The following is a 57,671-nucleotide window of genomic DNA, read 5'->3' as shown; positions in this document are numbered from 1 at the left end:
CAAACTTTGAGGTAATTATTCTGGATGTTCCACTCCCAATTGTAACCGGAACAGATACAGTTTGCGCTTTTTCTGAAGACGTAGCATATATTACACAAGGAGGAATGTCAGGTTATGACTGGGGAGTTTCCGGCGGTGTTATCAGTAGTGTTGCAGACAACATTGTATATATAAATTGGGATGATGCAGGATTGGGAACTGTTACAGTTACCTATACTGCTGCCAGCGGCTGTACTGGTACTTCTGCGCCCTTTGAAGTAGTTATTAATCCGTTGCCTACTCCAACTGTTATGGGAAATGATTATGTGTGCCCTAATGCTTCAGGAGTAGTATACAATACTGAACCGGGACAGAGTTTGTACACCTGGAATGTAGCTGGAGGAAGTATTGCATCAGGTGGTACATTGGCTGATGACTTTATAGTTATCAATTGGGGACCTGCCGGTTTTGGAACAGTCTCTGTAAACTACTCTAATGAATTTAACTGCACTGCATTAGCATCAACCAACTATGATGTAACGATTGAAGACACCGTTAAACCTTTGATTATTTGTCCTGGTAATACAGGTATTGCATGTGATGAATCGAGTGATTCTTCGAATACGGGAATGGCTACAGCAACGGATAATTGCGATTCAGATCCGTCCATCAGCTATACAGATGTAATCGTACCCGGAAGTTGTATTGGTAACTATACAATTAATCGTACCTGGAAAGCACAGGATGCGAATGGAAATTTCGCTACTTGTTTGCAGGTAATTGTTGTCAGTGATGTTACCGATCCTTTAATTGGAATACCTGCCGCTTCACTCACCGTTGAATGTGATGGAAGTGGTAACACTGGTGATCTCAATTCATGGCTTGCTACCAATGGTGGCGCTTCGGCTTCTGATGCCTGCAGCGGTGTGGTGTGGAGTAATAATTATTCTGCTTTGAGTAATGATTGCGGAGCTACTGGTTTTGCTACCGTAACTTTTACAGCAACTGATGATTGTGGTAACTTCTCAACTACAACAGCAACATTTACCATTGAAGACACTATCGATCCTACTATCGGAACACCTGCTTCTTCTCTCACCGTTGAGTGTGATGGAAGCGGTAACACTGGTGATCTCAATTCATGGCTTGCTACCAATGGTGGTGCTTCGGCTTCTGACGGCTGCAGTGGTGTGGTGTGGAGTAATAATTATTCTGCTTTGAGTAATGATTGCGGAGCTACTGGTTTTGCTACCGTAACTTTTACTGCTACCGATGATTGCGGTAACTTCTCAACTACAAGTGCAACATTTACTGTTGAAGACACTACTGATCCCATTATCGGAACACCTGCTGCTTCACTCACCATTGAATGTGATGGAAGCGGTAACACTAGCGATCTCAATTCATGGCTTGCTGCTAATGGTGGTGCTTCGGCTTCTGACGGCTGCAGTGGTGTGGTGTGGAGTAATAATTATTCTGCTTTAAGTAATGATTGCGGAGCTACTGGTTTTGCTACCGTAACTTTTACTGCTACCGATGATTGCGGTAACTTCTCAACTACAACAGCAACATTTACAATTGAAGACACTACTGATCCCATTATCGGAACACCTGCTGCTTCACTCACCGTTGAGTGCGATGGAAGTGGTAACACTAGTGATCTCAATTCATGGCTTGCTGCTAATGGTGGTGCTTCGGCTTCTGATGCATGCAGTGGTGTGGTGTGGAGTAATAATTATTCTGCTTTGAGTAATGATTGCGGAGCTACTGGTTTTGCTACCGTAACATTTACAGCTACCGATGCTTGCGGTAACTTTTCAACTACAAGTGCAACATTTACTGTTGAAGACACTACTGATCCTGTGATCGTTTGTCCAAATGATACCACCGTTAGCAATGATGCCACCCTGTGCAGTGCGATTATCACACTTCATAATCCAATCACTTCGGATAATTGCAGCGCCATCTCTATTACCAATAATCATCCGGGTACCGGCTTTGCTGTAGGTAATACTACTGTAATGTGGATCGCTACCGATGCATGCGGCAATGCAGATACCTGCTATCAACAAGTAACAGTTACAGACGATGAGTCACCAACTTTAATGGGTTGCCCGTCAGATATTGTAACGTGCGACAGCATCGCGAGCTGGATTCCTCCTACACCATCAGACAATTGCGGGATAGCAACATTTACTAGCAACTATGAGCCCGGAGACACATTGCCGAATGGCACTACGCTAGTCAAGTATATTGTTACTGACATTCATGGGAACACCGATAGTTGCAGCTTCAACGTAACGGTAAACACCTGCTTTGCTACGCTGGACCTGAAATTTTACATCCAGGGATATTATGATGCCGGCGGTATGATGAAACCGGTATTGTATAATTCAGGTGTGGACGCAAATCCATTGTCTACGAATGTTGATACAGTTGTAATCGCTTTGCACGACAGCGGCACACCATCCATAGTATTCGCCACCTTCAAAGGAATATTACAAACTGACGGAACACTTTCATGTACCTTCCCCGCTTCTGTAATCGGCAATTCCTACTACATAGCGATCACTCATAGAAATACACTTGAAACCTGGAGTGCATCGGCAGTGACCTTTAGCAGTTCGATGATCGACTATGATTTTTCAACGGACGTTACACAAGCATACCCTGATCCATTCAATCCTAATCCTCAGATGACCTTCATTGACGGAATCTGGGCAATCTACAGCGGAGATGTAGATCAGAATGGTTCCATTGACGGCGGTGATTTCAATGCGATGGAACCCGATGTTACCTTCCCTGTCTTCGGATATAATACTTCTGATATTACAGGTGATGGAGTACCTGATGGTCAGGATTACAATTTACTGGAACCCAATGTTAGTCTTGGATTATTTGTAGCGCATCCGTAACAGCTTGCTGAAGTGATTCAGTACCGGAGTTAGAAAATTGCTTCATTGTTGAATGGTTTAATTGTTGGGGCTTAAAGATGCCCCAACAATTTTTACAGTTTAGCAATGAAGCAATTTGGTTTTTATTAATCACCTTATAACACATTCTTATGAATAAGGTCCCGGTTATATCACCGGTTGTTGTGATGAGGAAGATAATTTTTCCGGGTGATGAAAATGTAATGTTGGACAGGGATATTGCATTGCTGTAAGAGATAAAATCAATTCGGCTAAGAGAGCAGGTAAAAGAAACATTGATCGATCCCCTAAAAGTTTCATGTTTCAATTTACAAATGAAGAAGTAGGGTTTATGGCATCGCAAAATGCGATACCAGTGAAACGTCACCTTGGTGGCTACCTTCCACATGCATTAGTTCTAAAGTTGCATAGGAAGAATTTGGCTGGATGGAAATAATTGCATGATAAAATGAATGCTTTTCAAGACAGCACTTGAAAGACCATAGGTTTAATTTAAACTATTTACCTTAGGGCTTCTCCTCAATAATTTATATTAATGTCGAAGAATACTTTCATCCTATTTTTATTTCTGCTCTTTCCTGATTACGGTTTTACGCAGGCAAAGTATTTAAATGCATTTCATGCTGAGACAATGGCTGATTATGATGCCGAGATATGTTTAACACCTGATTCAGGATGTGCGGTATTCCTTTCATTTTATGATGCAACCATTTCCAAAGATCGATTTGCATTGTTTCGGTTTAATAAGAATGATTCATTGATATGGGCAAAGAAGTTTGACATCGAAGAGAAATTTGATCAGGTAAATATAGCATCAACAAAAGACAGCGGTTTTATTTTACTTGGAGGATTGGGCGCCGCGGATGTTATTAAAACTGATCAGCTCGGAAATGTGCTTTGGTCAAGAGATTTCTTTAAAGGGACTTTACTATCGACAGGAATTGATGCGATTGAAGTTGATGGAGATTCATTGCTGATTCTTTTTAATGGTCCCAGCAACAGCCAGTATGATACTTATTGCGGTATAGCTAAAACCGATTCTGCAGGACATGTTATCTGGATGAATCAATACAAAAATCCACTTGGACCTCTGGGCGGAATAAGAATGCTACAAATCTCCCAAAACCATTTCGTTATTCTTGGACATTCCTACAATTCAAACTTAGCTGACCTGGGAATATCCCTCTTTTGTATTGACCAAAATGGTGAAATTCTATGGAGCAGGGAATACGGAGATTTTGGCTTCTTTGAGCCAGCAGATATGGCTTATTCAAATGGTAATCTTACAGTGACAGGTGATTCGTATTTCTCCCAAGACCAAAAATTTCGATTTTGGCAAGCGCAGTTTGACACCAGTGGGAATAATTTAAAAATAGACTACTACTATAGCCCTACCATTAATTGTGGAACCCAGCTTTCTGTATGCAAACTGCCTGACGAATCAAATGTTTTTCTCGATTGTAACGTCCTGTTTAAAACTGATAAGAAGGGAAATTTGATTTCCATTCATGAATTCCCTGAAAGTGATTACGGACTATTTGATGTGGAGGTTGGGATGGAGAATAACCTCTGGATCGCCGGTTACGCTGAAGTAAATAATGATGGACAATTTTCCTTGCTGAAGACCAATATGGACATGGACCTTTTGTGCCTTGATACTGTAAATTTTGAGTTTGGTACAGAGTCAGCAATTCTACCCACATTTAACCAGGTAATTTATAAGGAAGCATACGCCCAGGTTGACAGCTTCAATTATGTTGCGGTGCCTTATCCCGATGAAGTGATTTATTCTTGCGAAGATACCTGCGTTACCAACGCAGGCATTAGCCTGAGCACATCAAGAATTTGTAGCGGAAGCGTGTTGGAAGCAATTAACGCATCCACAAACGCAACGAATTTCAAGTGGTACGTTGATGATTTACTAATTACCACGACACCAAACTTAAGTTACTTAACAAGTAACCCTGGTGCTCATAATATAAGTCTGATTGCAAAAGGAGAATGCAAGGATACTGCTGAAATTAATTTTTTTGTTGATTCCCTGCCGGACGCAACCTTCAGTGTAACAAGGAAAATGTTTCAATGTGAGTTTACTGCAAATGCCATTAATAATGAATCCTGGAAATGGGATTTTGGCGATGGCAAAAATGCTTACTGGCCTCAATCAGTACATTTTTTTGATTCTGTGGGATCATATTCCGTTTGTCTGACTACTTCAAATACTTGTGGTGCAGCAACGGAATGTCAATCAATATCTATAGATGACACGGTTCAAAGCCGGTTTGTTATGTTTTGCGGAATAAGTGGCAATAATCTTCTGCCGGTTCAGGTCGTACGAATGGGAGATGGCGGGTACTTGCTTCTTTCAAACAACGCAGGTTTAACACCATGGATAATACGAACTGATTTTAAAGGGAATGAACTTTGGACGATTGGTTCACCTGGCGGAATGGCCTTGTCAGTTACGCCGACGAGAGATGGAGGTTTCGCTATTGTAAGCGGTGAAAGCGGTTTAGCAGTAACCCGATATGACAGTATTGGTAAGTTATTATGGAAACGAAAGTTCTCGGGTTCAGTAAATAACTATGCGGATATCATCGAAACAAGCGATGAAAGTCTTTTGATAGCTGGTCAGGATAATTCAAAAGCAGTTGTACTGAAACTGACGAAAGCAGGCCTTACATTATGGAAACGTTCTTACACGGAAACAACTTTTGCTTCGAAATTATATGAAGCAAAAAACGGTGATCTTTTAATAACCGGCGGCTATAGTAATGATCTCCTGGTGTTTCGGTCAGACGCTGCAGGAGTACCCATCTGGGGAAAAAAGTATTATGGTCCTTCCGCCGATGCCGGTTATGGGATTGTTGAATCCGCAAACGGAAACATTCTTGTAACTGGAAATACTTCCAGTTTTGGAGGATCGTATGTTCCCAAGCCTATCATCCTTAGGTTAGAAGAAGATGGGGATATGTTATGGGCTAAGCTTGCTGATATCGGAGTGGGTAATGCCGGATTTGGTATCAATGAATTACAAAGTGGCAACCTGCAAGTGCTTTCAGGCGGAGAATATGATGCTCAATTCATAAAATTGAATTCAGCGGGTGGGTTTCTGCATGCTAAAAAATATTCATTTCCCTTTAAGTCCCGTATTCAGAAACCTGCTTTTACAGCCGACAATGGTTTTGCTACACTGTACACTGAAACAGGTTCAGTAGATTGGTTTCCGTACCTATTGAAAGCAGATTCAAATGGTTATGCCGGCTGTTACAGTGATTCTGTCGTCTGCAACATCGTCAACCTCACTCCCTCCATCACTAATTTAAATATTACATCAACTTACGATACCATTCCACTTATATACATTCCCATGTATTCCACATATTATTCTACGGCTGAAGAAATTTTATGTGATAATTTTAATTGCTCAATACCGAATACAAATTTTACATATACTTCAAACGGAAATACAGTTTCTTTTGAAGACAATACAACTTCTGAAGACTTGCTTCATTGGGATTTCGGAGATGGATTTACTTCAACGGAACAAAATCCCGCTCATACTTATATTTCTCCTGGCGAAAAGACGGTGTGTTTAATTGCAAACAATGAATGCGGTGATTCAATTGTATGTAAATCAGTATTTGTCAATTGCATTGCAGCAGCCAATTTTTCCAGTTCAGCAAATGATTTAGAGGTTGAGTTTACAAATACATCAGCATCAGCTACCGGTTATTTATGGGATTTTGGTGATGGTACGAACAGCAGCATAACAAGTCCTGTTCATTCTTATAGTTCATTGGGAACTTTTCATGTTTGTCTTATTGCCTATGGTCTTTGTGTAAATGATACAACCTGTATGGATGTTACTCTACAGTGTTCTACTGAATCTGATTTTACATATACAACGAATGTAAACCAGGTTTTTTTTACAAACCAGGCAATTAATACATTGTTTTATTTTTGGGAGTTTGGTGACGGTCAGCAGAGTTTCGCTCCTAATCCGAATCATACCTATACTGCAAATGGAATTTATACAGCTTGTCTTACGGCATACGGTGATTGTGATACCCCAATAACGTGCAAGGAAATTACCATCATTGCGACCGGCATATCGGATCCGGTAAACTTATTCTCCATTTACCCGAATCCTGCAAGCGAGTATATTCATGTTGATTATTGCTGTGAAGAACATGTTACCGTTGAAATTATTAATTCACTTAACCAGGTACGCCTCAAAGAATCGTTATCTCGCGGAGAGAAGTTGATTAATGTAAAGGAATATCCACCAGGGATATATCAATGCAAAATTTATGATTCGATCGGGCGGATTATAGTAGCTCAAAAGTTGGCGATAGTAAATTGATACTATTTTATACGGTGGCATTAAGGTATTATTAAGCGGACGCTTTTTCATGATAAGCCCTGAATGGAGCGGTGACCCATCCCAGACTAAGAAGCTTCTATCCGGAATTCATTTGACTTTGACGAGAAGCCATCTCAAAAAGCTAAAAGACCGAATCTTTCCGAACATGTTTACGGACTTGATATCGTAATAGTTTTTGCACAAATCCGCACGATACTGTGATCACAGCTTCGATGATGTCAAAGCAGACATCTAATGCTCAACAATAAATTTCAAAGCAACAATCTTGCTTCCGGCTTGCAACCTGCAGAAGTACATTCCATTTTTCCAGTTCTCAACGTTGAGAATTTCGGATTGTGAATGGACAAGTGTGGATTGATAAACAGATGTTCCTGTTGCATCAAAAATTTTCAACCAAATATTTTCTTTGTTTTCAGATTGCCAGTTGCAAACTGCGAACTGATCGGCGGGATTCGGAGTAATGGAAAACGAAGCAGTCTTCGGAGTTTCTTCTATGTCGGTTACTATACACAATTCCTGTTTGGTTCCACCGCTTACTTCTGAATAAGGGGAATCGAAAATACTGTCGTTCGCCGTGTAATTCAGTAATACTTTTGGAGCAACATCACCTGCTTCCATCCATGAACCGAAATCTTCCAGCAAACATTCGTCGCAAGCGTTTCCGTTCGCGTCGAGCTTTATGACAGAACCATTTCCAAGAAGAGCGTAACCGCCATCGGCTGTTTGAATGACATCCTGAAGCAATGCCGCAGAATAAATATTTTTACTCCATTCAATTTCGCCGTTGCTGTTACACTTTGCTACAAATCCGTGCGCTCCTGCCGGAATAAATTCACCGGTGTCTGCGATTCCCACTCCGATAAATCCACCGTCGCTGGTGGGAGCTAAACCATAGAATGTTTCTGATCCATCACCGCCGTAAGTTTTACTCCATACTTTATTGCCATTGCTGTCAATTCTGGTAACGAATGCATTTGAGTGAGGTTGTCCCGTACCTGATTCATAACCGCCGATCAGGTATCCACCATTGGAGAGGGGGATGGCATCATAGCCAACACCGGCATTGTAAGAAACGGACCATTGAATCACTCCGGCTTCGTTTACATGTGTAAAAAAGGCACCCGGAGTAATTCCCCATCCTGAAATCAAATATCCACCTGCAGTGGAAGGCACGACACGCTGTGCTACAGCAGCGTATGGACCACCGTCATTTATTTCCGTGCTCCATATTTTGTTACCTTCAGCGTCTATCTTATAAAGTAATATATTATAAAGACTAACACCTGTTAAAATGTATGAACCATCTGACGCTTCCGTAACAGAGTTGAAGACTGCACTTCCAACCCCGTGATCCACGTTTTTTTTCCAGAGGATGTTTCCGTTTTCGTCATATTTTAGGATGAAAAAATCCTGGTTACCGGAACTTCCGGCAAATCCTCCTGCTACAATATGATGGTCTGCTGTTTCAATTATTCCGAAACATCCATCATTTCCCGTGGTGCCGATGGAACTCGACCACAAAATATTGGCCGCAGCATCTACTTTAAAAACCCAAAAATTCTGATCAACCCCGCCGGCAAAGCCTGTCTCCAATCCCCCAATCACATAACCCCCGTCGTACGTTTGAACAATGCTGAAGTAGCGATAGTAGCCCGAAGCCTGAATGTAAAAGCATCCCTTATTGATTTCCTGGGATTGTGCTGAAAAGCCTGCGAGCAACATCAGGCTTCCGGAGAGTAGCGTAAAAATCTTTTTTCTCATAACGTGCGCTTTGAAGTCACCGTGTTTTGTATCGTTTCATGAGTTGAAGATCCGGCTTCAAAAAAATTAACCATACAAAAATATTTTTGCGACAAGCTAAAATCAAATCTGTTTGGTGAACGGCGATAATGGTTTAGTAAAAGGCAAATAACTTTACTAAATCTCGGTATTGGGAGACTGGAGTAGATGCAGTGGAGCTTGGACGATATTAATTTTCGTCCGGTTGAAACTTTATGGAAGTGAAGGCCTCATCAAAATCACTACCTCCATAAGAATGTTGCCATTTAATAATTGGTTGTGCAAAAGAACACGTGATGAACAGCAATAGAATGAGTGTGAAAGGGATTATTTTCATTTTTGATAGCATCAAAACTGTCATTTGAACGTGTTGTTCTTAAAACCGGTTGCTCCTGACCTTCATGAAACATATAAAAGTAATCATGATTGACACTTTTAATACTCATATGAAGAAGCCGGAATCAGGATTCAGGCCAGGATATTTACAATTAATAAATGATATATTTGCAATGCTCTTGTAATCCTTAAATCCACGCTGTCATGAGAAACAAAAAAATTATTTCAGGAACATTGGTGCTGTTATTTTTCTCTTCTTTAGGAACGTTGCTGCTGCTTTCCTTCTTACCCCGTCCTGCAAGTCAGATGACGATCCTGTCCGGCTCAAAAAATGCGACGCAGTACCGTTTTGTCCAGGATATTATAAACATCGTGGCTCCTACACTGGATTTTAAGATTCAGAACAAGGAAACAGAAGGGGTTGCATATAATTTCAGTGAGCTGACTGACCCTAAGACTCCGTACAAGCTGGCCATTATGCAGGCGGATTACCTGTATTACATGCAAGCGCAGGACATGCAACTTAAAATGGAAAAAACGAAGCATCTGAAAGTAGTGCTTCCGTTGGGCGATCAGCAAATTCACCTGGTGACCAGTGCCAGCAGGGGTTATACAGGATTGAAGGACCTGGACGGAAAAACAGTCGCGATCGGAAACGAAGGGCAGGGAACTTTCAGGACTGCACTGATGATCAGGGAACGTTCGAAGGTCAGCTATACTTCCAGGAACATTCCTTTGGACGAATCTTTAACAGAACTTAAGCTTGGTAAGATCGATGCGTTTTTCATTGCCAGTTCAGCCCCGATCCCGCAACTGGATATAAACCCGCAATCGATGGTAGATATGATGACCCTTGTTCCGCTGGAGGATTTTAACGACTGGGCGAAGTACTACAAGCGGGATACAATTTATAAAACGGACTACAAATGGCTCGACCATGATATACCTACTTACGGAGTACCTACCTTGCTAGTGGTAAATGAAAGCAAGCTCACGGAAGAAGACCGGGCCAGCGTTACAAAGCTGAAAGCCGCCATTCAAACCAATTATGAACAGCTCAAGGAAAAGGGGCATCCTGAATGGAAACGTGTGAACTTTTCTGACTGGAGCGAATCCGATTGGCCGAATTTCAAATAGGAGATTACTTAGCGAGTTGTTCGCTTAATGCCCAAAGTTTTTCCTGCAGATCCTTATCATAAGAATACTTGCTGGATTTTATTTCCTTGCCATCACCTTTTAGGAAGGTGACATTCGAGCTTTTATACTTCTCGTCAATGGCCAGGCTGCAAAGCATCTTTGCGGCTTAGATGGGATATTGAACCGTTTTTCAAGTTTCTAAAACAACATCTTAACCTTACTCATTTGGTATCCAGAAATATCAATGGAATCAGCGTGATGATCTATATGACTCTCATTTTGGCCATCCTGCTTATCGTTTATAAAAAACTCAACAAAATCTCCAGCTATAAAATAGCAAAGCTTCGCTTTACACTTGAACTCGATGAAGAAATAATGAAACAAGTGGCCATCTTATGCGGTGGTGATCCTAAGAAAGTTAAGAACCTGTTTAATGACTCTTAAGGTTTCGAACACCTGTGATTACAAATCCGGACTAACGGGAGGAATAAGTTAAAAAAATATTTGCCCGAAGTATCGGGCAGTGTCTAATCGATGTAAGCCTTTTGGACAAAGTAAGTCTTTAGAACTCCTTCTTTGCGAAATTTATACTTTTCGTGAGACAATTTTTTATAGCCTTTTCACTTTAAAAAGAAGGAAAGCAGTAATAACCGGCACAACAATTTTATATGTTCCTGCCGATTCTTACTGCAATTTTCTCCGAATGAACTATCTCAAATGAAACAAGAAGATCCATTCATAATCACAAGATGATGATCCAGGCGAAGATGATACCCGGAACCCAGAAGCATATTGTCAGCAGGATATCTATCCAGAAGTTAATGGTAATTCCATCTTCCCACAATGCAACCGCCAATGGTGGCAACAAAATGGCCAGCAGGCAGTACAATAATTTAGAATCGCCGGAGGAATGTGCTTTGATGGCTTTTGAAGTTTGTTGGTTTGTTTGAGTATAGCCTGTCCGTGCTTTCCATTCAACAGGTTTTTTAGCAGCTTGTTTTTCAATCTTTTCAAAGATCCTGTTTACTTTCTTTTCCTGTTGCGAAGTGAGTGTAGATGGAACTAAAGGAGCAACTTGACTGAATGATTTGATTAAGGGTTTCAATTGCTCGTCATTTGATGCAACATATTCCAGTTCCTTTTGAGCAACCTGCAATTCATTGACCTGTTTTTTATCGGTTGATTTGGTAATATTTGCTGCTGTTGCCTGGTTTATTTTTGTATTGGGATGATACCGCCCGGTGTATTCCACATGGGAATTCCTGGAGCAGGATGTCAACCCAAAGATGATCACAGCAATAATGGAGACAGAAGTAAATAGTTTGTTCCTCATGATTTTAATCATTTAGTGGTTAATTGAATGTCGAAATATAAAAAGTAAAACTTGATTTCTTCATATTTATGGTGCATATATACTTATATCTTCATCCAATGGAACAGTTGAAATTCAGATTATTTTTCTCTTACGGTTTTTTCCTTCTGTGCTGTCTTCCATTTTTCATTTTTTCCTGTAAAAAGAATGAGCAACCTAAAATAAGCGTTCTCTTTTCCAGCGTTTAATTCTGAAACAGAGAAGTCTTATTGAGTATTAAGCTATCCAAGATATTAATATTTTTGCCTGGTATTATTCCTATATTCTATGAGGCGGAAATATAAATTTCGCGACAACAGCAAGTTGTAACTACAATCCGGTAGAAGCAGGATTTGTAAGCAAGCCCGAGGATTGGATTTATACCAGTGCGAGAGATTATGCTGGAGAAAAAAGACCATTAAAAGTTATCTTGCTTGACTACTTTAATAGTAATCGGACGCTTACAGATTATAGGCACAAGCGGACTATTGGGCCAAACGGGGTTTGACTCGCATCAGTCAAAAATCAGTACACTGATTCCTTATTCAAAATATTTATAATCACACTTTTTTATGATTGTATCCAAGGTTTCGAACACCTATGATTACAAATCCGGACTAACGAGGAGACTCCATCTGTGATTTTGTTTACACCTATTTACATTCATTGTTCCACTGTTGGAAGTCCTTGCGGTCCTTACCATGAAATCCTGCTCCTGGAGATTTTGAACAATCATGCGCATTATTACAGATATTAGTTGCATGTACTAAAAGAAACAGTTAGGTTTGTTTTGATTAATGAACTTTCATTTCCGGGTCTCAACCAAACGAATTATCATGAAAAGATTCACTACTTCCCTCATTCTTTTAGTTCTTGGTGTTAGAGTTTTTGCTCAAAGCGCCACTGGTGTTCCTTATATCGGGTTAAAAGTTGCTGCTAATTATTCCATGAATTCATTCAGCAATCCTTCCCTTGCTGATTATTCTTCAAACGGAAAATGGGGATTTGCCGGCGGGCTCTTCTATAACATACCGATCAGCGGCAAATTTTCAATCCAGCCGGAATTGCTTTACTCGCAAATGGGTTCAAAGCTCGAATCAACTGTGGATGCAGGTAACAATGCCACACTGGAGCTTGATTATGCTTCGATACCATTCCTGGTTAAATTCAGCCCGATTGATCCATTAGCAATTTTTGCAGGACCGCAATTTGATTTAATGGTGACTGGAAATTTAAATTATGATTCGAAGCCTCATACTGACACCCGAAGCTCGCTGAATGCAGCCATCCCGGCTGTTACCTTGGGCGCTGAATACTGGTTTTCGAAAAACTTCGGTGTATATGCAAGGTACATGCTCGGATTAGGAAATCTTAATGAGCAGGATCCTGGAATGGAGTTCAATGGGCAAATTATCACCAGCGACCTTAAAAATTCTGCCCTGCAGTTTGGGGTGACCATTCGTTTTCCGGAAGAAGAAAGTTCAAGTTCACCAGAAGAACCTGCTGCAGTGCATGTTCAGGATACAGATGGAGACGGGGTTATCGATAAACATGATAAGTGTCCCAATACTCCTGGTTCTGCAGATAATCTCGGTTGTCCGGAAATGATTGTGCTCTATGCGCATAACGATGCAGCACCCGACGCAGCGGATAAGGCCAACCTCGATAAAGTTGCATCATTTCTGAAGGCCAATCCAGAACTTAAAATCATCATTGAAGGACATAGCAGCGCACCCGGTGATGAGAAGTACAACCAGAAACTATCGGAGGATCGTGCCATCGCATCTATGGATTACCTGGTCTCACAGGGAATTGATAAGAAGCGAATGAAAGCGGTGGGTTTGGGCGAAAAGAATCCAGTGGGTGACAACAATACCGAAGAAGGGAAAGCAGCCAACAGAAGAGTTGTGATCCGGATAGACAAATAGCCAAAACCACGAGGGCAATTGCAGCCGATCGTGTTAATTCTACTCTACAGTGCAACAGGCAACAAATTAATTCCTGGAAAGAAATTATTCCCAACTTAGAGATGAATGCCGAGATACAATCCTATGTACGATGAATGGGAATCATAATCTTTCAGCACATTCGTCAACCCATAAGAATAGGTTACTCTTGCCGTAATGATAAGCACATCAGCCCCGATGCCGATTGTCGGTTCAAATTGCCAATGATCAAAGTCAGAGGTGCTGAGATTAAGTAAGTCAAACTTTCCATCCACCAGGTATCCGACATTGGCACCTCCAAAAACCTGGAGGTTTAGTGCCTTTTGTGCACCGAGCAGGCGAAGCCCTACCAGCAGCGGTATAGCGATATTAGAATAGATCAAATCGCTTTTTCCGGAACTATCTGTAATGCTTTCACTTGATTTCAGGTGAAAAAAGTAGAGTCCGGATTCGAACCACACAAATGCTCCTCGCCGGGTGTAAAGACCAAGCTCATAACCAAGGTTGGGTGAAGAATTGAATTTTGAGTCGGAAAAAACTGGGTTATTCCAGTTTAGTCCAAGTTTGAGACCATACTCCCGCACCTTGTCATTGCTGCTGCTTGAGGTGGAGGCGGGTGGCGCCGCAGCGGTGGTATCTGAAACCTGGGCACTGGCGTTGACAAAATTTAAAAATAGCAGAGCCAGCATAACAAAAGCGAAGACGATTTTTTTCATTTGACAGAATTTTGGGTGAGAAAAAAATAGCTTGAAAAGTCAATGAATTCATTCATTAAAACATGACCATTAAAATGTTCTTCTGTGCATGATCTGCTTGCGTATTTCTATTTTCAAAATCCATCAGTTCCATTCTCATGCAAAGCCTCGCTTGCAAAAGCGAACGAAATAGGTTAATCTCAATATCCCAGGTCCGGACATGTCAGATGGAGTAGGCTGAGCATTAAGGAATCTCATAAGCTCCTTCATAAATCCACAGCAAGTACGGGCGCACTCTTCATTTCTCCATTGCGTATACGATTGGCAACGTATAGTAAACTTTTGCTTTTTCTCCATTCACTTTCCCTGGAGTCCAATCAGGCATGGTACTTACCACCCGCAGGGCTTCTTCCTCTAAACCAAAACCAAGAGGTTCACTTTGCACCTGGGCATCCATTACTTTTCCATGTTCGTCGATGGCAAAGTGAACGATCACGGTTCCTTCCTTTTCATCATCCAATGCCCGGCGGGGATAGTTAATATGGGTTAGAATATAATTTTCCAATGCGGCCTCTCCGCCTGGAAACTCGGGCATCACGTCGCTATAATTGTATATGTGATTTTTATCCTCAGAGATTTTTTGAGTTTTATCAGGTACTTCTGCTTTTGTTGTGGCTTTTCCCTTAAGTGGTTTTGGACTTTCCACTACCATTTTAGTCATCGCAGAATCATTTGTTCCGGCTGGCATCGATGAAACTGCAGCGTCAGTACTATCACTTGAATTGGTGGTTCCGGAATTCTTGCAGGAAAAGTAGACCGGAGAGGTACTAAGCATTGAAACACTTAGCATCAATGGCAGGATTTGTTTCAGCTGTTTCATGGGTAGTGAGGGTTGGTGGGTTAGGGAACTAAAGATATAGAATATATACTGGAATAGCATAATATTTTTAGCAAATCATCAATCTTTCTTTTGCAAAGGAGTTTGCTAAATTATCCTTTGACTACATGACAGAAAAAGTATAATGGTAAAATAAATTGTTCCTCGTGATTCTTGAGTCACTTTTTAATAATATCATCTAACAACACCATGGTTAAAAATCTTGCTGGCTTTATTCTCATGACTTGTATGGGCATAAGTGGTGGTTTAGCAGAGTGAGTGCTTTTAGTTCATGGAATGTAACGCCACCTTATTTCCGTCTATGCCGGTGATTTAAAATACAAAACCATCTGCTCCAATGGAAGCGTGGTATGCCATGCACAAAAATCAGTTTGTTTCAGCATACGATTTAAGCCCATCAAAAAACTTTTTTATTCCGCTGTCCGATTGCTTGCGTATCATGACTGCATCGAGCAATTTTCCAAGCAGTCCAAACTTTACGGTGTAGTGCATCACCTGTTTTACTTTTGTCTGGTTGCCGATTTTTTCAAAGCTGTAACTGTGTTGCAATCCTTTTATCGGGAACGAACAATCAGTCAATTGGTAGGTAAGCGCTTCTGCTGGTTTGAATACTGTTACTTTTTCGTCAAACCAATTTTTGTTATCAAGCATCAGCACTTTTCTTTTTGCATTCAACCCGCTTTTGTTTTCTGAAAGTGCGATCGATTTTTTTACAGTCGGGTCGTATCGCTCGAGCATTTCAATATTCGCGAGCACCTCCCATATTTTTTCAACCGGTGCGTTGATTGTGATTTCGTTGTAAATGGTTGCCATGTGATCCTATTTTTCAGCAATCGATTTAATGTTGGAGAGAATTTGGGATTGAATTTCTCCCATCTTTTTTTTCATCATCAAAGCATTCATAATTCTTGCCATCAGGTTTGCCGGTTCGTAATAAGATTCGTTTATTATTTTGGTTTGACTGTCGCTGATCCTTTCAAGGTAGAAACAAAACCTCGGTTCTTTCAGCATCTTGCTCATTCCCATACTGTCGTTTTCAATTACCCAAACGGTTTTCTTTTCGTGAACCAGCTCCGCTAATCGTTCTGTCATTGTTCCTCTTTTACCCCTGTTTTCCATTTCGCAGGTTCGTGTCTCGCCTTGCTTGTCCATACGTCCATTGGCGGTAATCACTCCCGGATTTATTTTGTGCAGCAGTGTGATGTCGGTAATGATTGCCCAAACCCTGCTAATGGGTGCATTGATAACTGCTTCGTTGTGCGCTTGTAATTTGCTCATTGGAAATGGTTTTTATTTGCCGGGAGGAAAGATAAGATAAATAACTTGTGATTTGCAAGTGGTTTTATAATTTTATACCGTGAAGAAGAAAAAAATTAAATATCGCTCTGACTGTCCTATCAGTACCGCTTTGGATATTTTTGGCGACCGGTGGTCACTGCTGATTGTCCGGGATATGGTTTTTAAAGACAGGAATACCTACGGAGCTTTTTTGAATGGTGGCGAAAAGGTTGCTACAAATATTCTGGCTGATAGGTTGATGATGCTGGAAGCCGGAGGCATCATTGTCAAACAAAAGCATCCTGAAAGCAAGGCAAAAATTCTGTACACACTCACAGCAAAAGGAATTGATTTGGTTCCTGCCCTGGTTGAAATAATTGCATGGAGTGAGAAGCACCACGAAGTGCATCCGCAGGCAACTCAATTTGCAAAGGCAATTCGGAAAGATAAAACGGGAACGATAAAAGAGATTACCGCTTCATTGAAAAAGTAGCGGTGAAAGTTTCTGTCCTGTTGCTTGCTGCTACGGCACTTGAAATGCCGCCATTCGGAACCATGCACTTATGAGCTGCTGCAGGATCATTTTGAAGCGCCCTCAGGAAAAAAAAATGATGATCAGCTCAGAACTGTTAACGGGAATCAGGCATTGATAGATTCGCTACCTTACTATCTATGCTTATTGAAGAAAAAGCACTCAAACACTGGATTGATAATTTTTACGGATATGGATCGTGGGACGCTACGATCTGGTTTATTGGTTACGAGGAAAATGGGGGTGATGTATCGGAAGAAGTGACCGGGAAGGTTAACTATTTTTATAAGGTATATGCTCCAACCGATGCTACTCTATGCGACATTCGTGAGCTGTACCGCCAGGTTGCAATCAGTCTCGACGATCCAAAATCAATTTTGTTGACGAACCGTTGCGAATACCGGTTCGGGAAAAATGCTGTACAGAATGTGGTTTGGAAAAATCTGGTTGCATTTCAGTATGGTTATAGAAATGAGATACTTCCTGATTTTCTCGAATACCAGAAACACACTTTTGCATCGCCATCAGAGCACAATGAAGTATTAATCTGCTTATATCCCTTATTATATCTATTTACTGTAATTAGCGCAGTAGCCCAGATCGAAAGTTTGGTCAGCATAGCAAAATTAATCTGAGCAAATACAGGATAGTGATACATACCCACATCCATTCCTATTATTGTACCACTACCTAATCCAGTAAAAAATGGATCAGCCCTACTTGGGGCAGCAGAAAAGCTACTTCCAGCAGCAGAACCCAAAGGCTTAAAAAATCCCTTTGTCCAGGCTTCATCAAAAGTGGGTGTATTGCGCATATCCTTGTCATATTCATTGCTTGCTGCATTGTCAACACAGAACCCGTAATAGCAATACTCGGGATGATACTTGACGAGTGACTTCGCCCATCAATTGTTAAATTCAGTCGCATAATAGGTATTCACAACCTGTACCGGGTTTCCCAGCTCATCAACATATGGAGACTCCGGGTCAGGATATTGTTAATTTTGCAAATCACCACCTGCTGTATATAACCACTGGCGACAAAACATATTCCCATCCGGATTCAGGATGACAAAAACATTTTCCATGCATATTAAATTATAACATATTGCATTTCTACATAATTGGTAGATAATTAAATATTTTCAAATACTAAAATGTCTACATCCGGCATTCCGGAGAGCGTGTTGCAATTTTTCCAATGTGTAGATTATTTTCAACGGTGAGTTACCTGGTGCCCAACCTGAAGATTTTCTTTGCCCCAAAAAATTACAGGGTTTATATATAAGCGGTTCATTTAATATAATTCCGGCTTTTTGTTGTAAAATCATGCTTCTCAAAAATTATTCCACAGCTTTTTTTAGATGAATATGAGGAATTTTTTCTACGATTTTTTAATTCTTGCATTATTAATTTGACTATGTAAAGTTGTTCTGTTTTTTTTGTGAAAACATTTTACATCATCCACTTTCGCTGAAAATATTTACAACGTTAAACACGCCTGCATATGCAAAAATCACTGAACAACAACCTTCTTGAAACAGATGAGCTGATTTCCAAAAAGAATGGAGCTACCGAAAAAAAGAAAAGCAATTCAAAAAAAACAACGCTACAGGATATTGCACTTGCAGGAGGTTCTACGCTCAATCAAAAAGAATTGCTTCGTGTATTGATGGAAGTAAAAAATGGAAACTTCAATGTACGAATGCCTATTGATGAGATTGGATTGAGCGGAAAAATTTATGACACGCTCAACGAAATAATTGCACTGAATGAAAAGATGGTGAATGAATTTACCAAGGCCGGCAATACCATTGGCAAGCAGGGCAAGCTTACACAACGTATTGAAGTGCCGGATGCAAAAGGTGATTGGAGCACAGGCGTGGAATCACTCAATACGCTTATCTCCGATCTCGTTCACCCCACCATCGAAATTGCCCACGTGATCAGCTCTGTTGCAAAAGGAAATCTTTCCGAACAAATGCCACAGGAAATCGGCGGCCATGTGCTCCAGGGAGAGTTCGCGAGAATTGCACGGGAGGTAAATGATATGGTGAAGCAGCTCAACCTCTTCTCTATGGAAGTAACGCGTGTCGCGCGCGAAGTGGGTTCAGAAGGAAAATTAGGCGGACAGGCAAAAGTTAAAGGTGTTGCAGGTGTCTGGAAAGATTTAACGGACAGCGTGAACCAGATGGGAAGTAACCTGACGGCACAGGTGAGAAACATTGCAGAGGTAACTACGGCTGTTGCAAAGGGAGACTTATCAAGAAAGATCACTGTGGATGTGAAAGGTGAAATCCTCGAGTTAAAAAATACCATCAACACCATGGTGGATCAGCTCAACTCTTTTTCTTCCGAAGTAACACGTGTGGCACTGGAGGTGGGAACAGAAGGCAAGCTTGGAGGACAAGCCCAGGTAAAAGGTGTTGCAGGAACGTGGAAAGATTTAACAGACAGTGTGAACCAGATGGCCAGTAACCTGACAGGACAGGTGAGAAATATTGCAGAGGTAACAACAGCAGTTGCGAAAGGTGATTTATCACGTCAGATTACTGTTGACGTAAAAGGAGAAATTCTTGAATTAAAAAATACGATTAACACGATGGTGGATCAGTTGAATTCATTTTCCGCTGAAGTAACACGTGTTGCAAGAGAAGTAGGTTCGGAAGGAAAGCTCGGAGGACAGGCAACTGTTGAAGGCGTAGATGGTGTGTGGAAAGATTTAACGGACAGCGTAAACCAGATGGCGAGTAACCTCACAGGACAAGTGAGAAATATTGCAGAGGTAACCACAGCAGTTGCCAAAGGTGATCTTTCGAAAAAGATTACCGTGGATGTAAAAGGTGAAATTCTTGAGTTGAAAAATACCATCAACACCATGGTGGATCAGTTGAATTCATTTGGTTCAGAAGTAACACGTGTTGCGAGGGAAGTGGGCTCTGAAGGAAAACTCGGTGGTCAGGCCACAGTGCAGGGAGTTGGTGGTGTATGGAAAGATTTAACGGACAGCGTAAACCAGATGGCCAGTAACCTGACAGGCCAGGTGAGAAATATCGCAGAGGTAACAACAGGTCTTGCCAAGGGTGATCTTTCACGAAAAATAACGGTGGATGTGAGAGGAGAAATCCTCGAGTTGAAGAATACCATCAACACGATGGTGGATCAGCTCAACTCTTTTGCATCGGAAGTAACCCGTGTTGCACGTGAAGTAGGTTCTGAAGGAAAACTCGGCGGACAAGCTACCGTTGTGGGCGTGGGTGGTGTATGGAAAGATTTGACCGACAGCGTAAACCAGATGGCCAGTAACCTTACAGGCCAGGTGAGAAATATCGCGGAAGTAACTACAGCAGTAGCCAACGGTGATTTATCAAGAAAAATCGGCGTGGATGTAAAAGGTGAAATCCTCGAATTAAAAAATACCATCAATACGATGGTAGATCAATTGAGAGGATTTGCATCGGAAGTAACACGTGTTGCATTGGAAGTAGGAACAGAAGGTAAGCTCGGAGGACAAGCAACGGTAACCGGTGTAGCAGGAACCTGGAAGGACTTAACAGATAGTGTAAATCAAATGGCCAGTAACCTTACAGGCCAGGTGAGAAATATTGCAGAGGTAACAACAGCCGTTGCAAACGGTGACTTATCAAGAAAAATCGGTGTGGATGTAAAAGGCGAAATCCTCGAATTAAAAAAACACGATCAACACGATGGTGGATCAGTTAAGAGGATTTGCATCTGAAGTAACCCGTGTTGCAAGAGAAGTGGGTTCTGAAGGAAAGCTCGGTGGCCAGGCCACAGTGGAAGGTGTAGGTGGTGTTTGGAAAGATCTTACCGACAGCGTAAACCAAATGGCCAGCAACCTCACCGCGCAGGTAAGAAATATTGCAGAGGTAACAACCGCAGTTGCAAGGGGTGATTTGTCGCGTAAGATTACTGTGGATGTAAAAGGAGAAATCCTTGAATTGAAAAATACCATCAACACGATGGTGGATCAGCTAAATTCGTTTGGATCAGAAGTTACGCGTGTTGCACGTGAAGTAGGATCAGAAGGACAATTGGGAGGACAAGCCGATGTTCCCGGTGTTGGTGGAACATGGAAGGACTTGACTGACAGTGTAAATAAAATGGCGAGTAACCTGACTTCACAGGTAAGAAATATTGCGGAGGTAACTACGGCTGTGGCAAACGGTGACCTTTCCAGGAAAATCGCCGTGGATGTAAAGGGTGAAATCCTTGAATTAAAAAATACCATCAATACGATGGTGGATCAGCTCAGAGGATTTGCATCTGAAGTAACACGTGTTGCAAGAGAAGTTGGGACAGAAGGAAAATTAGGCGGACAGGCAAATGTTCCGGGTGTTGCCGGAACCTGGAAAGATCTTACCGATAGCGTGAATCAAATGGCAGGAAATCTTACTGCACAGGTGAGAAACATTGCAGAAGTAGCCATCGCGGTAGCAAACGGCGACATGTCCAAAAAAATTACGGTGGATGTGCGCGGTGAAATTCTTCAGCTTAAAGAAACGCTGAACACCATGGTGGATCAGCTCCGTGCATTCGCATCTGAAGTAACACGCGTAGCACGTGAGGTGGGAACAGATGGTAAGCTCGGTGGTCAGGCCTTTGTGCCGGGTGTTGCAGGTACGTGGAAAGATCTTACCGACAGCGTAAATCAAATGACAGGTAATCTTACTGCTCAGGTAAGAAACATTGCACAGGTAACGAAAGCTGTTGCCAGCGGTGATCTTTCGAAAACAGTAGCCATCGATGTAAAGGGTGAGATTCTTGATTTAAAAAACACCATCAATACCATGGTGGAACAATTGAACTCTTTTGCATTTGAAGTTACACGTGTGGCAAGAGAAGTAGGAACAGAAGGAAAGCTCGGAGGCCAGGCCGAAGTAAAAGGTGTTGCAGGAACCTGGAAAGATCTTACCGACAGTGTGAATATGATGGCTTCCAACCTTACCAGCCAGGTGCGAGGCATCGCTAAAGTCGTAACATCAGTTGCGACAGGTAACCTCCGGCAAAAATTATCCATCAACGCGATGGGTGAAGTAGCGCAGCTTACCGATACCATCAACGAGATGATTGAAACGCTTGCCGTGTTTGGAGACCAGGTTACCACAGTTGCACGTGAAGTAGGTGTAGAAGGAAAATTAGGCGGACAAGCCAGTGTGCCCGGTGCTTCAGGCATCTGGAAAAACCTTACTGAAAATGTAAACCAGCTCGCACAAAATCTTACCACGCAGGTGCGATCTATTTCAGAAGTGGCATCAGCAGTTACAAAAGGTGACCTCACGAGAATGATTCGTGTGGAAGCAAAGGGTGAGGTGGAAGCATTGAAGGATACCATCAACCAGATGATTGCGAACCTGAAAGAAACGACGCTCAGAAACCAGGATCAGGATTGGCTGAAATCAAACCTTGCGAAATTCACACAGATGCTGCAGGGACAAAAAGATCTATATACCGTTACACAACGCATCCTTTCGGAATTGGCGCAAGTAGTATCTGCACACTACGGAGCGTTTTATATTCTGCGGCAGGATGAAGAAAGTCAGCATGTAAAACTTAAGTTGTTTGCTGCCTATGCTTATAAATCTGAAACAAATATTCCGAAGGAATTTTCTATAGGAGAGGGCTTGATCGGGCAGTGCGCATTCGAGAAAGAAAGAATACTCATCAGCAATGTTCCCGGTGAATACATTCATATCAATTCAGGGCTTGCCCAGGCGAAACCATTTAACCTCATCATTCTTCCTGTGTTGTTTGAAAACAATGTAAAAGCTGTTATCGAGCTGGCCTCACTCGATGCCTTCAGCATTACGCACCTCGATTTTTTAAGTCAGCTCACCGAGAGTCTTGGAATTGTGTTAAACACGATTGAAACCAATACACGTACAGAAGAACTTTTAGCTCAATCGCAATCACTGGCCGGAGAATTAAAAATTCAACAGGAAGAATTAAGGAGAACCAATGATGAATTGCAGGATAAAGCCTTGCTGCTCGTAAAACAAAAAGATGAAGTAGAAGCGAAAAATAAAGAGGTGGAGGAAGCGAGAAAATCGCTGGAGGAAAAAGCGGAACAGCTCACGCTTACTTCAAAATATAAATCAGAGTTCCTGGCCAACATGTCGCATGAATTGCGAACACCGTTGAATAGCTTACTGATTCTTGCACAACAACTCTATGAAAATGCAGAAGGTAATCTGAATGACAAGCAGATCCGCTATGCAAAAACCATTCACTCCTGCGGCGATGATCTAATCCAATTGATCAACGATATTCTGGATCTTTCCAAGATTGAATCAGGGTTTATTACGGCCAACATTTCTCCGGTTCGTTTTTCAGAAATTGCTTCCTTCGTGGAATCTACGTTCAAGCCGATATCAGATGCACGTCATCTCAAATTCACTATCGAAACGGATGCAAAATTGCCGGCTTCAGTCGAAACCGATCTGCAACGACTCAACCAGATTTTAAAGAACCTGCTTTCCAATTCATTTAAGTTCACTGAAAAGGGAGAAGTAAAACTTAAGATCTACCAGGCAACAAAAAACTGGAAGTTTGGAAACGAAAACCTGGATCGTGCCCCGGGCGTTGTGGCATTCGCCATTTCCGACACCGGTATTGGCATTCCACGGGAAAAGCAAAACATCATTTTTGAAGCATTCCAGCAGGCAGAAGGATCCACGAGTCGTAAATACGGAGGCACCGGTCTCGGCTTATCGATTAGCCGCGGCCTTGCCGAATTGCTGGGCGGAACCATAGAGCTGGAAAGTCAGCCCGGACAAGGAAGTACGTTTACCTTATTCCTTCCGATAGAAAACATTGCCGGTACCCTATCCAAAGAGACTGCTGTTAGCTTAAGCGCTTACCAGCAGATGAACCTTAAATCAGAGTCCACGGATATTGACGACCTGCTTCAATCCATCCGCATCAGCAACGAAGGAATTGAAACCAACCTCAGCATTGTTAATGAAATGATCAACGATGCAGGTGATGACCGCACCAATATTCAGCCCAATCAAAAAGTAATTCTGATTGTAGAAGATGATCTTCGCTTCGGTAAGATACTGGTTGAAAAAGCACACCAGGAAAAACTAAAGGCTATTGTAGCAGTAAGCTATCTCGAAGTTTTTGATTTCATTAATCGTTTCAATCCGATTGCCATTACCCTCGATGTGAAGCTTCCCGACACCAGTGGCTGGAGAGTGCTTGACCATCTTAAAAATGATTTGAACTACAGGCATATCCCCATTCACCTGATATCGGGAGAAGAAAACAGTGCGCTCGCTTTAAAAAGAGGTGCAAGAAGTTTTCATCTCAAACCACTGGAAAATGAATCGCTGAAAGAACTGTTCCAGGATATCATTTCCTTTAATAAAAAGGATATCAACCATGTGCTGGTAGTGGAAGACAATGAACTGGATTCATCTCAAATCAACAAACTGTTACAGGGTGAAAACATCAAGGTAACCATCGCTCCTACCGGGAAAAAGGCCATGGAAAAAATAAAAAATAATACCTACGATTGCATCATCCTCGATTATACGCTGCCAGATATTTCCGGAATCGACCTTGTGAATAAGGTAAGTGAAATGAAGCGGAAGACTACAGCGCTGATCGTATACTCCGCCAAAGATTTTGACAAGAATGAGTTGAAACAATTGAACAGGCAATCCAATTCCATTGTACTGAAAGGAGTAAACTCTCTCGAACATCTGCTGGAAGAGACGGTGACACTCCTGCATATCAACCACAAGAATTTATCTCCGGAGAAAAAAAGAGTGATCGAAAACATGCGTACAAAAGAAGACATTCTTGCCATGAAAAATATTCTGGTGGTAGATGACGATGTACGGAACCTGTTCGCGCTTACTACCGTATTCGAACGTTACAACATCAATGTGATCACCGCTGAAAGCGGAAAGGATGCGATCAGTATCCTGAATGAAAATCCAAAAATAGATATGGTGCTGATGGATATTATGATGCCTGAAATGGATGGATATGAAACGACACAAAAAATTCGACGCGAACATAAAAACAGCGCATTGCCGATTATTGCCGTTACAGCAAAAGCCATGAAGGGAGACCGGCAGAAGTGTATCGAAGCCGGCGCATCCGATTATATTACCAAGCCGTTGAAGATAGATCAACTGCTTTCATTAATGAGAATGTGGTTTTATAAATAACAATGTAAGATGCAGCCCAGGATTCTTTTAGTGGATGATCGCCCGGATAACCTGATGTCAATAGAAGCCATCTTAATGCCTGATGGCTATGTTATAGTAAAAGCAAACTCCGGAAAATCCGCGCTGAAAATCTTGTTGCAGGATTATGATTTTGCCTTGATACTGATGGATGTTCAAATGCCTAACATGAATGGATTTGAAACGGCATCGCTGATTTATGAACGGGAGAAGTTGCGGCACATTCCAATCGTCTTTATCACCGCCCACAATTATGGTGAGGAAAATATTTTTAAAGGGTATCAATTGGGTGGTGTCGACTACATCTACAAACCCGTCGATCCTGCGCTGCTGAGTGCGAAGGTGGCGGTATTCGTTGAACTGTATAGAAAAAATCACAGGTTGCTCATTCAGGAACAGAAACTTACGCTGATCAACAGGAACCTTGAATCAGAGATCAGGGAACGAAAGTCATCGGAGGAAAAAATAAAGGCACTTAACAAAGCGCTTATTGAAAATATTGACCGGCTGGAAGCTGCCAATAAGGACCTCGACAATTTTGCTTTTATGGCCTCGCATGATCTACAGGAGCCTTTGCGAAAAATAAGAACCTTCAGTGAACGGTTAGGTTCCAGCCTCGGAGATTTGATTAATGAGGATTCAAAAAAATATATTGACCGGATTGAGAAATCTGCTGAACGCATGCAAACATTGATCAGGGATATATTGGCCTTTTCGAAGATATCGATACAGCAAAAAAAGTTTGTTAAAACGGACCTCAACATCATAATGAAAGAGATCCTTGACGAGTACGAACAGGAATTGAGCGACAAGAATGTTACAGTGGTTTTGGAGCCACTCCCATCATTGGAAGTCATCCCTGAGTTAATACGACTGCTATTCAATAACCTGGTCAACAATGCCATTAAATATCGCAGGGAGAATACAGACCCGCTTATTCGCATTTTTGCAAAATCTGACGACGACCGGACCGATGGTGTGGAAGTAAAAAATAAATATTACAGAATCTATCTGGAAGATAATGGTATAGGCTTCGATCAGGTCTATTCCGAAAAAATTTTCGGGATGTTTGTGCGACTCCATGGCGCTTCCGCATATAAGGGAACCGGCATAGGACTGGCGCTCTGTAAGAAAATCGTGGAAGAACATAACGGGCATATATCCGCGCGAAGCAAATTGAATGAAGGAGCTGTTTTTACTATAGCCCTTCCTGCCGCGAACGTAAATGCTGACAGAGTGAACCGGGAAGTTTCAGCGTGATGAGTTGGGATTCTATAATCCGGAAAATGATACTTGCCATTTTTTGATGATAATTTCAATGTCATATTGATCTGACAGAAAAACAAACTCTTCCCATTAGTTTAGATATTCCGTGATCCTGATAAAGTATCAGTGATGTAAAATCCCAATGTGAAATATATATCTTTCAAAACGAGTTTCCTGCCATTCAACTATGTTTCAACAGATAAAAAATCCAACAACTCTTCCGGCGGATCTGATTTAACAATGGCATTTATTTTTGCATCCATGCGGAGTGAAAATGGAAAGTTTCTACCGTTAAGATTCAGGTTACATTGATGGCACAAGAGTGCTTTGAATTGCTAACCTGATTTCCTATGGGTTTTCTTAAAATTCAAACCCAAGGTTGTCGGGGTTGATGATGATCATTTAAGTTTCACTCAAACAGGAAACATACTACTGTTTCCTATTCCTGCAAATTCAAAACTGTCTGTAGAATTTTCAAACCTCATCGAATCACTCTCCATCTTCTCCATCAATGGTACACACCTACAGGTATTCAATCACCTTCACAAATCAAAATTTGAATTGGATGTGAGTGAGCTGAGCAGTGGCATGTATTTCATAACTGCTTCGTCAAAAAATAAAATTTACAGAGGAAAATTTTTAGTGGAGCGGTGAATTTCTTTCAGACATTTATTCAAAGCCACCGTATCCTTCAGAGGAGATACGGTGGAATTCGGCACTGATGGATAATTCCTGCTCATTATTGCTTCACGAATTTATGAGTGGTTATAAAATCAGCTGTATAAATCTTTATAAAATAAACTCCATCAGCCAAATCTGAAACATCAACACTGTTTTGATTTTGTTCGCGCAACATTTTTTCACCTGTTACACTTGAAATTTCAAATTCAAAATTTCCATTTGCCGGAAGTACGATATTCAATTCAGCAGTAGCCGGGTTTGGGAAAATAGACACAGACTCTTCAGTTAAAATCATTGCATTTTCTGATTCCCTGCACGGAACACTCACCGATGTTGCCGCAGATAGTTTTGAGCAACCGTTACCATCTGATACTTCTACTTTATAATTTGCTTCCGTAGTCGCGGTATAGCTTGACAAAGTAGCGCCCGAAATAAAGCTGCTTCCTTTCTTCCATTTATAAGTGTAACCTGTTCCGGTGTTTGCCTGTAATACCACGCTACCTCCTTCACAGAAAGTGGTGGGTCCCTGCGGAGTAATGGTTGCAGTGGGCAAGTTGTTAACTGTTATTGATATGGCTGCTGATGTTTTTGAGCATCCGGTAGAAGTATTTGTTACTACGACCTTGTAACTGCCCTTTTCTGTTACTGTGTATGTTGACAAAGTCGCACCGGCAATGTCACTGCTTCCTTTCTTCCATTGATAGGCTCTGTTTGCAGCAACCGTTGCATTTAAATCCACACTTCCACCTTTACAAAATGTCGTAGGACCCGCAGGAGTGATCGTAGCGGTTGGAAGTGATTTTACAGTAACAGTCAGCTCATTCGATAAATCAGTTCCTGATACAGGACAAGTGGCCTGCAATACATAATAGTAAGTGCCTGTATTAAGTTTTGCTGTGGTGTAAGAAGGAGTGGTAGCTCCGCTTCCGGCAGACACATTTGAGTAAGGTCCGCCTGAAGTGCCTGATATCATCCATTGGAAAGTGATTCCAGGATCGGTACCGAATGCTGTTGCTGACATGTTATAAACAGCATTTGTACAAACGCTAACCGAAGCAGGTGAAATATTCCCGCCTTCCGGCATGCAAAGTGCAAAATCATCTGATCCGATATCGGAGGGTACATGCAACAACTGGCAATCAATATCTGCGAAAATATATGCAGGTGGTGTGGTGCCCTCACTTTCAATTGCAGCAGAAGCAAAAGTGCCATGCAAATTGCTGATGTTATTGGCGAAGAAAGGATTTGCTGAATTGGAATTGGCATCAGTACCCATATTGAAACTCATACCCGACTGCCATGCTGCAAGTGTGGAGTAGTTAGTTGTTGCACCTTTTCCAACATGTCCTGATATTCCCTGGTCGTTGGCAATATACAAGTCATTATAATCTGACAGAGAACCAAGAACTCCATACTTGTCAATGGTTGGACTTATAATGCAAAAATGACTTGCAACACCGGTTTGTGCGGCAGTGAAATTTGCGAAAACATTATTCTTTATATTAAATGTTCGGGTACCGACTTCAGCAATTTCTAAACAAGCATTTGATGCATTAGGAGAAGAACTACCATCAATGCTAATACTGTTATTCCAGATATCAAAAGTGATTGCGCCAGAACCTGTGTCATCAATATAAATTCCTCTAACATCACGCGTGGCTGTTGCAACACCGGTGTACGATGTTAACAGCTCACTGATGCTGTTATTAAAAATCCTGAAGGTATTAGAAGAATTAGGAGAAGCCACCCGGATGCCACAAACTTTAGGGATGCCGCCAAATGAAGCATTATTTCTCTTTAATGTTCTGATGATGTTATTACTTATTTCACAGGTGCCCGTTCCTGCCGGTACCAGGATTCCGTCCACTGAGGCAGAAGCGCTTGACGTTGATAAATTACGTATTACATTATTTCTTATAGTAAAATAATCCTGGTTTTGCATCCAGATGCCGTACGTTGAAGAACTACCTCCTCCAATGTCATTGGGTACATTGGGGTCACCTATCGAATTAAAAGTAGTACACGATGAGGAGACGATTTGGTTACCTACGTCGAATGTTGTACCACCCGCAATATTTATCCCTGCATAAGAATCGCGAATCGTTATGTCCCTGAATGTATTATTTGAATTGGTCCCCTGCCCCCCTCCCGGGTTTGTAATACTCTTAGAAAAAATTCCAATGGTACTCGTGTTGGTGCGGTCCATGTCAACAGTAATTTTATCAAACACATTATATTGCGCGCCAGAGTCGCCACCGAAAGATTCAAAAACCATTAATCCTGTCTCTACATCACTTGCTTTTGTTCCCAGCGAAACAAGATTAATATTACTGATAGTTGTGTAACGTGCACAAACACCCATAATGGGTTCTTCATTATTAGAAATAGCACCCAACCCAGCAGTACTGCCATATCCAAAACCGCCTCCCTGAACAACAGGAGAACCCCTGTAAGAAAATGTAGCTGGTGTTCCTGTTTTAGCAATAGTTACCGTATTAACAGAGCTTGAGCCTTTAAAAGGACCTGCAAAAACAGGAAAGATGTGGCTTCCGTTTGCTGTTGTGGTATCGTAGGTGGCATCGGTAAGGTTAAGTGTCACGGGTCCTGAAATACCCCGGTGATTAAGGTCAGAAGTAGCAAGCGTAAGACTGGAATAGGTTTGTCCTATGCCTACATTATACGTTCCTGTTGCAACAGGTGTGGGTGCTCCGGGTGTCAATCGGTAATTGTAAGAAGGCCATGCCACCAAAGGACTTAGCAGGCCATGTGAAGTTTGACCAGAGCCGGTAACAAGGTCAATAAAATTTCCAGCGCCACCTGTACCATATTCAATTCCTATACAGGCTCCCCCTAAACTTGTTGGCGGTCCTGTAATAGTCCTTGAGCCATAACGAAACTCTATTACATTGGTGCCTTCGTAAAAAATTACCTGGAAGTTTAATCGAACGTTGGTGCCACCAGTTCCCGTGAAATGTGGATAGTTGGTATACTGAACGGTAAAAGTCTGGCTGCCGGCAGTGCCTTGTGTCTGGTACAAAATATCAGATGACGCATCATCAGTCATATCTGCCCACCATGCGCTGATACTTTTATCAGTGCCACCGGCTCCTGACACATACATGTTGTTGTTGTAAGCTCCTTCAGCAGCAACGGGCGCCACGGCATCAAAAAATAATAATCCGTTGGTGTTTAAGCCAACAGTTGTGTAATTAACTCCTGCATAAGTAAACGTGAAACCAAGTGGAATGGCTGTTTGGTTTACATCATTACCAGTTGCCGTTGAAACTGTTGCTCCACTGCCTGCATTGATAGCAGTATACGCTGCATTAAAAGTAGTACGTGTATACAGTTGGGCGTTAGCCTTCCTGCTTGTTAAACCCATTACAACCAATGCGAAAATAAATACAGGAATGCATTTCATTTGCAGCAGCATGGTGCGCAGTGTGTTTTTGTTTTTCATAAGAAGACAATTTTGGTTTTTGAATTTCTTTCGGACTTTCAAATTGAATGATGAAAATCAGCCCGACAAAATTGCTGCTTGGGAATAAGAAAGTCAATTACCAATTCTGGTGAAAATATTACAGTGCGAAAACATTTCAATTCGTTCGCAACACGTATAAATAGTTGAATAATGGTTTATTATTGGCAAGCAAATTCAACAACGTGTTTGCTTTCGAAATAATGAAGCGTCAATTAGAACCAACACCATATTCAAAGGTGAATGAAATACAATTATTGCCAATAGATTTTGGTGGGCGCAGTTATTTGAGAATCTTCTGTATGATGGTTTTTGAAACTGCCTCGCCAATAGAATTGACCTGCAGTTTCTCATAAATTCTTCGTATCCGGGAATGCACTGTTTCATAGCTGATGCATAACTCTCCCGCAATCATTTTATATGATTTACCGGTAACCAAAAGCTGAAGCACTTCCTTTTCACGACTGCTTAGATTAAATTCTTCTTTGGTTGAATTTGACGGCTGTAACCTGGCAAACTGGTTGAGTACTTTACGTGCGATAACGGGCGTCATCGGAGATCCGCCAGCATATACTTCTTCAATCTGATGAATGAGTGCTTCCATTTTACTGTTCTTTAAAATATAACCATTGGCCCCTGCACAGAGACTCGAAAATACTTTCTCATCATCTTCAAATCCGGTAAGCATAAGCACGGGCAGTTCCGGAAAATCTTTCCGGATTATTTTTACCGCTTCGATTCCGCTTACCGGCGGTATATCAATATCCATCAATACAACATCCGGTTTTAACATGCTAATATTTTCAGACATGCCATCATAAGAAGCATACGCCTCGGCCACGTTGATATTTTCTGTTGTTGATAGCAGCAGACACACGGAATCACAGAAATTCTTATTGTCGTCGAAGCATAAAACCGTAAGTGATTTTTTCATAAGCAGATTTTCAATGCAAAGGTGTTGATCTTCCCGGTCATAAAAAATTACCAGATATGGTCAATTGTCTGAAACAGCTACTTTAATTACGGTACCCTGGTGTTGCATGCTGGTGATACTAAAAGTTCCATTCATACTTTCAGCGCGCGCTTTCATATTTTTTATTCCATTGCCATTATATGCATTGTTGCGTGTGTCAAATCCTTTTCCATTGTCCGCAATCAACATTTCCAACCGGTCAGCATTTCTGTTAACAGATATTTCAACTTCAGAAGCTGCTGCATACTTAATAATATTATGAATGGCTTCTTTATAAATAAGGAAAAGATTCTTACGCTCTTCCATTTTCAAAAAAGTGTTTGTTGATTTTTCATCCCAATTAATTCTAAACCGAATACCGGCGGTTCCTAATATGGCGGCTGCATAACTCTCAATACGCAGCATCAGGCTATTCATTGTATCATTTGCAGAATTGGCAGCCCACACAGCGTCGCCTGTTTTATCAATTATTTCCCGCGACATCGTTTCAATTTTTTCGAGAATACCTTTAGTGTCTTTATGAACCTCCTTATTCAACCTTACATTGGCAACCTGGCTGTAAAAGTTTATGCTTCCTATCGTTGAGCCAATATCATCATGAAGATCGCGTGCAATCTTATTCCGTACTTCCTGCAGTTTTAAAATCTGGCGAATCCTGTAGCGGTAGAATCCATACACAGTGCTCAACAGCAGGAGGATGACAGTCAAATAAAAATAAATGGTTTTGTAAAATGGCGGAATGATGCTAAGAGACAGCGAACGGATTTCGCTTTCTACACCATCCCTGTTGATCGCCTTGTACTTAAAATTAAAATGACCGGGAGGCAAATTGGTGTAAGTGATAAACGGGTTATCACTGGTCCGCCAGTCATCATCAATGTCTGTAAGCTGATACATGTATGTTACCTGTTCATTGCCGGAGAAGCAATTCGAAGAGAGATAAAATTTTAAAAAGTTCTGATCGTGATTCAGCACGAGTTTATTTGAAAGAAATGAATCACGTGACTCATCCATCACCCACAGCCTGGTAACATATACATTTGGTTTTTCAGGGTCCTTCAAAATTTTCCATGGATCGAATGACACAAATCCTCCTTCAAACCCTACACTGAATATTGAATCCCGGTCATCAAAAAAATATCCTCCGATTCCATGAGGCACTCCCAGTTTAAAATCATACAATTTATACGCGTTCATACTGACATTGTAATTCAAAAGTCCTTTAGAAGTGACGATCCAAAGGTTGTCGGCATCCTGCCTTGCGATTCCCTGAAGTGTTTGGTAATCTCCTCTAATAAAAGTGAATGGAGCGTCAGCCCTGTCCGGAAAAAAGCGCATTAATCCGGAGCTTTCAGAAGTCAGCCAAAAGCTTCCGTCATCATTTTCTAGTATATCATAAACATCGTTGACGGATACACTGCGGTTCTCTTGTATATCCTTCCAGTTTTTTTCAGCGACCACAACCCGATGAAACAAACTGTCATTTTCAGAATATGAATGCGGATCAAAATCGCCCGGTAAATAAAATTGTGAAATTCCCTTCGACGCGCCGCAAATCCACATCCTGTTCTGAGAATCGATGAATATCTTACGGGTAAGATTTTCTGCAACCCATTTGTTATTCAACGTCCCACTCAGCCAGAATAAATTTTTTCGTGCACGATCAGCAATAGTTATAAAATGACCATAAAAAGATGCGGCAATAAAATGATGGCCGGCAATCCTGATGTTGGAAATACAGTTTACCCGTGAAGAATAAATGGAGAAATATTTTAGTGATTGTAGCAATGGATTTGCCGGAATTAATTGCAACTCCATGGTTACCGTGTCGAGCATGAACATTGTTTTATTGGTTCCTATCAAGATAGCACCATCAGAATCCATTGATATGCTGAAAAGTTGGAGTCGCTCATTCCTGTAATCAAAGGTTTTGAAGTGGTAATTCCATTCATTCTTTTTTTTATAAAACAGTCCACAAGCTGCCGCTACATATTCTGTACCGCTGTCAGTAATCACGCGGTCAAATACCCTGCAACTATTGTCCTTACCGGGCACAGGGAGATGTGTGACCGTGAACTGGTTTTGCAAAACATCATATACAAACACTCCTTCATCGCTTCCAATCCACATGCGGTTATAATCATCACGATAGATGTAATTAACCCTAGAAGTTATTGGTATTGAAACAGGAAAATCAAAAAATATTTTAGTTTTTAAATCAAAAAAATGAATGCCGGAGCTTTTAGTGCCGCACCATACTATTTTATTTTTATCCTCTGCAAGGCTGATGATTTCATCGGATGAAAAATTCATTTTTCCGGTGCCGTCAAAAACGTAACTCTGCAACAGAACTGTCTTGTCATTGAATTCATGCAACGCATTGTCCCACGCTCCACACCAGATGTTGCCATCGCTGCCTGCAATCATTTTGTTAATCGTTCGTGCCGCTGAAACAGAGGTGCGGAAAGTATCCTCCTTGTATGGAAAGGTCATTATTTTTAATGACTGCATGAGCGACGCAACAAAAACGGCTGAATCTTTAAAGAGAATATCAAAATAGCTCCTTGCCCAATGGAAATCTTTTTTTTCCAGGAAATCCTTTTTTTCCAGGCTGAAAAGTTGCCAGCCGCCGTTAATAAGTCCCAGCCAAAGTGCATTTCGTGCCGAATCAAACCTGATGACATTGATGTTGTCCGATAAAAGTGCAACCTGGTTCTTGTTGTAAGTGGTAAATTTTTGCGTGCGGAAATTGTAAGAGCAAAAACCTGCGGATACAGTACCGATCCAAAGTATAGAATCAAGATCGTAAGCAAGACAGGTAATGTTGTTGCTGCACAAAGAAGTGGAATCATCCGGTTGATGCCGGAACACATAAAAATCACGGCCATCATACCTATTTAATCCATCCTTTGTTCCGAACCACATGAATCCCTGGCTATCGCGAAGCATGCAGGTTACCTGGTTATCAGAAAGTCCATCCTCCGAGGTAAGCTGCTTTAATGCTATAGTTTTTTCTTGCGCCATTCCGGCATAGAAGGAAAATACTAAAATGTTGAGCAGGAAAAGCTTGATTCTCATTTTTCGACATCGATATAGTGCAACTTAATATTTTTCAGTAAAAAAATTAATGTAGCTCCGGATATAAAGTAGCACAGATAGATCCGTTAAAATATATTTTATGGCGGACTTCTCATTTGAAAAATTCCGGCCTGCTTCCACCTCAAATTAATAGTACGTGACTATTTCTTCTTCCTTGATGCTTTCGCTGTTTTATTAAACTCCAATGCCAGTGAAATCCAGTAAGCAAGCTTTTTTCTTGTGTTCAGTGCTTCGATAGCAACAAATACATAACCCTTCATAATTCTTCCGGTGAAATCCATTGGTGTGCATCCTTCCTTTTGCATGGCTTCCTCATACTTCGCCGGATCAAGCCGAACCATAAGGCGTTCCTGTTCTACACCAACACACATTTTATCATTTACCATGAAGCACAATCCGCCAAACATTTTTTTCTCTTCCACATGGTCGTGTGTTTCGGCAATAATTTCACGTGTTTGGCTTGCTAATTTTTCGTTGTATGCCATCGTTTTAATTCTTTTGAAATTCTTAAAAACAGAAACGGCGTGAGGTTCATTTACTTTTACTGAATTCTCCGAAGTGCCACAGAATCCCGGAAGGGTCGTGCACAAAACACTCTTTGCCCCATTCCATTTTGCGTATTGGCACCAATCTAACGCCTTCGTATTTAGCAGCCAGTTCTAATGATTGTACGTCCTTCCAAAAAAGTTCAACATCCTGCACTTCTACAAAAACCATGGTATTATCTATCCAGTCTTTCACATCAGCATCCTGCAGATAAAATCCGAATGCTCCGGTTTTGAAATAAGAAAAGTTGGGACTTAAAACGCTTTCCGTAAAACCAAGGTCGCGGTAAAAGCTGCGGGAAAGTTCAAAATTCCTGGCACCGATAAAAGGGCGGATTGACAAAGCGTTAAGTTCCATATTAATCAGTTTGAATGATGGTGCAATGCTACAATTTATCATTCTTTTTGTAGCATTCAGTACTTTAATATTGTAATGATAAACCAAAAATAGCAGCATGACCTATAGCATTTATTTTTCTGCCACGGATACCTATATTACACGTAATAATTATAGCAAATAATCATTTTCTTATGGCAGTCGTGAAAACAACTTTCTGGCACGGACTCATTAAGCAGAACAGCGGTAAGCTTGATACCGTAGAGCGCATCAATGAAGTAATTTTCGGACTCATCATGGTACTTACTTTTACCTGTACCATTAATATTGCAACAGAATGTCGCAATGAAGTCCGTCTGTATGTGGGGCATGGTTGTAATGTTGCATGGGGAATTATTGATTCTTTCATTTACATTTTTTCAGTGATGATGTATCGTGGAATATCCATGGATGCCGTTCACCTCATACGGAATGCTCCTACTGATACAATAGCAGATGAGGCCATCAGAGATGCTTTGCCTCCTGTGATGGGCTTATTGTTAAAGGATGAACATTACAGTTATTTCCGCAGCGAAATCAAGAAACTTCCGGCGCCACCTCACAAAACAATTGTAACCTGGAATGACATTTTAGGGGCTGTAAAAACTTTTCTGCTTGTGTTCATCTCCACTTTTCCTGTTGCCATTCCATTTATTTTCATGACAGATATATTTCTTGCAACAAGAGTTTCCAACAGCATAGCGCTGGCATTACTTTTCGCAACAGGTTGAATTTTTCGATCAAAAAATATTTCGCCATCACAGCATTTGGGAAGCGGTACTTTTCGTGGAGCGATTTTCATCTCTCCTGTTGCTATCTGCACATCATAAGTCTAAAACAACCCTGGCGTGCAGACAGTTTCCGGTTTTATTTTCCCGATATTTTTACTCAACCCAATTGCTTTTGAAAATGCCGGAGCGTTACAATTGTTTCAAACATGTCCGTGCTGCTATAATTTTCGGCAGGCAACAAACTTTCTCATTGCCAACACCTGGGAATACGGCGCCTCGTTCAGGTTTTTTGAGGGGATGATTGTTTTTATTGTGCCCTTTGTTGTTTTGACTGGATAATAGCGATGATAATTTTTTATCCTATTGGAGTGAAGCATATTTCTCACCGAAAGACTGGATCTGGTTTGGTATTGTAACACAGCGAATAAGGATGCAGGAGACGGCATTGGATTTTCAAGAAGGCGGTTTGCTCGCATTTCAGAAAAATTGGTTTACTGTAACAGGATATTATTTCAATCCATTTTCGGAGGAACAATTCGGCATAATGAACCTTGGCGTTACGTTTTGAAATAAAAGATCCGGTTTAATAGATTACCGTTTTCATAATACTTTTGATAGGTAGCAAAAAAAATTACAGATACCTTCTTTCATTTTCTTCGCAACCACTCATAAAAAGCCGGAAACATTTTCCGCCAGCTGCTTTCGCTATGGGTGCCGGTTTCACTGATGCTTACTATCACCTTGCACTTCATTATTTTTTCAAGGCGGCTGCTGACGGCTTCCATCAACGGTACCATGTTCTCTCCTTCTTTCTTTCCGCCGTAGAAATAATATCGCTGATGCTCGTATCCTTTTGCCGGCATGGCATCAATCTGCGCTAACACATCCGGCACCAGCCAGAAGGAAGGAGAGATGACACCCACAGCGCCGAATACTTTTGGATAGTACAACCCTGCATAAAAAGAAATTAATCCACCGAGTGAGCTGCCTGCTATAGCAGTATGCCCTGGTCCAGAAATGGTTCTGAAATTTTTATCGATATATGGTTTCAGGATTGTAACAAGAATATTGAGATATACACGGCCTAATCCCATGCCATGTTGCTCCGTGTTATTTGGATTGTATTCATTGATCCGTGTTTCACCGCCATTATCGATTCCCACTACTATTCCCGCAAAATTTACAGAATCAAGGTATTCATCAATCTGCCATTCTCCGGAAAACGAAGCCTTCACATCAAAAAGATTTTGACCATCCTGCATGTATAACACAGGATATCGTTTTTCTGAAATTGCATAATCACCCGGCAAGTACACCCATATTCTTCTCTTGATATTGAGCTCAGTGATGTATAATGCAGTGTACATATTTCAGTGCTCAGGTTGCTTTTGAATCTATTCTTGTAAACAGAATTACCACAGATTGTTGCTGTACGTCATACGTTTTTCCATCATGAACAGGAGCATCATCCCAAAAGGAAATATCATGTGGGGAAGGAAGTGAAGTATCGATCCATCTTTTCCAAACCTGACCGGCAGCTTTATTCACGGCCGGTATTTCAAACACAAGCGGCTTGTCGTAAGCGTTGAAAAGGTAATGCATCAGTACTGATCCTCCGATTGACAATGTAGTAACAGCAATGGAATGTGAGGATTCACCCCAGTCAGGCTTATTAAGCTTTACTCCGTGCCATGATATAAGCGGTTTATCAAGCAGCTCCTTCAACCTCATTTGATATTTTTTTTGCGCAGTGTCGCGGATGTTTCTTACGCCATTCAGAATTTGCACGAACCGAAGAACGTCGGCATGCTTCTCCAACAGTGACCAATCAAACCATGTCAATTCACTATCGTGACAATAGGCGTTGTTATTTCCATATTGTGTTCTGCGCACTTCATCACCCATCGAAAGCATGGGCACACCGAGTGACAGCACGTTGATGGTGAGGAAATTTTTCACCTGCACATTGCGGATCGCTTCTACCATCATAAGATCGGTAGGGCCTTCTACACCACAGTTCCAGCTTAAATTATTATTAGTGCCGTCATTGCCGCGCTCACCATTCTCTTCATTGTGTTTTTCATTGTAACTAACCAGGTCATTCAATGTGAATCCATCGTGGCATGTAACAAAGTTGATGCTCTGTTCCGGTTCCCTGTCCTTCTGCAAATAAATATCAGGACTTCCTAAAAGCCTTGAAGCAAGGTGTGGAATAGCACCGTTATCACCTTTCAAAAACGAACGCACATCATCCCTGAATTTTCCGTTCCATTCCTTCCAGCTATCACCGGCAAAAGATCCTACCTGGTATAATCCCGCAGCATCCCATGCTTCTGCAATGAGCTTCACACCTGCCAGTACAGGATCTGATTCAAGGTCCCATAATAATGGCGGATTTACCAGTGTGCCGCCGGACTCATCCCGCGCAAGTATAGAAGCGAGATCGAAACGAAATCCATCCACGTGCATTTCTTTCACCCAAAAATGAATGGAATCAATAATCATTCTTCTTACAATAGATTGATTAGCGTTGAGTGTATTTCCCGTGCCGGAGTAATTCGCATACTTCGATTTGTCTTTGTCGAGGATATAGTAAATGCTATTGTCGATTCCTTTAAATCCATACGTCGGCCCATCTTCAGCTACTTCTGCCGTATGATTGAACACTACATCCAATATCACTTCCAATCCGGCCTGATGAAATGCTTTCACCATGTCGCGAAAATCATCCAGCGCCTGCAAAGGATTTGAGCCAGAAGAATAATCCTGGTGTGGCGCGAAGAAAGAGACCGGGCAATAACCCCAATAATTTACTTTCCCAACCGGACAGTCCTGCTTATCAAACTGAAAAACAGGAAGCAACTCCACAGCAGTAATTCCCAGGTCGACGAGGTAAGGAATTTTTTCAATCAGCCCTTTATACGTTCCTCTTTTCTCCGCTGCAACTCCTGAATTAGGATGTTTCGTGAAACCTGCCACATGCATCTCATAAATAATGGTTTCTGAAAAAGGCAACTCGAGCGGCTTGTCCCCTTCCCAATCGTAAAGTGACAGGTCAGCTACTACACTTTTCATGGATGGAGCCACTGCTTTGCCATGCTGTTTGAATTCATCTCTGTTGAAACCATCGGGAACTGCCACTGCCTTACAGTATGGGTCGAGCAATATTTTATCGTGATCAAAACGATGGCCGTTAACGGGATCATGGGGACCATGCACACGATAACCGTATAGTTGCCCGGATTTTATTCCGGGAATAAAAACATGCCAGTAATGATATGTTTTATTGCGACTCTTATCAAGTTGAATAACATGCGAAGGCCGGAGGTCATTTACGTGCCGAAAAAACAACAACTCTACACCGGTGGCATTTTTTGAAAAGAGAGAAAAGTTAGCGCCATCTTTTGTTAGCGTGGCACCCAACGGATGTGAGAGGCCTCGTTCATTCGTTACTCCACTCGCTGTAGTCAAGCTCATCATAATGTTTTTTAATTCTTACGGAGCTTTATGTTCCAAATTTTTTCACAGTATTCCCGCACCGACCTGTCGGAAGAAAAATAACCCATCCCGGCTACATTGAGGATTGACATTTTCAACCACCTCTCAGATTGCAGATATGTTTCAGCAATTTTTTCCTGGCACTTTATAAAAGCATCGTAATCTGCCAGCACAAAATAAGGATCATCATTCAGCAGTGAATCGACCAATGGTCTGAATACACTGTTATCACCATTCGAAAAAATTCCAGACTGAATCGTATCGATTGCTTCTTTGAGCTCAGAATGCTGTTCATAAAAATCCAGCGGACGGTATCCTTTGGCTTTCCATGCAGCAATTTCATCGGCGGTATTCCCAAAGAGGAAAAAATTTTCAGCGCCCACAGCATCCCGTATTTCAATATTGGCACCATCCAGCGTACCGATGGTGAGCGCGCCGTTCATGGAAAATTTCATGTTACCGGTTCCTGATGCTTCTTTTCCGGCAGTAGAAATCTGCACTGAGAGGTCTGCTGCGCGATACAACCTTTCACTATTCTTTACATTGAAATCAGGATAGAAAACAATTTTCATTCTTCCCGCCACATCAAAATCGTTGTTGATGGTTTCAGCCATTGCATTGATGAGTCTGATAATGAGCTTGGCAAGAAAATATCCGGGAGCAGCTTTACCTCCGAATATATAAGTGCGTGGAACAATTTCGGCTTCCGGATTTTTTTTAATCCGGTTGAATTGTGTGATGATGTGCAACAGACTTAAATGCTGTCGCTTGTATTCATGAATCCGCTTCACCTGAATTTCAAAGAGCGATTCCGGATTCACCAGCACACCGGTAGTAATAATGAGTTGATCAGCCAGTGCCCGTTTATTTTTTTGCTTGATTTCTTTCCATCTTGATTGAAAAGCAGTGTCATCAGCCAGTTGCGTTAATTTCTTTAAATCTGTTTCAAGATGTGTAACCCAACTATCGCCCAGGTGTTCGGTAAGAAGAGCACTCAATCCTGGATTATATTGTTTCATCCATCTCCTTGGTGTTACACCGTTAGTGATGTTCAGGAATTTTTCCGGAGCAACCGTATAGAAATCATGCAGCACTTCCTTTTTCAGTAACTCCGTATGCAAAGCCGATACGCCATTGATGTGATGACTGCCCACGGATGCGAGGTGCGCCATTCGAATTGCTTTGCCGCCGGCCTCATCAATAATAGAAAGACGCGACAACAGTTGATCATCACCGGGAAACCGCTCCTTCACCTCATCCAGGAATCGCTGATTGATTTCAAAAATAATTTCGAGATGCCTTGGCAACACAGACTGAAATAAATACATCGGCCATTTCTCCAATGCTTCCGGTAACAATGTATGATTGGTATAACCGAAAGTTTGTTGCGTAATCTTCCAGGCCTCTTTCCACTCCATCTGATGTTCATCAACAAGTAACCGCATCAACTCCGGAATGGCGATGGATGGATGCGTATCATTCAGTTGTAAGGCAACATTTTCATGGAGCGCATTCAACGGATGTCCACGGAGCTGTTGCATACGGATAGCATCCTGCAAGGAGCAGGAAACAAAAAAATACTGCTGACTCAGCCGCAGCCTTTTACCGGCTTCAGGCACATCATTCGGATAAAGCACTTTGGAAAATGTTTCGGCCCTTATTTTTTCATCTACGGCAGCTTCGTAATTGCCGCGGTTGAATTCACCGAAGTCGAACGACTCCACCGCTTCTGATTTCCACAACCGTAAAAAACTAACGTTGTCATTTTTATATCCCGGAATTGGTGTGTCATAGGCCACTCCTTTCACTTCGTAATCAGGTGTCCAGGTTACGCGATACTTACCGTCATCATCCGTTTGTGCTGCCGTATGACCGCCGAACTTCACTTTGTAAGCAATCTCCGTCTGTGGAAATTCCCATGGATTACCGAACCGGAGCCACTTATCAGCAATTTCCACTTGTTCACCATTTTCAATGCGCTGGTCAAAAATTCCAAACTCATATCGGATTCCATAACCAATAGCGGGCACTTTAAGTGTTGCGAGCGAATCAAGATAACAGGCTGCCAGTCTTCCAAGTCCGCCATTTCCAAGTCCGGGTTCTTCTTCCTGTTGAATCACCTTGTTGAAATCAAGCCCCAGCAGTTCTATCGCTTTTCTTACTTCATCATGAATATTAAGATTGATCAGTACGTTGCCAAGGTGAGGGCCGACAAGAAATTCAGCCGACAGGTAACCTACTATTCTCTCACCCGACTTATGCAATTTTTTCAATGATGGAATCCAGCCATTGAGCATCCGGCCCCGAAGCGTGTACGCTACAGCCAAGTACCAATCATTTAAAGTGGCTATTTCCGGAGTTCTTCCCTGCACATAATAGAGATTGTCGAGAATGGCTTCTTTAATTTCCTCCGGTGTATTTATAAAACGATCTTGATTGATGCCTTGAGTCACCTGTTGGATTTTAATCGTGTGCAGATTGTAAATTAAATGAAAGATTTTTATAATCGCCGTTGAATTAAATCGCTTCCATTTTCACCCGATTAAAATCGGGTGCAATAGATACTATTCTTTGCGAACGTATTTCTTTTATTAATCGTGATCATTTGCTTTTGTAAGATTGGAATTGACATTGGAGACAGGTGTTGCGATTACGGTATCTGTTGCAGTTGATTTTAATCGACGGCAAATTTGAATGCCAATCATTATCACCCGATTGAAATCGGGTGCAAGAGATACCATTCTGTGAGAACGCGTTTTCCTATTCATTTTGATCATTTAATTAGATAAGATTGGAAATAGGGTCAGGTGTTGCTATTACGGTATCTGTTGCAGTTGATTTTAATCGACGGCTAATTTGAATGCCAATCATTATCACCCGATTGAAATCGGGTGCAAGAGATACCATTCTGTGAGACGCGTTTTCCTATTCATTTTGATCATTTAATTAGATAAGATTGGAAATAGGGCCAGGTGTTGCGACTACAGTATCTGTTGCAATTGATTTTAATCGACGGCTAATTTGATTACCAATCATTATCGCTCGATTGAAATCGGGTGTAAGAGATACCATACTGTGAGAACGCGTTTTACTATTCATTTTGATCATTTAATTAGATAAGATTGGAAATAGGGCCAGGTGTTGCGACTACGGTATCTGTTGCAGTTGATTTTAATCGACGGCTAATTTGATTGCAATTAATATTAAAACCAATAGAAAGCGATTGAAATAAAGGCAAAGATTGGCCATCATTTTTCATCAAACAATCGCTCAAATAGTTTTATTTCATTACTGAATGATTTGGTGCGATGATGTTTTACCTGATTCTTAATGTAGTTCCGAACGCGTTTCAAATTGGACTCACTAACTGAAATTGCATAATAGTCATCTTGCCACTCAAAACATTCCTTTGCAAAATTGCCGTCGTTAATCCATTTTGATGAGCCTCCTTTCAATTGTTTTACCACATCAGCGATTGTCTGCGTTGCTTTCAACAAAACCAGGCAATGAAGATGATCATCGTATCCGTTTACCATATCAAGGTAAATATCATGGTCAACAGAATCCTTTTTTAGAAATCTCCCCACTTTAAATCTTAATCTTGATGTCAATAATGGCGTTCTGTTTTTTGTTGACCAAACAAGGTGAATCCATACTCTTACAAATGGCATAAGCAAATTTGATTTAGAGTTTGAAGATAGAATTTCATTGAATTGTTTAATCATCTTCTGCCTGGACTTAACTAGTGTTGCTGATTTTAATCGATTGTAAATTGAATTGCCTTTGAGTTACACCCGATTAAAATCGGGTGCAAGAGATACCATTCTATGAGTGCAAGAGATACCATTCTGACAGGAGGTATTTTTTTTAATCTTGGTCATTTGCTTTTATAAGATTGGAATTGACAATAAGGTCAGGTGTTTCGACTACAGTATCTGTTGCCGTCGATTTTAATCGACGGCTAATTTGAATGCCAATCATTATCACCCGATTAAAATCGGGTGCAAGAGATACCATTCTGTGAGGACGTATTTTCTTATTCATCCTGATCATTCGATTTTATAAGATTGGAATTGACATTGGAGACAGGTGTTGCGACTACGGTATCTGTTGCCGTCGATTAAAATCGACGGCAAATTTGAATGCCAATCATTATCACCCGATTGAAATCGGGTGCAAGAGATACCATTCTGTGAGGACGTATTTTCTTATTCATCCTGATCATTCGATTTTATAAGATTGGAATTGACATTGGAGACAGGTGTTGCGACTACGGTATCTGTTGCCGTCGATTTTAATCGACGGCTAATTTGAATGCCAATCATTATCACCCGATTGAAATCGGGTGCAAGAGATACCATTCTTTGCGAACGTATTTCTTTTATTAATCGTGATCATTTGCTTTTGTAAGATTGGAATTGACATTGGAGACAGGTGTTGCGACTACGGTATCTGTTGCCGTCGATTTTAATCGACGGCTAATTTGTCTGACAATCATTATCACCCGATTGAAATCGGGTGCAAGAGATACGATTCTGAGAGGACGCGTTTTATTATTCATCTTGATCATTTGGTTTGATAAGATTGGAATTGGTAATGGAGCCAGGTTTGGCGACTACGGTATCTGTTGCAGTTGATTTTAATCGACGGCAAATTTGAATGCCAATCATTATCACCCGATTGAAATCGGGTGCAAGAGATACCATTCTGTGAGAACGCGTTTTCCTATTCATTTTGATCATTTAATTAGATAAGATTGGAAATAGGGCCAGGTGTTGCTATTACGGTATTTGTTGCCGTTGCATTTATTCAACGGCTAAATGATTTTTCATCGATTAAAATCAAGAGTCAGATAATTTTTTTCCGAAAAATAATGATGTGAAATACACGTATAAGAAAACAGGAGACCTCTCACTTCAAAAAATAATAAGTTTATTTGCAGAACCATTTAAGCACTCGTATATGAAGGTTAAAAGAATGAAATTAATTATTTGTCTTGCGATACTCTTTGCGATGTACATGCCGTCATTGAAGGCGCAGTTCACGACCAATAAAGAAATTGGCGAAAAGAACAAGGCGCATATGGACAGTGTAAGTGAAGTTTTGTATCCATACATACTGCCTATCTGGGGTGAAAAAGCGACACAGAAAGGATTCAAACTACAGTATTCTGCAGGCCTTAGCCTGAATTATATTGGTCAAAATTCTGATCTTATAATCAATAACCTGATGGTTGGATTCAATAACGGCGAGATGTATAATCTTGATGAGATCATCCGTTTCAATTCGGCTGTAGCCACCACGAATGGGATCAATCTGCGGCCTGATTTATGGGTGCTTCCTTTCCTGAATGTCTATGGCATTCTCGCGAAATCAAAGACGTCCACCTCCATTGATGCAGGTGTTTACATCCCACAGAACGATAGTACCTGGACGGAAATTTTTCCGCTCAGCGCGAAAGCTGAGTTTGATGCTACCACACTTGGTTTTGGTATCACACCAACTATCGGAGTGGGCGGTTTCTTTATGATCTTTGACATGAACTTTTCATGGAGTGATATTGACGAGCTTGAAAAGCCTGCTTTTGCTTTTATCTTCGATCCCCGGTTCGGAAAAAATTTCGTGATTAAAAACGACATGAACATTGCTGTATGGACCGGAGCATTCAGGGTAAAAATAAATTCAGGCACATCCGGATCCATTAACCTCAGCGATCTTTTCACCTTTGATGATGCAGAGGAAAAAATTGATGAAGGCTATGCAAAAGTTGAATCGGGTCAGCAATCTATTGATGACTGGTGGGGTAGTCTTACCGCACTTGAACAAAAAAATCCGGTAAACATCGCGAAATATGAAACTTCAAACCAAGCGCTGCAAACTGCCGGTAATATTCTTGCTACCGCCGATGTAGCTGTTAATACCATCAGCACCTCCACGATTCAATATTCGCTTAATAAAAAACAAAAACAGATGTGGAATTTCACTATTGGTTCTCAATTCCAGATCAACAGGCACTTTATGGTAAGAGCCGAAGTCGGATTTCTTGGGTCACGCACACAATTGATGGGTGGTTTACAATACCGATTCGGACTTTGATTTTATAAGGACAATGTATGCGATTGAGTCCGCGATGTAAGAAATTTTGCTTCATGCACAAGGGTCTCTATTTTTTATTTTTGAACCTGTAATCAAACAACCCAAATGAAACTTTCCAACGATCAGCATTTTCTCCAATCGCCAAGAACATTGATTGATGAAATACGTGATGCTCACAAAGTGCAGGCGGATTTGTGGCAGGGCGTATCTGCTTTTGCCGAAATAAAAAACTGTGTTACGGTCTATGGCTCTGCACGTTTTCGCGAAGGACACAGATACTACGAACTTGCACGGGCCATGGGAAAAGAATTGGCAAAGAATAATTTCTCCGTGATGACAGGTGGAGGACCCGGCGTAATGGAAGCAGCAAACCGTGGAGCGAAAGAGGGCGGTGGCGTTTCGCTCGGTTGTAACATCATACTCCCTTTCGAACAGGCACCAAATCTTTACGTAGACAAGATGGTGTCCTTCGAATTTTTCTTCACCAGGAAAACAATTCTACGTAAAAATTCAGTTGCCTATGTACTCATGCCAGGCGGATTCGGAACGATGGACGAAATTTTTGAAGTGCTTACACTCATTCAAACGCATAAGCTTCCACCGCGCCCTGTTGTTTGTCTTGGGAAAGATTATTGGAAACATCTCGGTACTTTCATTCGTGAAACAATGATCAAAGAGCAAACTATTTCCGAGTCTGATCTTGATCTTGCATTCATTACAGATGATCTTGTTGAAGCGGTGAACCATATAAAAAAAATGCTGGCGCAGGAAAATGCTTTGCAGGAGGAAATTGCGGAAGATTGAGGAATGAATTTTCGAACAGGAATTCAAACCGGATTTCAACTGTACCAATTTGCTAACCTTTTCACTCTTCAAAACAACCACCACTCTGCCCTCACACCAATATATTGTCCCCATTTCACATGACCAATTTCCTGCAGAAAAGGTGAGTATAGATTATCCGAAGCAAACTGATTGTATTTCGCGATAGAATAGATAAAGCGAAATTGTGGACGGGCCCATGGATCTGCCTTCGCTGTGGGAACAAGTGTGGGCACAATTGAAAACTTAAGCATCGTTGCTGCCGCTTGGTCTCCATCTGTGCGGCTGGCATAGTGTACTTCCGTCAGCAGGTGAAACCACGTTTTGATGTACCAGAAATTTCTTACGCCAACGGCGTATTCGCTCTTACGATTGAAAATTTCACGGCCGAAATAATCAGGCGCTTTATTAGTGCTCTCAGCAGCGCCATGACTTTTAGTGTAAATCGCATATCCATTTAAGCTGTACTTCGGACTTATGTTTAACAAAATATGTTCTGTAAGACTCAGGCAATATGCATCAGCAAATTTATTGGTTGAAAGATCAGGCGCGCCGTATGTCAGCCACGTCCTTGAGTTACCACCATCATCTCCGTTGGCGATACCATATCCAAATCGAACAGATGACTGGTTGAAAGAACCATTTTCTTTCGTACGAATGTTGATGACATGCTTAACACCAACCACCCAGCCACCTGCTGTTGGATAATTTAATGTTGATACCGTATCCTGTCTGCTTGCATCAGCCAGGCGATGGTATTCTCCCAACAACTTTATTTTTTGTTTAGCGCTGTCAAACGGAAGCAGTTGTTCAAGAATGAGCATGCCTCTGTTGCGCAAGCCAAGTCGTTCTGTTCCATCTATGATGTTGACATAAAAATTGGGAGGCACTGAACTGTTGGTATCCACTACTCCCGGAAACAGGATGGAAAAAGTCGTGTTTTTGAAGATGACGCCCACACCCTGGCTACTGTGATCATCGAAATAAAAATGATCCGCTATGTGAATATCATCGCCGCGGAAAAACTTAGCGCCAATCCATACGCTCCAGTCTGATCCCTGAATGTGATTGGCTTCCGCATACAATTCAGGCAGGGCAAATGCAACGCCTCCGTATGCTGTGCTGGAAACATTTCCAATCAATTGACCTTTGCCGCTGTACATGGCAACTCTTGCCTGCACATTAATTATTGTAGTATCATGCCCGTTACTCACCGGTTTAAAATGAAGTGCGCCAATCAACTCCACATAATCTGCCTCCTCCATTCTTCCACCGATGGAGCCCATGCCATTCAGGTTGAATGATTTCCCGATGTTGCCTTCTATCTCAGGAGAAAATCCTGCACCAACACGTCCGTAGGAACCAAAGGAGAATAGTTTATTGCTGATGGTGGTTTGTGCATTCACATCCGACAGCAACAGCAGAAAAATTGCCAAGGGTAATCCCGGTAAATAATATTTCATAAGAAACTTTTTAAAGTTCATGTAAGAAGAGGAAGACCATCTCAAAGATAAAAGAGAGGATTAGTTTTATCATCTTTGTTTTTAATGAATCAGTCATCTACATGAAACCGGAAATAAAGTTGCTTTTCCTGCATCCTTTCAGAACCGCAGAATTAACCGCGAGATGAATTCCCTGACTGTTTCCATGTTGCCTTATTACCTGAGCATTGCATCTATTATCGCATTCGCTATCACAGGGGCGCTTGCTGCTATACAGTCGAAGAAAGAAATGGATATCATTGCCGTAATCATTCTCGGTGTAGTGACTGCTGTAGGCGGAGGAACTGTACGGGACCTGGTTTTAAATCTTCCCGTATTCTGGGTGCAGGATCCATTTATGCTGGTAGCAGCAGTTGGTGCTTCCGTGGTCACTTTCTTTTTCCGCTCCGCTATCAGGAAAAGTTTCTCACTGCTTCTTTATATTGATGCACTTGCCAATGCTTTATTGCTCATGAGCGTAATGAAAAAAGTTTTCGCTGCAGGATTTCCATGGGAGATTGCCGTAACGAGCGGAGTACTCACAGCTATTGGTGGCGGACTGATCCGTGATGTGTTGACCGGAAGGGATAACTTGCTTCTTTCCCGGGAATTGTATGCAACGCCCATTCTGGTGGGAGCACTGCTCTATGTTGCACTGCTGTTTATTATTCCTGATTCTACTGCACTGCAATTGATCATTGTGATTTTTGTTTTTCTTTTCCGGGCGGCTGCGATCCGGTTTGATCTTTCATTGCCGGGGTGGCTGATTGCAACAGAAAATAAACAAGAATAAAATGTGAAGCAAAGATTGATGCTGCCCGAAGAATATTCAATATTGACGCTGCCTTTCCCTTTGACGCTTACCTTTAACGTGATAACAATTTTACCAAATCCATGATCCGATCATTTCTCCGCCATCCGCTTGTTTACAATTTGCTAATTGTTCTGGCGACTTTTGTTTCTTATAAAATTGCCAGGTCCGGAATCATCTATCCTTTCAGTCGCCAATTTATTGACGTGCTCATTTTTGTCTCATGTGTGGTTCAGATTTTTTACTTCGTTGTATTTTCTTTGCGTAAACTTTTTTTCAAAACAGGGTTAAGTCTTTCTTATGGAAAAATCCTTATCAGAATCTGCGGGACGATACTATTTATACTATTGACCTTCACGGTCAACTACTGGTGTCTTTTTGATAATAACCCATCCGCAATTTCAGGGCTCAGTAACTCATCGCTCTTCCGGGAATTACTCGATATGTTTTATTTCAGTTGCGTCACCTTTGCCACTGTCGGTTACGGAGACATTCTGCCCGAATCCATGGCTGCAAAAAGCTGTGTGATTCTTGAAATGGCGACTGCATTTTTCATAGTAGTGTTCATTTTGTCCAATGTCAGCCTTATCATGAATTCGGTGAAAGAAAACATGGCTGATGAATGAAGGTGCTTTCATTGCAGCTTACAAAAGGAAATCCTTCCTGCCTTCTGATTTGACAAGACTGATTTTTTTGACAGAAGTATTTCTACCATGACTGAAGAATGTAATTTCCGTTTTCAAACAGACAAAGCTATTATTCATGCCTTCCGCCAGAATTAAACAAGGAGTTGTTTGCTTGCAGTAATAGCAGTCCTGGCATTTTGCTACATAGTATATGATCCTTTTTCCCGGTAACCTTCTTCGACAGTTAGTAATACAACCGGTGGGAAGATACAATGGACACATTGTAGAAATACTTTTTTATGAAATTTATTTTTATGTTATAAAAAATTAATGCGTGCTGCAAAAAATATGCTATCTGTCACATCATATTTTTTTTTCAGCGTGATATTCAAACCTGATCAAACACGCTATAACAGTCCCCGTTTTTTAAAAGCGGTTGAAATCATCGCGTAGCTTCCTGCTTTAATATTTTTTAGCAGAGCTCTGATTAAATTCCTACATTCAAAGTCACAAAACCCATATTTATGAATTCTTCACATCCACAGGATACTGCAAATAACAGCTCCACCAGAAAAGTATTCGATATAGTCCTTCGCCTCATAGCGCTGGCCTTTTTACTCTATTGGTCTTTTAATATTCTTGCACCATTTGTTCAGATTCTTATCTGGTCCGTCATTTTTGCAGTCTCACTCTATCCGGTTTTCCTGAAGCTGAGTAAAAGAATGGGAGGAAGCAAAGCATGGGCAGCTACCTTAATTTCATTATTGCTGCTGGTGGTGATCATTGCTCCTACGGTGTGGCTGATGTCCTCGACAGCAGATGATATTATTTCCTTTCGCGACAAGGTGAGTGTAGATGGATTTGCTATTTCACCCCCGCCTGAGAGTGTAAAAAATATTCCGCTCGTGGGAAGAAAAATTGATCAGTTGTGGACGGATGCCTCACAGAATCTGAGCGGGTTTGCACATGAAAATAATGACCGGCTTAAAAGTATTTTATTGGGCATAATCGGACTCATCTCCTCTGTCGCAAAGGGAATACTTCTTCTCTCAGGCGCCATCATTGTAGGTGGAGTTTTAATGTGTTACGGTCAGCAGACAGGTGTCTATGTAAAGAAATTCTTTATCCGTTTAGCGGGCAAGAACGGCGAAAGCATGGCAAGCGTTGCTGAAGTAACCATACGAAATGTAACGCGCGGCATTCTTGGCGTGGCTGCTATTCAATCATTGCTTGCAGGAATTGGAATGGTGGTTTTCGGAGTGCCGCTGGCCGGATTGTGGACGATGCTTTGGTTGATTCTCGCTATCGTGCAGATTCCTGCACTTCCCGTTGCTGTGGGTGTTATCGTTTGGGCGTGGAGCAATGATTTATCTACAGGAATGGCCATACTGCTCACGATCTGGATGCTGGTTGCAGGATTGATTGATAATGTGCTGAAACCAATCATGCTTGGTAAAGGCGCACCGGTTCCTATGCTTGTAGTTTTTCTCGGCGCCATCGGCGGATTTATTTTCTCCGGTTTTACCGGATTGTTTACAGGAGCCATTGTGCTGTCGCTTGCTTATAAGTTGTTTATTGAATGGTTGCATGAGACAGCTATGGTAGAATGATTCAGTCTGCTTGGTAAAAATTGAAAATATGGTAACTGAACGACCACAGACCATTCAAATCTTTCTACCACATGGAAATCCTACTGGTATTAAGATAGCTGATCTTACAAACAGAATGATTGTTGCTACACTCATTCCACGAAAAAACTTTCCGAGGCAGGTGCAAATGGTTGGACTGAATGGAAAAATAAAGTTGGTAAAAAAATTGATTTGCTTTATCGTATTGAAATTCCGGAATTACTTCCAAAATAATAACATAATTGTTGGCGAACGCTTAAGCCCTAAAGGAATCTATTCTCTTTAGATTTTCCGGCTCTTTAACTTTTGGTTATAAACTTTCCTTTCACGTATTTTAACAATCGTATTATTGCTTAAATCATCACCATGCAAAAAGGAATCGTACTATTCGATGTACAGGATTTTCTCTACCAGGGTATGGACAAAAACAATCCTGATGTTGCACTGATCAGCCAGAAGCAAATGGAGACTATGAACATGATCAACACCAAGTTCATGATGGAACGGCAATGAAGACTGGAGAGCAATATTCCTATTCCGGTGGTGGAGCTTTTTCTTCCCACAGGTGATGGCTACTATCTGCTTACCACACCTGACCTTCCATCCATTCTCGACATTGCACATTGCCTGCTGGCTATTCTGCATTCGGGTAACATCAATGCTTATAGCGTGGCGCATGTTGGCGATGTGATTATCCTCACTGACCTTAGCGGAAGAGAAAACGGAACCGGGTTTGAATTGGGACTGGCTTCAAGATTACTGAGCATCAGCAAGGAAACAGGCAGACTGACATGCTCCGCAAACATCGTAAACGGCTGGATGGAGAATGACTTTTTCGAATTGAACGATGAATGGAAGTCAGCCACTGCCAAAGATGGCGTTGTATATAAATGGAAAAATTCTGCTCCCAAAAATTTTGAAAGTACAGCCGCGAGGTATTCATAACGCTGTGGTGTAATAATTACCGGGCAGAAGTAAATCAACGTCACCATGTGGCATACCGGACAATACCAACTGTCTAACCAGCATGGTTAAAATATCTGAGCAAGTAATCCCCCGAAAAATCAATTCTGTATCTCTTCTTTATTAGGTTTGTGTTTGATCCAAAAACTACCGGATTAATTTTATTGGATGGAAACTGAAACACCTGATAATACAAATAAGCGGACGCAATTAAAACAATCGCAATCAACAACGGTTAACGGATGGAAGCGTTGGGTTCCCGGCTTGCAGACTCTTTCAAGTTATAAAACTTCGTGGTTAACAAGTGATTTAATAGCGGGCCTGGTACTCACTACTATGCTGGTGCCAGTTGGTATCGCCTATGCAGAAGCGTCTGGTGTTCCGGGCATCTATGGTCTTTACGCCACCATCATTCCACTCCTTGCTTATGCGCTGTTGGGTCCAAGTCGTATTATGGTGCTGGGGCCGGATTCATCACTCGCTGCAATTATTCTAGCAGTGGTGTTACCGATGTCTGCCGGTGATCCTTCCAAAGCGATTATTGTTGCCAGTATGATGGCAATTGTTTCCGGATTAGTATGCATTCTTGCCGGCGTTTTCCGTTTAGGATTCATTACTGAATTGCTTTCAAAACCCATCCGTTATGGCTACATGAATGGTATCGCACTTACAGTATTGTTGAGTCAGATTCCGAAGATGTTAGGATTCTCGATTGAAAGCAACGGACCGTTGCGCAACATCTATAGCATTGGAGAATCTATTCTTGATGGAAAAACAAACATTACTGCTTTTCTCATTGGCTTTGGCACATTAGTACTCATCATGTTACTCAAGCCCTACAAGCGCATTCCCGGAATTTTGATCGCGGTAATAGGTGCAACCATCGTAGTAGGATTATTTGGGCTTGACGAAACGGCTGGAGTGAAAGTGCTCGGACCGCTTCCACAGGGTTTACCATCATTCAACATACCATGGGGAATTAATTGGGACGAACTTCAAAGTATTATCATTGGTGGCATTACGGTAGCAATCGTTTCTTTTGCTGATACAAGTGTCTTATCACGTATTTACGCTTCAAAAACAAAAACTCATGTTGACCCGAACCAGGAAATGGTCGGCCTTGGTGCTGCCAATCTCGCTGCCGGTTTTTTCCAGGGATTTCCTATCAGCAGCAGTTCTTCCCGCACACCGGTTGCTGAAGCTTCTGGTGCAAAGACGCAACTCAGCTCAGTGGTGGGTGCCGTTGCAGTGGCCTTGCTTCTGTTAGTAGCACCTGATCTGTTAAAGAATTTACCTAACAGCGCATTGGCGGCAGTGGTAATTTCCGCGGCCATCGGACTTTTTGAATTTGATGACCTGCGTAGAATTTACCGCATACAGAGGTGGGAATTCTGGTTATCAATTGTCTGCTTTTTAGGAGTGGCCATATTCGGTGCCATCCCTGGAATATTGATCGCAATTGTGATCGCCGTAATAGAATTTTTATGGGATGGATGGCGTCCTCACTTTGCTGTATTAGGACGTGTGGATGGACTTCGTGGCTATCATGACATTACCCGTCACCCGGAAGCACGTTTGATTCCGGGACTCCTGCTGTTCAGGTGGGATGCACCTTTATTTTTTGCCAATGCCACACTTTTCCAGGCAGAAATTTTACAACAGGTTTCAGATTCACCAAATTCTATTAATCGCATCATCGTTGCAGCAGAGCCTGTGACAAGTGTGGATATCACCTCTGCTGATATGCTAACAGAACTGAAAAAATCATTGGATGCAATGCAAATAGAATTACGTTTTGCAGAAATGAAAGATCCTGTTAAAGATAAACTCAAACGTTTCGAGTTAATACAAATCCTCGGTGCGGATATTTTTCATTCAACTATCGGCGAAGCGGTTGATGATTATGTTCATCAATATAACATTGAATGGAAGCATTGACAAGGATGCACAGACTTTGAACAAAATGGTTTCGTACAAACGTGCCATGTGCGCTCAAAACAACAAGTAAATGAAAACACATAGACTCCTGCTCCTGCTTTTCATGCTGAATTCAATAGTTTCATTTGCACAAAACACTCTTTTATATGCAGACTCAGTCAGAAAGTCAAGCAATATTCCGGAATTAAATTATGCTGTTGTAACAGCAGATTCTATTTTAGAAATGCAGGCACTCGGGCATCATTCCGTTGACTTAAATGATACAGCAACTTTAAATGACCGGTTTCATATTGGCTCCAATACCAAAGCAATGACTGCTTTTATAATTGCCAAATATGTCGAAAAAGGATGGCTGAAATGGGATGATAAATTTTTTGATGTATTCCCTCAGTGGAAGGAAAATTCAAGGCCGGAATATTTCAATATCACACTTCAGGACCTGCTTTCTCACAGCGCTTTTATACAACCTTTTCAAGGATTTAATGATCCGGTAATTCCGGATTTTAAGGGGTCAAAAAATCAAAAAAGAGAAGCGTTTGGAAAATTTGTATTATCCCTGGAACCCGTTAAGAATGACAGCGTGCATTCATTTACGTACTCCAATGCAGATTATACATTAGCCAGCCTGATGATAGAAAAAGTTACCAGGAAGACCTGGGAGCAATTGGTAAATAAAGTCTTTAATAAGGATTTAAAGCTCGATGTTAAACTTTCGTGGCCTGAAAATCAAAAAAGAAAAGATACGTGGGGACATTCTTTTGAAAATGGAAAATTAACTCCGGTGCCATCGAATACCGGATTCCATTTGGATTATACAGAGCCGGCAGGAGACATCAACATGAAGCTGACTGACTACGTAAAATTTATACAGCTTAATCTTCAGGGATTAAACGGTGAAGACAATTATTTAAAAGCATCAACCTATACTTTTATCCATAAGGGCATTGCAGGTTACTCACTTGGCTGGTATAATATTTACGAGAACGGAAAAGAATGGTCAACTCATTCCGGTACTGCAGGCACTTATTATGTTTCGGCACACATAGACCGGCTAAACAATAAGGCCTATATCATTTTTACGAATTCATTTAATGAAGAAACCACAAATGGAGTTCGCCTATTGATGAGAAAGCTAAAATCAAATTACGGAGACTAAAACTCCGGGAGAAACATGCTGTGATTGCCTGATTGAAAATGAAATGCCGGTTTTATAAAACAGGATTCCATATCCTTCTCATATAAAAGTTACGTTCCCTGTAGCTACATCATACACAGCGCCCACTATTTTTATCTCCCCTTTCTTATCCATATTCCGCAAAACCTCACTGCGGCTGCTGATTTCTTTAACGACGAGTTGAACATTCTTCATCGTCACAGCATCAAGGTATTCATGGTTGTGAGAATTTTTTTCTCCGTTAAAACTCTGGCAACTGTCAACAGCCGGCATAATGTGAGCAAGCATTGCAGTGATGTTTCCGAGCTTTACATTATCGATGGCAGAATGAATGGCGCCGCAAGAAGTATGACCCAACACCACAATTAATTTTGCTCCGGCCACTTTGCAGCCGTACTCCATACTGCCGAGAATATCTTCATTCTCAATATTGCCTGCTACACGGGCAACGAACACATCACCAATGCCCTGATCAAAAATTTCTTCTACCGGAACGCGCGAATCAATGCAGGAAAGAATTACAGCTTTCGGATATTGACCGCTGGCAGATGATTGTACCTGCGCCGAATATTTACGCAACGTAAGGCTGTCTTTCACAAAATGTGTGTTGCCATCTTTCAGCATTTGCAGCACGGCATCCGGAGTGAGAGCTGACTGCTCCTCCCGGGTCAATGTTTTTTCTACCATCGCTCCTGCTGATGGCGGTTGAACTTTTGTGGAATCTGTTTGTCCTGCTTGTGGTGTGGAAGAATTGTTGCAGGAGGAAAGCAGTACTGCGATGCAAATGATGGGAAGAAATAATTTCATGTTTTTTGTTTTGAATAATCATGTTTTTAAGAGCGTAAGATTATTGTGAAAGTTAGGAGAATTCCTTTTGATTGAATAGTGAATAAGGATTACCTCAGGAATAGATTATGCTCATATAGTTCGCATTTTAAAATCCGATGCTATTAACCCGGAATTTTTCGCGGAGAACAGTTAATTATGCATTTTCTCTAATAGTCCTGGGACAAAAGTCATTTTGCTATCTTAACATGATAGCGGTAATCTCTTCCGGGAAAATTTGAATCATTAAGATGAAAAAATGAAACCTGTTCTTATGAATAAAACTAAAGGAAAAATTATTGCTGCCTTTGGAGTCTTCGCACTCACCTTCCTGTTTATTGGTTGTTACGGACAAACTAAAAGCGATAAAATTGACCAACTGATAAATACCTATGCTAAATATGGACAATTTAATGGCTCTGTATTAATTTCAGAAAAAGGGGAAATCATTTATAAGAAAGGATTTGGACTTGCCAATGTGGAATGGAACATCCCCAATCAACCTGATACCAAACATCGCTTAGCGTCCATGACTAAACAATTTACGGCCATGCTGATTTTGCAACTGGTTTCAGAAAATAAATTGAAACTGCAGGTTCCGATCTCTGCTTATCTGCCGGACTACCCTAAAAAAACCGGGGACATCATCACTATTCATCAGCTGCTTACACACACTTCCGGAATTCCGAATTACACGGATTTTGCCAGCTACAGAGATATAATGCGTGATCCTTACCGTCCGGAGGAACTGGTGGATCTTTTTGCTGACTCGTCTCTTCAGTTTACCCCTGGTGAAAAATTTTCGTACAGCAATTCAGGTTATATCCTGCTGGGTTTCATCATTGAGAAAATTACAGGAAAAAACTACGAGCAGGTACTACAGGAAAAGATACTTACGCCGCTTAAAATGAATAATACAGGCTATGATCACGCTAACACTATTATAAAGAACAGGGCTTCTGGTTATTACAAGGTTGGCAACAATTTTCAAAACGCCGGCTATATTGATATGTCAACTCCATTTGCTGCCGGAGCAATTTATTCAACAGTGGAAGACCTCTACCTGTGGGACCAGGCGCTGTATACTGAAAAACTTCTTCCTGATAAGTACAGGGATTTATTGTTTGGAAAATACATTCCGGAATCTGAGCGAAGTTACTATGGTTATGGTTGGAGCATTGGTGAAATGCC

40 protein-coding genes and 1 pseudogene (2 of these 41 cut by a window edge) are annotated in these 57,671 nt (G+C 41.4%); 22 read left to right on the top strand and 19 right to left on the bottom strand.

Annotation, left to right across the window (positions count from 1 at the left end):
* Positions 1-2,894 carry the end of an HYR domain-containing protein gene (locus IPO83_03775; protein ID MBK9730400.1) on the top strand. 7,198 nt of this gene lie to the left of the window's left edge, so only the last 2,894 of its 10,092 coding nucleotides appear in the window; its start codon lies off the left edge, out of view; its stop codon occupies positions 2,892-2,894.
* Positions 2,895-3,447: 553 nt separating this feature from the next.
* Positions 3,448-7,278: a PKD domain-containing protein gene (locus IPO83_03770; protein ID MBK9730399.1), complete on the top strand. Its 3,831-nt coding sequence runs from the start codon at positions 3,448-3,450 to the stop codon at positions 7,276-7,278.
* Positions 7,279-7,530: 252 nt separating this feature from the next.
* Here IPO83_03770 and IPO83_03765 read toward each other — a convergent pair whose 3' ends face one another.
* Positions 7,531-9,060: a T9SS type A sorting domain-containing protein gene (locus tag IPO83_03765; GenBank protein ID MBK9730398.1), complete on the bottom strand. Its 1,530-nt coding sequence runs from the start codon at positions 9,058-9,060 to the stop codon at positions 7,531-7,533.
* Between the two features lie 558 nt (positions 9,061-9,618).
* On the opposite strand from IPO83_03765, the gene IPO83_03760 reads away from it, so the two are divergent.
* Both IPO83_03760 and IPO83_03755 read left to right on the top strand, forming a co-directional pair.
* Positions 9,619-10,551 (top strand): TAXI family TRAP transporter solute-binding subunit, encoded by a 933-nt coding sequence (locus tag IPO83_03760; protein ID MBK9730397.1) that lies wholly within the window; start codon positions 9,619-9,621, stop codon positions 10,549-10,551.
* Between the two features lie 159 nt (positions 10,552-10,710).
* Entirely contained in the window at positions 10,711-10,995 is a 285-nt protein-coding gene (locus IPO83_03755) for a transposase (GenBank protein ID MBK9730396.1), read from the top strand.
* A gap of 298 nt (positions 10,996-11,293) precedes the next feature.
* On the opposite strand, the gene IPO83_03750 is transcribed toward IPO83_03755, so the two are convergent.
* Positions 11,294-11,884 carry a YqaE/Pmp3 family membrane protein gene (locus tag IPO83_03750; GenBank protein MBK9730395.1) on the bottom strand — a complete coding sequence of 197 codons (591 nt, stop codon included), beginning with the start codon at positions 11,882-11,884 and terminating at the stop codon, positions 11,294-11,296.
* An 854-nt stretch (positions 11,885-12,738) separates the two neighbouring features.
* On the opposite strand from IPO83_03750, the gene IPO83_03745 reads away from it, so the two are divergent.
* A complete protein-coding gene (locus IPO83_03745) occupies positions 12,739-13,830 on the top strand; it encodes an OmpA family protein (protein ID MBK9730394.1) in 1,092 nt (363 codons plus the stop codon).
* A gap of 95 nt (positions 13,831-13,925) precedes the next feature.
* Here the strand turns inward: IPO83_03745 and IPO83_03740 are convergent, their stop codons facing one another.
* From IPO83_03740 to IPO83_03725, 4 genes are all read right to left on the bottom strand, one after another.
* On the bottom strand, positions 13,926-14,564 hold the full coding sequence (locus IPO83_03740; protein ID MBK9730393.1) for an outer membrane beta-barrel protein: 639 nt from the start codon (positions 14,562-14,564) through the stop codon (positions 13,926-13,928).
* Between the two features lie 277 nt (positions 14,565-14,841).
* Positions 14,842-15,423, bottom strand: coding sequence for an energy transducer TonB (locus tag IPO83_03735; GenBank protein MBK9730392.1), 582 nt, complete (start codon positions 15,421-15,423; stop codon positions 14,842-14,844).
* A 384-nt stretch (positions 15,424-15,807) separates the two neighbouring features.
* Positions 15,808-16,254: an SRPBCC family protein gene (locus IPO83_03730; protein ID MBK9730391.1), complete on the bottom strand. Its 447-nt coding sequence runs from the start codon at positions 16,252-16,254 to the stop codon at positions 15,808-15,810.
* A gap of 6 nt (positions 16,255-16,260) precedes the next feature.
* Positions 16,261-16,719 carry an SRPBCC family protein gene (locus IPO83_03725; protein MBK9730390.1) on the bottom strand — a complete coding sequence of 153 codons (459 nt, stop codon included), beginning with the start codon at positions 16,717-16,719 and terminating at the stop codon, positions 16,261-16,263.
* Between the two features lie 175 nt (positions 16,720-16,894).
* On the opposite strand from IPO83_03725, the gene IPO83_03720 reads away from it, so the two are divergent.
* From IPO83_03720 to IPO83_03700, 5 genes and pseudogenes are all read left to right on the top strand, one after another.
* Positions 16,895-17,212 (top strand): helix-turn-helix transcriptional regulator, encoded by a 318-nt coding sequence (locus tag IPO83_03720; GenBank protein ID MBK9730389.1) that lies wholly within the window; start codon positions 16,895-16,897, stop codon positions 17,210-17,212.
* A gap of 179 nt (positions 17,213-17,391) precedes the next feature.
* The gene (locus tag IPO83_03715) at positions 17,392-17,886 is read left to right on the top strand and encodes a hypothetical protein (GenBank protein MBK9730388.1); all 495 of its coding nucleotides are present in this window, start codon (positions 17,392-17,394) and stop codon (positions 17,884-17,886) included.
* A gap of 982 nt (positions 17,887-18,868) precedes the next feature.
* Positions 18,869-25,451 (top strand): annotated as a pseudogene (locus IPO83_03710) (HAMP domain-containing protein).
* A 9-nt stretch (positions 25,452-25,460) separates the two neighbouring features.
* Positions 25,461-26,729: a response regulator gene (locus IPO83_03705; protein MBK9730387.1), complete on the top strand. Its 1,269-nt coding sequence runs from the start codon at positions 25,461-25,463 to the stop codon at positions 26,727-26,729.
* Positions 26,730-27,161: 432 nt separating this feature from the next.
* Positions 27,162-27,389, top strand: a complete 228-nt coding sequence (locus tag IPO83_03700) for a T9SS type A sorting domain-containing protein (GenBank protein ID MBK9730386.1) — start codon at positions 27,162-27,164, stop codon at positions 27,387-27,389.
* 85 nt (positions 27,390-27,474) lie between these two features.
* Here IPO83_03700 and IPO83_03695 read toward each other — a convergent pair whose 3' ends face one another.
* The 5 genes from IPO83_03695 to IPO83_03675 form a co-directional block, all read right to left on the bottom strand.
* Complete coding sequence (locus IPO83_03695; protein MBK9730385.1) at positions 27,475-30,876, bottom strand: T9SS type A sorting domain-containing protein; 3,402 nt, start codon at positions 30,874-30,876, stop codon at positions 27,475-27,477.
* A gap of 301 nt (positions 30,877-31,177) precedes the next feature.
* Positions 31,178-31,828: a response regulator transcription factor gene (locus tag IPO83_03690; protein ID MBK9730384.1), complete on the bottom strand. Its 651-nt coding sequence runs from the start codon at positions 31,826-31,828 to the stop codon at positions 31,178-31,180.
* A gap of 60 nt (positions 31,829-31,888) precedes the next feature.
* Positions 31,889-34,945, bottom strand: a complete 3,057-nt coding sequence (locus tag IPO83_03685; protein MBK9730383.1) for a hypothetical protein — start codon at positions 34,943-34,945, stop codon at positions 31,889-31,891.
* 161 nt (positions 34,946-35,106) lie between these two features.
* Positions 35,107-35,451, bottom strand: a complete 345-nt coding sequence (locus tag IPO83_03680) for a TfoX/Sxy family protein (protein MBK9730382.1) — start codon at positions 35,449-35,451, stop codon at positions 35,107-35,109.
* Positions 35,452-35,497: 46 nt separating this feature from the next.
* Positions 35,498-35,869 (bottom strand): glyoxalase, encoded by a 372-nt coding sequence (locus tag IPO83_03675; protein ID MBK9730381.1) that lies wholly within the window; start codon positions 35,867-35,869, stop codon positions 35,498-35,500.
* A gap of 173 nt (positions 35,870-36,042) precedes the next feature.
* Between IPO83_03675 and IPO83_03670 the strand changes: the two genes are divergently transcribed.
* A complete protein-coding gene (locus IPO83_03670) occupies positions 36,043-36,618 on the top strand; it encodes a VIT family protein (protein ID MBK9730380.1) in 576 nt (191 codons plus the stop codon).
* Between the two features lie 647 nt (positions 36,619-37,265).
* Here IPO83_03670 and IPO83_03665 read toward each other — a convergent pair.
* The 6 genes from IPO83_03665 to IPO83_03640 form a co-directional block, all read right to left on the bottom strand.
* Positions 37,266-37,985 carry an alpha/beta hydrolase gene (locus IPO83_03665; protein MBK9730379.1) on the bottom strand — a complete coding sequence of 240 codons (720 nt, stop codon included), beginning with the start codon at positions 37,983-37,985 and terminating at the stop codon, positions 37,266-37,268.
* Positions 37,986-37,995: 10 nt separating this feature from the next.
* The gene (glgX, locus tag IPO83_03660; protein ID MBK9730378.1) at positions 37,996-40,095 is read right to left on the bottom strand and encodes a glycogen debranching protein GlgX; all 2,100 of its coding nucleotides are present in this window, start codon (positions 40,093-40,095) and stop codon (positions 37,996-37,998) included.
* 11 nt (positions 40,096-40,106) lie between these two features.
* Entirely contained in the window at positions 40,107-42,593 is a 2,487-nt protein-coding gene (locus IPO83_03655; GenBank protein ID MBK9730377.1) for a glycogen/starch/alpha-glucan phosphorylase, read from the bottom strand.
* A 114-nt stretch (positions 42,594-42,707) separates the two neighbouring features.
* Positions 42,708-42,884 (bottom strand): hypothetical protein, encoded by a 177-nt coding sequence (locus IPO83_03650; GenBank protein ID MBK9730376.1) that lies wholly within the window; start codon positions 42,882-42,884, stop codon positions 42,708-42,710.
* Positions 42,885-43,364: 480 nt separating this feature from the next.
* The gene (gene tnpA, locus IPO83_03645) at positions 43,365-43,787 is read right to left on the bottom strand and encodes an IS200/IS605 family transposase (protein MBK9730375.1); all 423 of its coding nucleotides are present in this window, start codon (positions 43,785-43,787) and stop codon (positions 43,365-43,367) included.
* A gap of 882 nt (positions 43,788-44,669) precedes the next feature.
* Complete coding sequence (locus IPO83_03640) at positions 44,670-44,849, bottom strand: hypothetical protein (protein MBK9730374.1); 180 nt, start codon at positions 44,847-44,849, stop codon at positions 44,670-44,672.
* 244 nt (positions 44,850-45,093) lie between these two features.
* Between IPO83_03640 and IPO83_03635 the strand changes: the two genes are divergently transcribed.
* Both IPO83_03635 and IPO83_03630 read left to right on the top strand, forming a co-directional pair.
* Complete coding sequence (locus IPO83_03635) at positions 45,094-46,212, top strand: hypothetical protein (protein MBK9730373.1); 1,119 nt, start codon at positions 45,094-45,096, stop codon at positions 46,210-46,212.
* 105 nt (positions 46,213-46,317) lie between these two features.
* Positions 46,318-47,016, top strand: a complete 699-nt coding sequence (locus tag IPO83_03630) for a TIGR00730 family Rossman fold protein (protein ID MBK9730372.1) — start codon at positions 46,318-46,320, stop codon at positions 47,014-47,016.
* Between the two features lie 68 nt (positions 47,017-47,084).
* Here the strand turns inward: IPO83_03630 and IPO83_03625 are convergent, their stop codons facing one another.
* Complete coding sequence (locus tag IPO83_03625) at positions 47,085-48,497, bottom strand: carbohydrate porin (GenBank protein ID MBK9730371.1); 1,413 nt, start codon at positions 48,495-48,497, stop codon at positions 47,085-47,087.
* A gap of 163 nt (positions 48,498-48,660) precedes the next feature.
* On the opposite strand from IPO83_03625, the gene IPO83_03620 reads away from it, so the two are divergent.
* The 8 genes from IPO83_03620 to IPO83_03585 all read left to right on the top strand — a co-directional run bounded on the left by IPO83_03620 (position 48,661) and on the right by IPO83_03585 (position 55,637).
* On the top strand, positions 48,661-49,308 hold the full coding sequence (locus IPO83_03620; protein MBK9730370.1) for a trimeric intracellular cation channel family protein: 648 nt from the start codon (positions 48,661-48,663) through the stop codon (positions 49,306-49,308).
* Positions 49,309-49,409: 101 nt separating this feature from the next.
* On the top strand, positions 49,410-49,952 hold the full coding sequence (locus IPO83_03615) for a two pore domain potassium channel family protein (GenBank protein ID MBK9730369.1): 543 nt from the start codon (positions 49,410-49,412) through the stop codon (positions 49,950-49,952).
* Positions 49,953-50,476: 524 nt separating this feature from the next.
* Positions 50,477-51,562 carry an AI-2E family transporter gene (locus IPO83_03610; protein ID MBK9730368.1) on the top strand — a complete coding sequence of 362 codons (1,086 nt, stop codon included), beginning with the start codon at positions 50,477-50,479 and terminating at the stop codon, positions 51,560-51,562.
* A 28-nt stretch (positions 51,563-51,590) separates the two neighbouring features.
* A complete protein-coding gene (locus tag IPO83_03605) occupies positions 51,591-51,866 on the top strand; it encodes a hypothetical protein (protein MBK9730367.1) in 276 nt (91 codons plus the stop codon).
* Between the two features lie 80 nt (positions 51,867-51,946).
* On the top strand, positions 51,947-52,093 hold the full coding sequence (locus IPO83_03600; protein ID MBK9730366.1) for a hypothetical protein: 147 nt from the start codon (positions 51,947-51,949) through the stop codon (positions 52,091-52,093).
* A gap of 30 nt (positions 52,094-52,123) precedes the next feature.
* On the top strand, positions 52,124-52,525 hold the full coding sequence (locus IPO83_03595; GenBank protein ID MBK9730365.1) for a hypothetical protein: 402 nt from the start codon (positions 52,124-52,126) through the stop codon (positions 52,523-52,525).
* Between the two features lie 186 nt (positions 52,526-52,711).
* Positions 52,712-54,481: a sulfate permease gene (gene sulP / locus IPO83_03590; GenBank protein ID MBK9730364.1), complete on the top strand. Its 1,770-nt coding sequence runs from the start codon at positions 52,712-52,714 to the stop codon at positions 54,479-54,481.
* Positions 54,482-54,551: 70 nt separating this feature from the next.
* Positions 54,552-55,637 (top strand): beta-lactamase family protein, encoded by a 1,086-nt coding sequence (locus IPO83_03585; protein ID MBK9730363.1) that lies wholly within the window; start codon positions 54,552-54,554, stop codon positions 55,635-55,637.
* 78 nt (positions 55,638-55,715) lie between these two features.
* On the opposite strand, the gene IPO83_03580 is transcribed toward IPO83_03585, so the two are convergent.
* On the bottom strand, positions 55,716-56,462 hold the full coding sequence (locus IPO83_03580) for a carbonic anhydrase (protein MBK9730362.1): 747 nt from the start codon (positions 56,460-56,462) through the stop codon (positions 55,716-55,718).
* 292 nt (positions 56,463-56,754) lie between these two features.
* Between IPO83_03580 and IPO83_03575 the strand changes: the two genes are divergently transcribed.
* Positions 56,755-57,671, top strand: the 5' portion of a protein-coding gene (locus IPO83_03575) for a serine hydrolase (protein ID MBK9730361.1). It continues 835 nt past the right edge of the window; 917 of the gene's 1,752 nt are visible here — the first part of the coding sequence; its start codon is at positions 56,755-56,757; the stop codon falls past the right edge of the window.

It is taken from the genome of Chitinophagaceae bacterium (assembly GCA_016717285.1).
Classification (GTDB): Bacteria; Bacteroidota; Bacteroidia; order Chitinophagales; family UBA10324; genus JACCZZ01.
Note: the sequence above shows the minus strand (reverse complement) of the source record. Positions and strands in the feature narration are given on the sequence as shown.

Coding starts and splice junctions, on each gene's coding strand:
- IPO83_03770 (MBK9730399.1), top strand. CDS start 3,448: ATGTCGAAGAATACTTTCATCCTATTTTTATTTCTGCTCTTTCCTGAT.
- IPO83_03765 (MBK9730398.1), bottom strand. CDS start 9,060: ATGAGAAAAAAGATTTTTACGCTACTCTCCGGAAGCCTGATGTTGCTC.
- IPO83_03760 (MBK9730397.1), top strand. CDS start 9,619: ATGAGAAACAAAAAAATTATTTCAGGAACATTGGTGCTGTTATTTTTC.
- IPO83_03750 (MBK9730395.1), bottom strand. CDS start 11,884: ATGAGGAACAAACTATTTACTTCTGTCTCCATTATTGCTGTGATCATC.
- IPO83_03745 (MBK9730394.1), top strand. CDS start 12,739: ATGAAAAGATTCACTACTTCCCTCATTCTTTTAGTTCTTGGTGTTAGA.
- IPO83_03740 (MBK9730393.1), bottom strand. CDS start 14,564: ATGAAAAAAATCGTCTTCGCTTTTGTTATGCTGGCTCTGCTATTTTTA.
- IPO83_03735 (MBK9730392.1), bottom strand. CDS start 15,423: ATGAAACAGCTGAAACAAATCCTGCCATTGATGCTAAGTGTTTCAATG.
- IPO83_03730 (MBK9730391.1), bottom strand. CDS start 16,254: ATGGCAACCATTTACAACGAAATCACAATCAACGCACCGGTTGAAAAA.
- IPO83_03725 (MBK9730390.1), bottom strand. CDS start 16,719: ATGAGCAAATTACAAGCGCACAACGAAGCAGTTATCAATGCACCCATT.
- IPO83_03720 (MBK9730389.1), top strand. CDS start 16,895: ATGGTTTTTAAAGACAGGAATACCTACGGAGCTTTTTTGAATGGTGGC.
- IPO83_03715 (MBK9730388.1), top strand. CDS start 17,392: ATGCTTATTGAAGAAAAAGCACTCAAACACTGGATTGATAATTTTTAC.
- IPO83_03705 (MBK9730387.1), top strand. CDS start 25,461: ATGCAGCCCAGGATTCTTTTAGTGGATGATCGCCCGGATAACCTGATG.
- IPO83_03695 (MBK9730385.1), bottom strand. CDS start 30,876: ATGAAAAACAAAAACACACTGCGCACCATGCTGCTGCAAATGAAATGC.
- IPO83_03690 (MBK9730384.1), bottom strand. CDS start 31,828: ATGAAAAAATCACTTACGGTTTTATGCTTCGACGACAATAAGAATTTC.
- IPO83_03685 (MBK9730383.1), bottom strand. CDS start 34,945: ATGAGAATCAAGCTTTTCCTGCTCAACATTTTAGTATTTTCCTTCTAT.
- IPO83_03680 (MBK9730382.1), bottom strand. CDS start 35,451: ATGGCATACAACGAAAAATTAGCAAGCCAAACACGTGAAATTATTGCC.
- IPO83_03675 (MBK9730381.1), bottom strand. CDS start 35,869: ATGGAACTTAACGCTTTGTCAATCCGCCCTTTTATCGGTGCCAGGAAT.
- IPO83_03670 (MBK9730380.1), top strand. CDS start 36,043: ATGGCAGTCGTGAAAACAACTTTCTGGCACGGACTCATTAAGCAGAAC.
- IPO83_03665 (MBK9730379.1), bottom strand. CDS start 37,985: ATGTACACTGCATTATACATCACTGAGCTCAATATCAAGAGAAGAATA.
- glgX (MBK9730378.1), bottom strand. CDS start 40,095: ATGAGCTTGACTACAGCGAGTGGAGTAACGAATGAACGAGGCCTCTCA.
- IPO83_03650 (MBK9730376.1), bottom strand. CDS start 42,884: ATGAATAGGAAAACGCGTTCTCACAGAATGGTATCTCTTGCACCCGAT.
- tnpA (MBK9730375.1), bottom strand. CDS start 43,787: ATGCCATTTGTAAGAGTATGGATTCACCTTGTTTGGTCAACAAAAAAC.
- IPO83_03640 (MBK9730374.1), bottom strand. CDS start 44,849: ATGAATAGGAAAACGCGTTCTCACAGAATGGTATCTCTTGCACCCGAT.
- IPO83_03635 (MBK9730373.1), top strand. CDS start 45,094: ATGAAATTAATTATTTGTCTTGCGATACTCTTTGCGATGTACATGCCG.
- IPO83_03630 (MBK9730372.1), top strand. CDS start 46,318: ATGAAACTTTCCAACGATCAGCATTTTCTCCAATCGCCAAGAACATTG.
- IPO83_03625 (MBK9730371.1), bottom strand. CDS start 48,497: ATGAAATATTATTTACCGGGATTACCCTTGGCAATTTTTCTGCTGTTG.
- IPO83_03620 (MBK9730370.1), top strand. CDS start 48,661: ATGAATTCCCTGACTGTTTCCATGTTGCCTTATTACCTGAGCATTGCA.
- IPO83_03615 (MBK9730369.1), top strand. CDS start 49,410: ATGATCCGATCATTTCTCCGCCATCCGCTTGTTTACAATTTGCTAATT.
- IPO83_03610 (MBK9730368.1), top strand. CDS start 50,477: ATGAATTCTTCACATCCACAGGATACTGCAAATAACAGCTCCACCAGA.
- IPO83_03605 (MBK9730367.1), top strand. CDS start 51,591: ATGGTAACTGAACGACCACAGACCATTCAAATCTTTCTACCACATGGA.
- IPO83_03600 (MBK9730366.1), top strand. CDS start 51,947: ATGCAAAAAGGAATCGTACTATTCGATGTACAGGATTTTCTCTACCAG.
- sulP (MBK9730364.1), top strand. CDS start 52,712: ATGGAAACTGAAACACCTGATAATACAAATAAGCGGACGCAATTAAAA.
- IPO83_03585 (MBK9730363.1), top strand. CDS start 54,552: ATGAAAACACATAGACTCCTGCTCCTGCTTTTCATGCTGAATTCAATA.
- IPO83_03580 (MBK9730362.1), bottom strand. CDS start 56,462: ATGAAATTATTTCTTCCCATCATTTGCATCGCAGTACTGCTTTCCTCC.